Annotated in this window: 41 protein-coding genes (1 of these 41 cut by a window edge); 24 read left to right on the top strand and 17 right to left on the bottom strand. The window is 66.8% G+C overall.

Annotated elements, in window-relative coordinates; translation table 11 throughout:
• Both AC6A67_RS15890 and AC6A67_RS15895 read left to right on the top strand, forming a co-directional pair.
• On the top strand, positions 1–298 hold the final stretch of the coding sequence (locus tag AC6A67_RS15890) for a class I adenylate-forming enzyme family protein (RefSeq protein WP_498037532.1). The gene continues 1,418 nt to the left of window position 1, outside the view; 298 of the gene's 1,716 nt are visible here — the last part of the coding sequence; its start codon lies off the left edge, out of view; its stop codon occupies positions 296–298.
• A 770-nt stretch (positions 299–1,068) separates the two neighbouring features.
• On the top strand, positions 1,069–1,503 hold the full coding sequence (locus AC6A67_RS15895; protein ID WP_498037533.1) for a hypothetical protein: 435 nt from the start codon (positions 1,069–1,071) through the stop codon (positions 1,501–1,503).
• A 147-nt stretch (positions 1,504–1,650) separates the two neighbouring features.
• Here the strand turns inward: AC6A67_RS15895 and AC6A67_RS15900 are convergent, their stop codons facing one another.
• Entirely contained in the window at positions 1,651–2,886 is a 1,236-nt protein-coding gene (locus AC6A67_RS15900; protein ID WP_498037534.1) for an MFS transporter, read from the bottom strand.
• Positions 2,887–3,177: 291 nt separating this feature from the next.
• Here AC6A67_RS15900 and AC6A67_RS15905 point away from each other — a divergent pair, with 291 nt between their 5' ends.
• The 4 genes from AC6A67_RS15905 (at position 3,178) to AC6A67_RS15920 (ending at position 10,891) form a co-directional block, all read left to right on the top strand.
• On the top strand, positions 3,178–4,410 hold the full coding sequence (locus AC6A67_RS15905) for a TAXI family TRAP transporter solute-binding subunit (protein WP_498037535.1): 1,233 nt from the start codon (positions 3,178–3,180) through the stop codon (positions 4,408–4,410).
• 376 nt (positions 4,411–4,786) lie between these two features.
• Positions 4,787–6,910, top strand: coding sequence for a TRAP transporter permease (locus tag AC6A67_RS15910; RefSeq protein WP_498037536.1), 2,124 nt, complete (start codon positions 4,787–4,789; stop codon positions 6,908–6,910).
• A 504-nt stretch (positions 6,911–7,414) separates the two neighbouring features.
• Positions 7,415–9,067 carry an energy-dependent translational throttle protein EttA gene (ettA, locus tag AC6A67_RS15915; RefSeq protein ID WP_498037537.1) on the top strand — a complete coding sequence of 551 codons (1,653 nt, stop codon included), beginning with the start codon at positions 7,415–7,417 and terminating at the stop codon, positions 9,065–9,067.
• Positions 9,068–9,376: 309 nt separating this feature from the next.
• A complete protein-coding gene (locus AC6A67_RS15920) occupies positions 9,377–10,891 on the top strand; it encodes a peptide MFS transporter (RefSeq protein ID WP_498037538.1) in 1,515 nt (504 codons plus the stop codon).
• A 114-nt stretch (positions 10,892–11,005) separates the two neighbouring features.
• On the opposite strand, the gene AC6A67_RS15925 is transcribed toward AC6A67_RS15920, so the two are convergent.
• Entirely contained in the window at positions 11,006–11,542 is a 537-nt protein-coding gene (locus tag AC6A67_RS15925) for a hypothetical protein (RefSeq protein WP_498037539.1), read from the bottom strand.
• A gap of 92 nt (positions 11,543–11,634) precedes the next feature.
• On the opposite strand from AC6A67_RS15925, the gene AC6A67_RS15930 reads away from it, so the two are divergent.
• The 3 genes from AC6A67_RS15930 (at position 11,635) to AC6A67_RS15940 (ending at position 14,608) form a co-directional block, all read left to right on the top strand.
• Complete coding sequence (locus tag AC6A67_RS15930; protein ID WP_498037540.1) at positions 11,635–12,939, top strand: lytic murein transglycosylase; 1,305 nt, start codon at positions 11,635–11,637, stop codon at positions 12,937–12,939.
• Between the two features lie 4 nt (positions 12,940–12,943).
• Positions 12,944–13,744, top strand: a complete 801-nt coding sequence (tam, locus tag AC6A67_RS15935; protein ID WP_498037541.1) for a trans-aconitate 2-methyltransferase — start codon at positions 12,944–12,946, stop codon at positions 13,742–13,744.
• A gap of 156 nt (positions 13,745–13,900) precedes the next feature.
• Positions 13,901–14,608: a DUF1345 domain-containing protein gene (locus AC6A67_RS15940; RefSeq protein WP_498037542.1), complete on the top strand. Its 708-nt coding sequence runs from the start codon at positions 13,901–13,903 to the stop codon at positions 14,606–14,608.
• Positions 14,609–14,924: 316 nt separating this feature from the next.
• Here AC6A67_RS15940 and AC6A67_RS15945 read toward each other — a convergent pair whose 3' ends face one another.
• The gene (locus AC6A67_RS15945) at positions 14,925–16,268 is read right to left on the bottom strand and encodes a sugar porter family MFS transporter (protein ID WP_498037543.1); all 1,344 of its coding nucleotides are present in this window, start codon (positions 16,266–16,268) and stop codon (positions 14,925–14,927) included.
• A 203-nt stretch (positions 16,269–16,471) separates the two neighbouring features.
• Between AC6A67_RS15945 and AC6A67_RS15950 the strand changes: the two genes are divergently transcribed.
• From AC6A67_RS15950 to AC6A67_RS15960, 3 genes are all read left to right on the top strand, one after another.
• Complete coding sequence (locus tag AC6A67_RS15950) at positions 16,472–16,915, top strand: PaaI family thioesterase (protein WP_498037544.1); 444 nt, start codon at positions 16,472–16,474, stop codon at positions 16,913–16,915.
• Between the two features lie 159 nt (positions 16,916–17,074).
• On the top strand, positions 17,075–18,001 hold the full coding sequence (locus AC6A67_RS15955; RefSeq protein ID WP_498037545.1) for an ABC transporter ATP-binding protein: 927 nt from the start codon (positions 17,075–17,077) through the stop codon (positions 17,999–18,001).
• Positions 17,998–18,759 carry an ABC transporter permease gene (locus AC6A67_RS15960; RefSeq protein ID WP_498037546.1) on the top strand — a complete coding sequence of 254 codons (762 nt, stop codon included), beginning with the start codon at positions 17,998–18,000 and terminating at the stop codon, positions 18,757–18,759. The genes AC6A67_RS15955 and AC6A67_RS15960 overlap by 4 nt, the downstream gene beginning before the upstream one ends.
• 52 nt (positions 18,760–18,811) lie before the next feature.
• Here the strand turns inward: AC6A67_RS15960 and AC6A67_RS15965 are convergent, their stop codons facing one another.
• The 3 genes from AC6A67_RS15965 to AC6A67_RS15975 form a co-directional block, all read right to left on the bottom strand.
• On the bottom strand, positions 18,812–19,594 hold the full coding sequence (locus AC6A67_RS15965) for a bestrophin-like domain (protein WP_498037547.1): 783 nt from the start codon (positions 19,592–19,594) through the stop codon (positions 18,812–18,814).
• 269 nt (positions 19,595–19,863) lie between these two features.
• The gene (locus AC6A67_RS15970; RefSeq protein WP_498037548.1) at positions 19,864–20,508 is read right to left on the bottom strand and encodes a GntR family transcriptional regulator; all 645 of its coding nucleotides are present in this window, start codon (positions 20,506–20,508) and stop codon (positions 19,864–19,866) included.
• Positions 20,509–20,675: 167 nt separating this feature from the next.
• Positions 20,676–21,989 (bottom strand): acyl-CoA dehydrogenase family protein, encoded by a 1,314-nt coding sequence (locus AC6A67_RS15975; RefSeq protein ID WP_498037549.1) that lies wholly within the window; start codon positions 21,987–21,989, stop codon positions 20,676–20,678.
• Between the two features lie 746 nt (positions 21,990–22,735).
• Here AC6A67_RS15975 and AC6A67_RS15980 point away from each other — a divergent pair.
• Positions 22,736–23,056 (top strand): hypothetical protein, encoded by a 321-nt coding sequence (locus AC6A67_RS15980; RefSeq protein WP_498037550.1) that lies wholly within the window; start codon positions 22,736–22,738, stop codon positions 23,054–23,056.
• 380 nt (positions 23,057–23,436) lie between these two features.
• Here AC6A67_RS15980 and cydX read toward each other — a convergent pair whose 3' ends face one another.
• From cydX to AC6A67_RS16010, 6 genes are all read right to left on the bottom strand, one after another.
• Positions 23,437–23,571, bottom strand: coding sequence for a cytochrome bd-I oxidase subunit CydX (cydX, locus tag AC6A67_RS15985; protein ID WP_498037551.1), 135 nt, complete (start codon positions 23,569–23,571; stop codon positions 23,437–23,439).
• A gap of 12 nt (positions 23,572–23,583) precedes the next feature.
• The gene (cydB, locus tag AC6A67_RS15990; protein WP_498037552.1) at positions 23,584–24,744 is read right to left on the bottom strand and encodes a cytochrome d ubiquinol oxidase subunit II; all 1,161 of its coding nucleotides are present in this window, start codon (positions 24,742–24,744) and stop codon (positions 23,584–23,586) included.
• Positions 24,745–24,747: 3 nt separating this feature from the next.
• Positions 24,748–26,325: a cytochrome ubiquinol oxidase subunit I gene (locus AC6A67_RS15995; RefSeq protein ID WP_498037553.1), complete on the bottom strand. Its 1,578-nt coding sequence runs from the start codon at positions 26,323–26,325 to the stop codon at positions 24,748–24,750.
• A 232-nt stretch (positions 26,326–26,557) separates the two neighbouring features.
• Positions 26,558–28,375, bottom strand: a complete 1,818-nt coding sequence (gene cydC, locus AC6A67_RS16000) for a thiol reductant ABC exporter subunit CydC (protein ID WP_498037554.1) — start codon at positions 28,373–28,375, stop codon at positions 26,558–26,560.
• Positions 28,372–30,306, bottom strand: coding sequence for a thiol reductant ABC exporter subunit CydD (gene cydD, locus AC6A67_RS16005; RefSeq protein ID WP_498037555.1), 1,935 nt, complete (start codon positions 30,304–30,306; stop codon positions 28,372–28,374). Before cydD ends, cydC begins: the two co-directional genes overlap by 4 nt.
• 49 nt (positions 30,307–30,355) lie before the next feature.
• Positions 30,356–30,928: a GbsR/MarR family transcriptional regulator gene (locus tag AC6A67_RS16010; RefSeq protein WP_498037577.1), complete on the bottom strand. Its 573-nt coding sequence runs from the start codon at positions 30,926–30,928 to the stop codon at positions 30,356–30,358.
• Between the two features lie 391 nt (positions 30,929–31,319).
• Here AC6A67_RS16010 and pgm point away from each other — a divergent pair, with 391 nt between their 5' ends.
• Positions 31,320–32,981 carry a phosphoglucomutase (alpha-D-glucose-1,6-bisphosphate-dependent) gene (pgm, locus tag AC6A67_RS16015; protein ID WP_498037556.1) on the top strand — a complete coding sequence of 554 codons (1,662 nt, stop codon included), beginning with the start codon at positions 31,320–31,322 and terminating at the stop codon, positions 32,979–32,981.
• Positions 32,982–34,456: 1,475 nt separating this feature from the next.
• Here the strand turns inward: pgm and AC6A67_RS16020 are convergent.
• The gene (locus tag AC6A67_RS16020) at positions 34,457–36,118 is read right to left on the bottom strand and encodes a cyclopropane fatty acid synthase (RefSeq protein WP_498037557.1); all 1,662 of its coding nucleotides are present in this window, start codon (positions 36,116–36,118) and stop codon (positions 34,457–34,459) included.
• A 566-nt stretch (positions 36,119–36,684) separates the two neighbouring features.
• On the opposite strand from AC6A67_RS16020, the gene AC6A67_RS16025 reads away from it, so the two are divergent.
• From AC6A67_RS16025 to AC6A67_RS16045, 5 genes are all read left to right on the top strand, one after another.
• On the top strand, positions 36,685–37,476 hold the full coding sequence (locus AC6A67_RS16025) for a thioesterase family protein (RefSeq protein WP_498037558.1): 792 nt from the start codon (positions 36,685–36,687) through the stop codon (positions 37,474–37,476).
• Positions 37,477–37,908: 432 nt separating this feature from the next.
• On the top strand, positions 37,909–39,447 hold the full coding sequence (locus tag AC6A67_RS16030) for an anthranilate synthase component I family protein (protein WP_498037559.1): 1,539 nt from the start codon (positions 37,909–37,911) through the stop codon (positions 39,445–39,447).
• Positions 39,438–40,064: an anthranilate synthase component II gene (locus AC6A67_RS16035; RefSeq protein WP_498037560.1), complete on the top strand. Its 627-nt coding sequence runs from the start codon at positions 39,438–39,440 to the stop codon at positions 40,062–40,064. The genes AC6A67_RS16030 and AC6A67_RS16035 overlap by 10 nt, the downstream gene beginning before the upstream one ends.
• Positions 40,052–40,909, top strand: a complete 858-nt coding sequence (locus AC6A67_RS16040) for an aminotransferase class IV (RefSeq protein ID WP_498037561.1) — start codon at positions 40,052–40,054, stop codon at positions 40,907–40,909. Before AC6A67_RS16035 ends, AC6A67_RS16040 begins: the two co-directional genes overlap by 13 nt.
• Positions 40,910–41,069: 160 nt before the next feature.
• The gene (locus AC6A67_RS16045; protein ID WP_498037562.1) at positions 41,070–41,978 is read left to right on the top strand and encodes a DUF6065 family protein; all 909 of its coding nucleotides are present in this window, start codon (positions 41,070–41,072) and stop codon (positions 41,976–41,978) included.
• A 164-nt stretch (positions 41,979–42,142) separates the two neighbouring features.
• On the opposite strand, the gene AC6A67_RS16050 is transcribed toward AC6A67_RS16045, so the two are convergent.
• Positions 42,143–42,937, bottom strand: coding sequence for an SGNH/GDSL hydrolase family protein (locus AC6A67_RS16050; RefSeq protein ID WP_498037563.1), 795 nt, complete (start codon positions 42,935–42,937; stop codon positions 42,143–42,145).
• A 302-nt stretch (positions 42,938–43,239) separates the two neighbouring features.
• The gene (locus tag AC6A67_RS16055) at positions 43,240–44,481 is read right to left on the bottom strand and encodes an OpgC family protein (protein ID WP_498037564.1); all 1,242 of its coding nucleotides are present in this window, start codon (positions 44,479–44,481) and stop codon (positions 43,240–43,242) included.
• A 102-nt stretch (positions 44,482–44,583) separates the two neighbouring features.
• On the opposite strand from AC6A67_RS16055, the gene AC6A67_RS16060 reads away from it, so the two are divergent.
• From AC6A67_RS16060 to metH, 5 genes are all read left to right on the top strand, one after another.
• Positions 44,584–44,715: a hypothetical protein gene (locus AC6A67_RS16060; protein WP_498037565.1), complete on the top strand. Its 132-nt coding sequence runs from the start codon at positions 44,584–44,586 to the stop codon at positions 44,713–44,715.
• Between the two features lie 353 nt (positions 44,716–45,068).
• Positions 45,069–45,959: a DMT family transporter gene (locus tag AC6A67_RS16065; RefSeq protein WP_498037566.1), complete on the top strand. Its 891-nt coding sequence runs from the start codon at positions 45,069–45,071 to the stop codon at positions 45,957–45,959.
• Positions 45,960–46,968: 1,009 nt separating this feature from the next.
• Positions 46,969–47,976 (top strand): ArsR/SmtB family transcription factor, encoded by a 1,008-nt coding sequence (locus AC6A67_RS16070; RefSeq protein ID WP_498037578.1) that lies wholly within the window; start codon positions 46,969–46,971, stop codon positions 47,974–47,976.
• Entirely contained in the window at positions 47,973–48,875 is a 903-nt protein-coding gene (metF, locus tag AC6A67_RS16075; protein WP_498037567.1) for a methylenetetrahydrofolate reductase [NAD(P)H], read from the top strand. The genes AC6A67_RS16070 and metF overlap by 4 nt, the downstream gene beginning before the upstream one ends.
• 178 nt (positions 48,876–49,053) lie before the next feature.
• A complete protein-coding gene (metH, locus tag AC6A67_RS16080; RefSeq protein ID WP_498037568.1) occupies positions 49,054–52,824 on the top strand; it encodes a methionine synthase in 3,771 nt (1,256 codons plus the stop codon).
• A gap of 399 nt (positions 52,825–53,223) precedes the next feature.
• On the opposite strand, the gene AC6A67_RS16085 is transcribed toward metH, so the two are convergent.
• Positions 53,224–53,958, bottom strand: a complete 735-nt coding sequence (locus AC6A67_RS16085; protein WP_498037569.1) for a hypothetical protein — start codon at positions 53,956–53,958, stop codon at positions 53,224–53,226.
• A 538-nt stretch (positions 53,959–54,496) separates the two neighbouring features.
• Positions 54,497–54,830, bottom strand: a 334-nt coding sequence (locus AC6A67_RS16090) for a hypothetical protein (protein WP_498037570.1), incomplete at its 5' end; no start/stop codon positions are given.

The raw sequence follows: 54,830 nt of genomic DNA on the forward strand, positions 1-54,830 counted from the left end.
CCGGGGCGGCGAAAACATTTACTGCACCGAGGTCGAAAACGCGCTCTACACGCATCCCTCGGTCATGGATGCAGCGGTGTTCGGCCTGCCGCACCGCATCCTCGGCGAAGAGGTGGCGGCGGTGGTGCAGCTCAAGCCGGGCCACGACGTGAGCGAGCAGGAGCTGATCGCCCATGCGGCGCAATATCTGGCGGCGTTCAAGACGCCCGTGCGCATTGATGTCCGCGTTGAGCCCCTCCCGCGCAACGCCAATGGCAAGGTGCTGAAGCGCGACCTCAAGGCCCAGCTGGTGGGGTGAGAGGCGGGCCCGCGTCGACGGCGCCGGATGCATCCGGCGTAGCGGCGCCGCTGCGGTCGCGGCGCCAGCCAGAGGGCGTGCGCCTGGCCTTGCGGCAGGCTGTAAGTGGGCCGCTCACGCGTCCGAGGCGGGCCGAGCATTGCACGTGACGGCTGAAGGCGTCTCCTGCAGCTGGCGCTTGCAAACGTCCTTTGCGGGCGGTTTTTGCAAGCGTCTCTTGCAAGCGCCTCTTGCAGGCGTCGCTTGTATACGTATGGCATGTGCGGATTGTCATTGCGTTTTGTGTGTGCGCCTTCACGCGCCGAAGACCGGCGCAGGCGCCGCCCATCAGCAATGATTTGATGCCGCAATGCGCCGATGATTCGATGCGCCGCGCACACCGGACGCCACCGTGCGACCGCATATGGAGGTCAGCGGTTCTGCCGATTGCGATGCGCTGTGTGGCGCGCTGATGTTAGGTCAATCGGCGCGGCTTCTCATGCAACGACTATGCGCCGCCGAAGGTCAGCAGCACATTGCTCGTGCCCCCGCGCAATCGCCAGCCGCTCAGACTGGCCACGAGGGCTGGGCCAAAACAAGCGCTGGGCGGTCCCGGCAAGTGAGGGATCCGGCAAGCGATGGTCGCGGCAAAGGGCGAGCGCCTGGAGCGCCAGGCCGCTGCGGCCCATTCATCGCCGCCCGCCGCCCGCCGGCGTCGTGCGACGCATTCGCACTAAAACTATTGGAAGCGTAAAATAATATTTTAAGTAATTATTCTGGAAGGGACAGCAATGATTGGGTCTCTTGTAGCATTCTCGGCCAATTCGGTAAAATTCTGGCTGTGCAATGAACGCGGCGAGGTGACGTTTTCGTCGTCACCGCCCAGCCGGCGGCTGGCGACCTGGGACCTCGCCGGCATGACGTCGCCGTCACAGGACTGCGACACAGCCATCCGTAGTGTCGCCGATGGCCTGTTTCTGTCGATTGGCGCAAGGGTCACCGCCGAGAATGGCGATGTCTACGCCCTGCCGGTCCTCGCCGAGAAGGCTATCGAATTCCAGTATTTTGCCGACAATGGCGACGACAAGGTCGTCGCCTGCTCGATCACCCGCGTGGTCCAGCCCTATTACTGGATCGCCGCGCCGACGCTGCGCGGCAATCTCAGCCTGGTCTGGACCTCAAGCGAGATGCCCAAGAACAATCTGGTGTTCATCCGCGAGGGGTGACGGCGACGGCAGGCAAGCGCCGTCGCAACAGACGCGGCCCTGCGCCCGGTTATACCAGATCCCGGTGAGCAGGAGAGACCGGGTTCTGGTTGAGCCCGTGCGGCGCCGGAGCATGTCAGGATGCGTCAGCATCTTCGCATCCTTGCGTCACGCCTCGGCCCGTGGCTCAGGCATGGCGTAGACCATGGCGGCGGAGATGCAGGCGAGTATGCCGGCGAGGGCGATGGGCAGGGTGTAGCTGCCGCTGACGTCGAAGGCGTAGCCTGCCAGCGGCGGGCCAAGCAGCGAGCCGACGGCGCCCGCCGTATAGCTGACGCCGATGACGCCGCTGGCGTTGCGCGGGCCGAACACATCGACGAGCAGGGCCGGGGCGAGGGCGACATAGCCGCCGTAGCACAGCCCGAAAATCAGGGCGAAGGCGGCGAGGCCCAGGGCGCTGTGGGAGACGATCCACCAGCCCATCATCAGCCCGAGGCCAAGGAACATCAGCGACAGCGACAGCCGGCGCCCGAGACGGTCGGCGACGCCGCCGATGAGGAAGCGTCCGGCGGTCGAGCCAATGCCGATGAGCGCGAACAGCGTGACGGCGGTGGAGGGATCGACGCCGCGATCCTGCGCTGACGGCGTCAGATGCACGAAGGGCATGAACAGGCCAACCGAGGCCAGCACCGAGGCGATATAGAAAATGCGGAACTGTGGTGAGCGCACGGTGGCGCCCAGCGTCATGCCTGGCAGATCCTGGCGCGAGGGCAGGGGGCCATGCAGCAATTGGCCATCGGGCGCCATGCCGCGCTTCTCCGGCGCATTGTCAACGAACAGGGCCGCGGCGCCGCCCGCCAGCACGACGAACAGGCCAAGCACGGTGTAAGCGCCGCGCCAGCCCATGGAGGCGACGAGATATTCGGCGACCTTGGGCATCACCAGCGTGCCGAGGCCAATGCCCGACACCGCAATGCCCGAGGCGAAGCCGCGTCGCAGCAGAAACCAGCGCTGCACGGCGCTGACCGCCGGCACGTAAGCGAAGCCGATGCCAAAGCCGACGCCCAGGCCAATAGCCAGCGCGATCATGGTGATGGAGCCAGACATGCCGGCCCCCATCAGGCTGAAGCCAACCAGCGTCACGCCGCCGAGAATCACCGGGCGAGCGCCGAAGCGGTCGGTGAGCGGGCCGCTGACCACGCCCATGACGAAATAGATGGCCACCGCCGCCGAGAACACCCAGGACAGCGCGGCGCGGGAAGCGGCGAACTCCTGCTGCAATGCGTTGAAGAAAGCTGGAAACGCATAGAGCGCCCCCAGAGTGGTGAACATGACGACAAAGGCCGCCGCCACCACAATCCAGCCCTGGCGCGCCGACTGCTGCAGCCGCTGCGCCTCGCTCATGCTCACATCCATGACGCCCCGTCCCTGTCCGCGCACGCGGGCCTGCCTGGCCGCGTGCGCTCAATTGCTGCGCCTTCGCGAGCAGGCGTAGCCGCTCGTCACAGGCGCAGGACGCCAGCTTTGCTGGCTTTGCCGCCAAGCATCGGCCAGGCGCGGCCGGAATGGAAGCGCTGCGGTGCGGACTGTGGGCGATTGCGGCGTTTTTCAGACTTATGGCCTGGTCGACAGCCCCAGACGGCGCTGCTATCACTTGATCTAATAACAAATAACAAAAATTCTGCGGAGGATTAGATGAAACGCTCGCCGTTGCTCGCCCGCACGTCCCTTTTGATGGCTGGCCTCACGCCGCTCATCGTCGCCGCCGCGCTCGCGGGCGACGCCCGCCCGGCGCGGGCGGAAACAAAGCCGCCGGCGGCGCCCGCCACGTCGCCAGCAAGCGAGGTGAAGCTGCCAGCCAGCCTGACGCTCACCGCTTATGACACGGGCTCCTCCGGCTTCAATATCGCCGTGGCCGTCGGCCAGATGCTGAAGAACCGCTATGGCGTCGATCTCAGGGTCTTGCCCGCCGGCAATGATGTGGCGCGCTTTGCGCCCATGAAGGCGGGGCGGGCGCAGATGGCGGCGGGCGGCATCGGCTCCTATTTCGCCCAGGAGGGGGTGCTGGAGTTCGCGGTCAAGGAATGGGGGCCGCAGCCATTGCGGGTCGCCCTGGCGGTGATCGACTGTAACGCCCTGTCGATGGGCGTGGCGGCGGACACCGGGGTGAAGCAACTTGCCGATCTGCGCGGCAAGCGCATCGGCGTGGTGGTCGGCGCCCCGGCCCTCAACCAGGGCACGTTCTCTATTCTTGCGTTCGCCGGCGTGACGCCGAAAGACGTCAAGCTGGTGGAGTTCTCAGGCTATGGCGCCATGTGGAAGGGCGTCATCAACAATGAGATCGATGCGGCGTTCGCCTCGACCATCTCCGGCCAGGCCCGTGAGGCGGAAAGCTCGCCGCGCGGGTTGACGTGGCCGCCAGCCCCGGCGGCTGACAAGGAAGGCTGGGCGCGGCTGACGAAGATCGCCCCGTATTTCTATCCGCACCGCACCACCTGCGGCGCTGGCATCGCCAAGGGCGACAGCATCGAGCTGCCGTCTTACCCCTATCCGATCTTCCTCGCTTATGCCTCGCAGCCAGCGCCGCTGGTGCGCTCGATGACCAGCGCCATGGTCCGGCATCTCGATGATTACAAGGACGGCGCACCGGGCGCGACCGGTCTCGATCTGAAGCGTCAGCGGCTGATCTGGGTGCTGCCCTATCATGAGGGCGCGGTGGCGGCCTTCCGTGAGGCAGGCGTCTGGACCGCCGAACATGAGGCGCACAACCAGAAGCTGATCGCGCGTCAGGACACGCTGGCCGCAGCCTGGAAAGCCTTTGTCGCCGGCTCTCCGCCCGATGACAAGGAAGCCTTCCGCAACGCCTGGATGCAGGCCCGCGCCGCCGCTTTGACCAAAGCCGGCATGGACGTGGTGTTCGAGAAGTAACGCGCGCAGCGCGGGGTCAGGCGATGTCGCTCGTGACGTGCGCGCACTTTACAACCACGCAGCGCCTGCGGCGGGATGAAGGCGTCGCGCCGCGCCGACAGCGTGCGCCATCGCATGCGGCAAGCCGCGCCTGCCTTGTGCGAGCACGGGGCGGTGGGCCTCGGCTCACGCTGCGCCCCTCAGGGCCACGCCAATGCGTGTCGCGCCTACGTCTGCTGCGCCCCTTTCCGCCTCGCCCCTTTCTGTGGAGCCCGTTTCCGCCCAGCCCTGGCGCGCCAGGGCGCATGCCCGGGCAGCCGCAGTTCGGCGGCGTGTTTCGCGTCGCAACGCCCACGCCTCGCGCCCCTGTAGCCTGTTTTCCCGGAGGCCTACGCCCATGACCCATGCAGCACCTGGAGCGCATCCTGGCCAGGGCGAGGCGCAGCAGCGCGGCGGCCAGACGGATGGCGGGCCGCGCCTGCAGGATTGGCCTGATCCGCACCTCGCGGGCGCTGCGGGCATCGGCCTTGCCGGTGAAGGCGCGCCATTGGAGGCTGAGACCCTGCGCACCCGGCCGTTGCGCGGCGTCTGGCGCTGGTTACTGGCGGCGACCGCTGCTTTGGTCATTCTGCTGTGCATCAACCAGCAGTTCGCCCTGCGCTTCTTCATCGGCGTAACGCCGCTCAACACTGAATATTATTATTTGCTGATCACGCTGCTGCTGCCGTTTACCTTCGTGATCTTCCCGGCCAGCGCCGAGGCGCCGCTGGCGCGCACGCCCTGGTATGACGTGGCGCTGTTTCTCGCCACTGTCGTCTCTGGGCTGTGGTTGATGGCGCATGTGCGGCGTGGGGCGGAGCTGGGCTGGGAATTCGCTGGCGCGCCCACCCATGTGCTTGTGGCCGGCGCGGTGATGTGGCTGCTCCTGATGGAGGCCTTGCGGCGCTCCGGCGGCTGGAGTCTGGTGCTGTGCATCGCGCCATTCACCGTCTATCCGCTGTTCGCCTCCGCCGGCTGGCTTGGGCCGCTGCGCGGTTCGCAATCAACGCTCGACCAGGCCATCGCCTATCACACGCTGTCATCGGAGGGGGTGCTGGGCTTCCCGATGCAGGCCTTCGCCGAAACCGTCATCGGCTTTCTGGTGTTCGGCGCGGCGCTGATGACCACGGGCGCCGGCAAGTTTTTCATCAACTTGTCTTTCGCATTGTGCGGGGCGTTTCGCGGCGGCGCCGCCAAGGTGTGCATCTTCGCCAGCGCGCTGCTCGGCATGATGTCGGGCAGCGTGGTGTCTAATGTGCTGACCGCGGGCACCATGACCATCCCGGTGATGAAACGCAGCGGCTTCCGCGCCTCTTACGCCGGGGCGCTGGAAGCCTGCGCCTCCACCGGCGCGGTGCTGGCGCCGCCGGTGATGGGGGCGACGGCCTTTGTCATGGCGCAGTTCCTCAATGTCTCCTACGCCGAGGTGGCGCTGGCGGCGGTAATTCCGTCGATCCTGTATTACGCCGGCCTGTTCCTGCAGGTCGACGCCTATGCGGCGCGCCACAATCTTCTGGGCATCAGCCGGGAGCAATTGCCGTCGTTTCGCGAAACCTTTCGCGAGGGCTGGTATTATGCCTTCGTCATCGCCTTGCTGGTGGTGATGTTGCTGTATTTCAAACGCGAGAGCCATGCGCCGTTCTGGGCCACGGCGCTGCTGCTGGCGCTCAACCAGATCTTCAACCGCGAGGGTCGCTGGACCTGGGCCTCGGTGGTGCATTTTCTCGAAACCAACGGCCGCACCTTTGTCGAACTGACCGCCATTCTCGCCGGCTGCGGCCTTTTGATCGGCGCCTTCTCGATGACCGGGGTGATCTCCAGCCTTGCCGGCGATCTGGTGGGGCTGGCGGGCGACAATGTGTTTCTGCTGCTGGCCATGTGCGCCATCACCTCGCTGGTGCTCGGCCTGGGGCTGACCACCACCGCCTGCTACATCTTCCTCGCCATTCTGGTGGGGCCTGCGCTCGAGCGTATGGGCCTCAACGCCATGGCGGTGCACATGTTCATCTTCTACTGGGGCATGTTGTCGGCGATCACCCCGCCGGTGGCCATCGCTTCCTTCGCCGCCGCCGGCATCGCCGGTTCACCGCCGATGAAAACCGGCTGGGAATCAATGCGCGTCGGCTCGATCATCTATTTCATCCCATTTTTCTTCGTGTTGAACCCGGCCTTCGTGCTGCAAGGCAGCGTGGCGGAAGCCTTGTTGCTGACCGTGCGGGCGCTGCTTGGGGCATGGTTCATCTGCAGCGGCATGCAGGGCTATCAGGCGGGCGTCGGCGATCTGCGCCAGTGCCGCTCGATGGAATGGCCGGTGCGCGTCATGCTGATGCTGGGCGGCGTGCTGCTGGCCACCCCCGGCGGCGGGCTGATGCCAGTCAGCACCCTGGCCATCACCATCGCCGCCCTTGGCTGTCTGATGACCGCCGGCCTGCTGTTCATGGCCGGTCGCGGCGGCCCGGCGGCGCCGCAAACCGATGGCTGAACCGGGGAGTCGCTGGCGACCGGGGAAATCACGTCAGGCGCCCGGCAGAGGGGCGCCAGCGGCGGCCTGACGCCTGCATGATCCGCGCCACTAGCGCTGTCATGCCAGGTCGCTGCAGCCTTGCCCGTCCAGCCGTCTGCCCGAGCCTGGCGTGGTGATCCATCCCATCCCTGCCTGCGCGCCGTGATGCCAGGATGCGAAGATGCTGACGCATCCGCATCCTTAAATGCTCAGGCGCCGCACGGGCTTGGCCAGAACCCGATGAGTCATGCTCATCGGGTTCTGGTATAAGCCGCAATTCCCGCCGCGAACCGGGTCCTGAACGCCTGCAAACGCCGCCGCCGCGAGGGTCATGGGCCAGGCCCCGCCTTGCGGCGCGGGGGTGGCGGGGCTAGATAGGCCTGAGATGGCTTTTCGCGCGCCGCGCCGCGCGCGAAGGAGCGCACAATCCTGTTTCATCGCCGCGCAGCGCGCGACAGTCGCCCGTACCGGGTGGAGCATTTGATGTCACGTCAGTTCATCTATCACATGCGGGGCCTGACCAAGGCCTATTCGAACGGCAAGAAGGTGTTGGACAACATCAATCTGTCGTTCTACCCGGACGCCAAGATCGGCGTGCTCGGCGTTAACGGCGCCGGTAAATCGACCCTGCTCAAGATCATGGCGGGCATCGACAAGGACTGGTCCGGCGACGGCTGGGTGGCTGAAGGCGCCCGCGTCGGCTATCTGTCCCAGGAGCCCTATCTCGATCCGGCCAAGAATGTGCGTGAAAACGTGCTCGACGGCGTGGCGTCGAAAAAGGCCATCCTCGATCGCTATAACGAACTGGCGATGAACTATTCCGACGACACGGTCGATGAGATGACCGAGTTGCAGGACCAGATCGAAGCGCTGGGTCTGTGGGACCTCGACAGCCAGGTCGACCAGGCCATGGAAGCGCTGGGCTGCCCGCCGGACGACTGGAGCGTCGAGAAGCTGTCCGGTGGTGAGCGTCGCCGCGTCGCCTTGTGCCGCCTGCTGCTGGAGCAGCCGGAGCTGCTGCTGCTCGACGAGCCGACCAACCACCTTGACGCCGAAACCGTCAACTGGCTCGAAGGCCATCTGCGCACCTACCCGGGCGCCATTCTGATCGTCACCCACGATCGCTACTTCCTCGACAATGTCACCGGCTGGATCCTCGAGCTCGACCGTGGCCGTGGCATTCCTTACGAGGGCAATTACTCGTCCTGGCTGGAGCAGAAGCAGAAGCGCCTCAAGCAGGAGGGCCGCGAGGAAGAATCGCGCCAGCGCGCGCTTGATCGCGAACGCGAGTGGATCAGCGCCTCGCCGAAGGCCCGCCAGACCAAGAGCAAGGCCCGTATCCAGCGCTATGAGGAGCTGCTGGCCAAGCAGGACGAGAAGTCGCCGTCGACCGCCCAGATCATCATTCCGGTGGCTGAGCGCCTCGGCAATAAGGTCATCGAGTTCGAGGGCATCTCCAAGGCGTTTGGCGACAAACTGCTGATCGACGATCTGTCGTTCAAGCTGCCGCCGGGCGGCATCGTCGGCGTCATCGGCCCCAACGGCGCCGGCAAGTCGACGCTGTTCCGCATGATCGCCGGCCTTGAGCAGCCTGATGCTGGCACGATTACTGTCGCGGACGCGGTGCAGCTTGGTTACGTCGACCAGTCGCGCGATGCGCTCGCCGACAACAAGACGGTGTGGGAAGAGATTTCCGAAGGCAATGAGGTGATCTACCTCGGCAAGAAGGAAATCAATTCGCGCGCCTATTGCGGCGCCTTCAACTTCAAGGGCGGCGACCAGCAGAAGAAGGTCGGCATGCTGTCGGGTGGTGAGCGCAACCGCGTGCACCTCGCCCGCATCCTCAAGTCAGGCGCCAACGTCCTGCTGCTCGACGAGCCGACCAACGACCTCGACATCGACACGCTGCGTGCGCTGGAAGAGGCGCTGGAAGATTACGCCGGCTGCGCCGTGGTCATCAGCCACGATCGTATGTTCCTCGACCGTATCGCCACCCACATGCTGGCCTTTGAAGGCGACAGCCATGTCGAGTGGTTCGAAGGCAACTTCCAGGACTACGAGAACGACAAGAAGCGGCGCTTCGGCACCGATTCCGTGCTGCCGAAGCGCATCCAGTACAAGAAGTTCTCGCGCTGACCTGCTGAGGCGCCGCGCGGCGCAGGCGCCCAGGCGCCCTGGCCGCCGTACATCGCGCACGGCATCGAAAACGGGCCCATTTGGGTCCGTTTTTTTATGCGCCACGGCGCGGCGCGTAGCATCGGGGCCGTCTGGTGTGTGTCGTTGCGGCGTCGTCAAGAAATGGCGTTACGTAATGTATGGTTGATCCTGTATTCGGCGCGCGATATGCGCATATTTACATGATGTATAGGGCTCATTATGGTTGGGGTTCCGCGCAGGGTGCGCGAAAGACCGGCGCCATCACGCGTCGTCCAACCGGAAGAACCTATGCCGCCTCACGCCCCGCCTGCGCCGACCCGGGAAGGCGCACAGACTGACGTCGCCTTCTTCGGTCATCCGCGCGGTCTGTCGACGCTGTTCTTCACCGAAATGTGGGAGCGCGGCTCCTATTACGGCATCCGGCCGCTGCTGCTTTTGTTCATGACCCTGGCCGTCGCCAATGGCGGCTATGGCTTCTCGCAGGCCGAGGGGGCGGCGATCGTCGGCATCTATGCGGGCTCGGTGTATCTGCTGGCCCTGCCGGGCGGCTGGCTGGCCGATCGCTGGCTGGGGGCCAGCCGGGCGGTGCTGTGGGGCGCCGTGCTGATCACCCTGGGGCATCTGGCCATCGGCCTGTCGGCTTTGTGGTCGAAGCCGGCGTTCTTCGCCGGTCTCGTGCTGATCCCGATTGGCAGCGGCCTGATGAAGCCGTCGATCAGCTCCATGGTCGGCGCGCTCTACGCCCGTGACGACGTCCGGCGCGACAGCGGCTTTTCGATCTTCTACATGTCGGTGAACATTGGCTCGCTGTTTGGCTATCTGATTACTGGCTATCTCGGCGAGCGGGTCGGCTGGCACTGGGGCTTTGGCGCGGCGGGCATCGGCATGCTCATCGGCCTGTTGGTGTACTGGCGGCGCGCGCCAGCCACCCTGGCCCATATTGGCGCGCCGCCGCAGACGCCGCCGCGCCTGCGCGCCGCGATCATCGCCTCGCTGCTGGCGGCGACCGCCTTGCTGGTCGGGGTGTTCGCGGCTGCGACCACGGGCGCCATCGTCATCGCGCCGCAACAGCTGGCGGAATATCTCAGCCTGATCATCGCCGGCACGGCGGCGCTCTATCTGGCCAGCGTGCTGTTCCTCGCCGGCCTCAGCCTGGATGAGCGCAAGCGGGTGATGGTCATCATCGTGCTGTTTGTCGCCGCCGCGCTGTTCTGGGCCGGTCTCGAGCAGGCGCCGACCTCGATGAACCTGTTCGCGCGTGACCTCACCGATCGGATGGTGCTTGGCTTTGAGATTCCGGCCAGCTGGCTGCAGACCCTCAATCCGCTGTTCATCATCCTGCTGACGCCAGTCATGGCGACGCTGTGGACGCAAATGCGCCAGCGCGACATTCCCCTGAGCTATCCGGCCCAGTTCGCCGGCGCCCTGCTGCTGGCGGCGCTGTCGTTCCTCATCCTGTATCTGGCGACGCAGGCGGCGCGCAGCGGGCTGGTGTCGCCGCTGTGGCTGGTGGGCTGCGTCTTTGTGCAGGTGATCGCCGAGCTCAGCCTGAGCCCGGTGGGGCTCAGCGGCATTAGCCGGCTGGCCCCGGCGGGCATGGTCAACCAGATGATGGGCGTGTGGTTCCTCGCCGCCGCCGTCGGCAATCTGGCCGCTGGCCTGCTCGGCGGTCAGGCGTCGAGCACTGACCTCAACCAGACCAGCGCGCTGTTCTCCGGGGCGGGCTTCGCCTTGCTGGCGGCAGGCGTGGCGCTGGCGCTGCTGACGCCGTTGCTGCGCAGGCTGGAGAGGCCGGCGGGCTGATGCCAGAACCCGATGAGCGTGACCTATCGGGCTCTGGTTAAGCCCGTGCGGCGCCTGAGCATTTCAGGATGCGGGTGCGTCAGCGTCTTCGCATCCTGGTATGATCTGCGCCGGCTAGCGCTGCGCGCCCCCTTCGCCTGCTGCAGGCGGGGCGGGCGCAGGCGCCGCGGCCTCCGGCTCAAACACGCTCCAGTACTCCTTGACGAAGCCGCGTTTGTCGACGGTGCGCACCGGGCCGGCGACGATTGGCTCCGGGCCTTCGCAGCGCCAGGCGAAAATGGTGTCGCGGCCAGTGGCCCAGCTCGGCACATCCGCTGCGCTGGGATTGGCGTGGCAATATTTGCGCGCCTCGGGCGACGGCATCACCTGGGTGTCGGCGCGGCCGCAAAAGCGCGGCCCGCCGGGAATGCACAGCATCACCTTGCCGTCCATGCAGCGCCAGACGCCGCGCAATGACCCATCCTCCGGCACGGCGACGCCGAGCCGCCGCGCCGCATCCGGCAGCAGCCGGTCAGGGATGGCGTAAATGCGATTGTCATCACCTTCGGCCTTGCAGAACGCCAGCGCCTTCGCAACATCATCGGCGGCGGCGCCGGGCGCGCCCAGGGCGTAAAGCGCCATTGCGCCGATCACTGAAAGGAATTGCTTCATCTGTCCTGACCATACTGCCGTCGGGCCCAGTATAGGACGCCGCGCCGCGCCGGTCATGGCTGGCGTCGGGCCAGATTAAAACAGGGTGAATGATGCCAGCACAGCTTTCCGCGTCTTTTTTGCTCCGGTCGCCGCGACGGCGCCTGCTGGCGGCGCTGACGCTGCTGTGTCTGTTCGGCGCGCTAGGTGAGGCGCAGGCCCAATCGCCGTCCGCCGCCCCTCGATCCGCTCCCACTGGCCAGAGTTTCGCCGCCTTCATCGCCAGCCTGCGGCCCGAGGCGCTGGCCATGGGCGTCTCCGCCCGCGTGTTTGATGAACAGACCGCCGGGCTAACGCCGGATCTGTCGCTGCCCAATCTCGATCGCGGCCCCCGCAAGCCCTCGCACGCCGGCCAGCGCGAGTTCAGCGCCACGCCGGCGCAATATCTGTCGGACAGCGCCATGGCGGCGACGGCGGCGCGCGGTCGGCAGCTCGCGACGCGCTATGGCGCCCAGCTCGCCGCCATTGAGCGGCGCTATGGCGTGCCTGGCGGCGTCGCTCTGGCGATCTTCGGCCGCGAGACCGGCTATGGCGCCAACACCGGCAAATATGACGCCTTGCGCACCCTCGCCACCCAGGCGTGGACCGGTCGCCGCAAGGAAACCTTCCGGGGCGAGTTCCTCCATGCGCTGAAAATGCTCAATGACGGCGTCGTCAACCGTCCGGCGATGAAGAGCTCGTGGGCCGGCGCCATGGGCTTCACCCAGATGCTGCCGAGCCAGTTTTACCGCTATGGCGTCGATGGCGATGGCGACGGCCGCGTCGACATCTGGTCGTCGGTCCCTGACGCGCTGGCCTCGATCGCCAATCACCTGCGGGGCGAGGGCTGGAAGCCAGGCGAGCGCTGGGCCCATGAGGTGGCGCCGCCGGCGCGCCTCGATTGCACCCTCGCCAATCCCGACGCGCCGCGGCCCTGGTCGCAATGGCAAAGGCTGGGCTACCGCGCGGTGAATGGCGCCGCCCCGCGCGCCGCTGAAACCCGAGCCCTGATCCTGCCGGCCGGGAGCTACGGGCCAGGCTTTCTGATCGGCGGCAATTATTTCGCGCTCAAGGCCTATAATTTCTCCGATCTCTACGTACTCTATGTCGGACATCTGGCGGACCGCATCGCTGGCGGCGGGCCCTTCGCCACGCCATGGGGCAAGGTCACCCAGCCATCCGCCACGCAACTGGCCGACATGCAGCGGGCGCTGACCCGGCTCGGCCTGTACCACGACAAGATCGATGGCTTCGCGGGCATGAAGACCCGCCTCGCTGTCGGGGCCTTTCAGAAAGCCAACGGCCTCAGCGTAGACTGCTGGCCGACGCCCGGGACGCTGCAGGCCATCGCCCAGGCGGCGGGCGCGCACGCGAGGTGACGCCATGACGGCCTGGAGCCCTGCCCAATATCTGAAGTTCGAGGATGAGCGCACCCGGGCGGCGCGCGATCTGCTGGCGCAGGTTCCTGGCCATGGCTATGGCGGCGGCGACGATGACTTCCCGCCGCGCCGCATCATCGATCTGGGCTGCGGGCCGGGCAATTCGACCGAACTGCTGGCGGCGCGCTTTCCGGGCATCGCGCTTGAGGGGCTGGATTCCTCTCCGGCCATGCTGGAGGAAGCCCGGGCCCGGCTGCCGGACACGCCGTTTGTGCTCGGCGACGTCACCACATGGACGCCGCCAGACGACGCCGACATCCTGTTCGCCAACGCCGTGTTCCAGTGGGCGCCGGACCATCTCGGGGCCATGGCGCGGATCCTGCGGGCGCTGGGCTCGGGGGCGATCCTTGCGGTGCAGATGCCCGATAATCTGGAGCAGCCCTCGCACCGGCTGATGCGCGATATCGCCCAGGAGTCGCCCTTCGCCAGCAAGCTCGCCGGCGCCATCGTGCTGCGGCGACCGCTGGAGCCCGTCGGCGTTTGCTATGACGCGCTCAGCGGGCTGTGCAGCGAGCTCGACATCTGGACCACCACCTATCATCACCAGATGGACAGCGCCGCCGACATCACCGAATGGGTGATGGGAACCGGCCTGCGACCCTTCCTTGCGCCGCTGGATGACGCCGAACGCGCCTGGTTTCTCGACGCCTACACCCGCGCCATCGCTGAAGCCTACCCAGCCCAGCGCGACGGCTCCGTGCTGCTGCCCTTCCCACGCCGCTTCATCATCGCCCGGCGCGACTGAGCGACGGAGGCGGCGGTGTGAACGGTGTGGGTTACGCGAATCGATCCTGCGCGACGCCCTTTCCACCAGATGGCGACGCGGCTGTTGCATCCGCGCCTTGTGATCTTCAGACGCCGCCCAGGCCTGACACCCCCTTCCGCAGGCAAGGAGACGCTGATGGCGAAGTCCCGTGACGACGGTGAGAAGCGGCGTCCGGGGGGCGGCCCGCTGTGGCGCCGCCTGTGGCGGCTGCTGCGCTATCGGGTGCGGACGCTGCTGTCCCTCGTCGCCATGGTGATGGCCTGGGTGTTGCTGGAGCCAGTGCTGCCCGGCGTGGCGCGGCTGCTGGCGGCGTGGAACGTCGGGGCGGTGTTTTGGCTGGCTCTGGCGGTGGTGATGATGGCGCGCTCGGACGTCAGCCGCATGCGCACCCGCGCCGCGCAGCAGGATGACGGCGCGGCGCTGATCCTCGCGGTGTCCTGCGCCGCATCATCCGCCTGCCTCGCCGCCATTGTGCTGCTGCTTGGCGGCGCGCCGGAGGCCGCGGGCCTGTCGGAAGCGGCGCGGATCGGCCTTGCCGGCCTCACCATCATCAGCGCCTGGCTCTTCATGCACATGACCTTCACGCTGCATTACGCCCATGCGTTTTACGAGCCGCATGGCCGGCAGCTGCGCTTTCCCGACCAGGATGTCGAACCGGACTATTTTGATTTCGCCTATTTCGCGCTGACCATTGGCGTCGCCTGCCAGACGGCGGATGTGGCGATCTGTGGCCGGCGGATGCGCCGGCTGGTCACCGCGCAGTCAGTGCTGGCGTTTTTCTTCAACACGGCGGTGCTGGCGCTCGGCGTCAATGTCGGCGCCAGCCTGATGGGCGGCAAGTAGGACGCTTTGCGATCACACGGCGTCGATTGATCAAACAGAATGTGCTCCCGGCGTGGAGGCGGCGCGCATTGGCCGATCCATGCTGACCGGAGCATGCTCGAACTGGCGGCGCAGAACCTGATCAGCAGGCCAGGTCGGGGCGGCCCAATCCCGGGCTGCGCATGCAGGCACAAGCAGGCGCAGTTGCGCCTGCGTCCTGTCACCTGGTAGAGCAGGCGCAGTCGCGCCTGCGTTTTGTCACCTGGTAAAGTAGGCGCAGTCGCGCCTGCGTCCTGTCACTTCGTCAAGCAGGCGCGGTCACGCGCCCTCCACCAGCTCAGGCCGGCGCCAGCCCGACCAGTCGTTGCTCGATTGCTTCCAGCGTGTCGCCCGCCGTTTCCGTCACGCAGTAGCGGGTGAACAACAGGCCCGCGAGGCAGGCGGCGGCGAAGAAGCTGAACACGCTGGCGAGACCGAACGCCCCCAGCGCGATGGGGAACACCGCCACCACAATGGCGTTGAAGGTCCAGTTGGCGATCGAGGCGAGGCCCATGCCCAAAGGGCGCACGTCGAGCGGGAAAATCTCCGCCATCATCAGCCACGGGATCGGGCCGACAGAGAGGGCGAAGGCGGCGATGTAGACAAACAGGCCGGCCAAAGCGATGGCGTTGAGCCAGGGCGTCTGGAACGCGGCGGCGCAGGCGATCACCGCAAGGCTCAGCGCCGTGCCAGCGAAACCGAGATACAGCATCTGGCGGCGGCCGACGCGGTCGATCAGCAACATCGACACAATGGTCATCGCCACATTGATGACGCCGACGCCGATGGTCGCCAGTAGCTGGGTGGCGTGGCCGTCAAAGCCCGCCTCGCGAAACACCAGCGGGGCGTAATAGATCACCGCATTGATGCCGCTCAATTGCTGCAGCACGAACAGGCCGACGCCGACGATGGTCGCGGGCAGCACCCTGCGGGAGAACAGGCTGCGCCAGCCCGCCGTCCCGGCGGCGCCGCTGACCGACTGGCGGATATCGGCCAGCTGGCGATCAATGGCGCGGTCATTGTCCTTTTGGCTGTCCTGGCGACTGGCGCGGAGGAGCGCGGCGCGGGCGTCGGCCTCGCGTCCACGCAGCATCAGCCAGCGCGGCGTGTCACGCAGGGTGAACATGGCGGCGGCCAGCACCACGCCAGGAACCACGCCGATCAGAAACATCATCCGCCAGTTGTCGCCGAGGCCAAAGCCCGCGACATAGGCCCCGAGAATGCCAAGGGTGATGGCCAACTGGTAAAACGACACCAGCATGCCGCGGCGGCGGGCCGGGGCGTTTTCGGCGATGTACAGCGGCGCGGCCACGGCGGCGACGCCAATGGCCAGCCCGAGCGTCAGCCGGGCGAGGCCCAGCGCCTCCTGGCTGGCGGCGAAGGCCGAGAGCAGCGCCCCGAGCGCGAACAGCACGCCAGCGGTGATCAGCGCGCCGCGACGTCCGAGCGAATTGGCGATGCGCCCGCCGGCCAGCGAGCCAAACAGCGCACCAAGCGGCACCGCCGCCGTCACCAGGCCCTCGATCCATGGCGACATGGCCAATTCGGCCCGCAACGCCGAGAGGGCGCCGGCGATGATCCCTTCATCGTAACCAAACAGAAATCCGGATAAGCCGGCGATCATGGCGATAATGACTGGCATTGGAAGCCTCGCAATTGGCGCGTCGCCCTGGGCGTTACCTCACAGGCGACGTAAAAATGAATTGGTGAACAGCAATGCAATGTGTGAAATCTGCGCCCGTTGGTGACGGTGGCGCTGGCGCTGGCCATTGACCCTTGCAGCTGTGCTGGGGCATGCAGCCTTAAACGGCTCCGCCCGACAGCAAAGCAACACAGGAAACGCCCGTGACCGAGCAGGACATTATCGCCACCTTCCGCAACAACATTAATCCGTGTTTGAGGACGCTGGGCGGCGGCATCGTCGCTTTCGACGCGGCGACCGACACCACCACGATGGAGTGGCAGGCGACAGAGGCGCATTGCCATTCGGTGCAGGGCCATCCGCGCGGCGGCATCGTGCAGGGTGGGTTCGTCACCGGCTGGATCGACGCGGCCATGGCTCATGCCTGCATCGCCAAATCACGTTTCACGATTGCGGTGCCGAGCCTTGAGATCAAGGTCAGCTTTCTGCTCGCCGCCCATCCGGGGACCTATCGCTCCACCGGCTGGATCACCCGCTGGGGCAAGTCCATCGCCTTTCTGGAGGGCGAATTGCGCGACATGGATGGCCAACTGATCGCCCGGGCCAGCTCCACCGCGGCGCTGCGCGCCATTCGTCCGGCGGGCTGACGCCAAAACCACTTTGGCGACGCGGCAATTCAGGATGCGGATGCCTCAGCATCTGCGCATCCTGAAATCAGCCTGCGCGGCGCGCCCTGCAGGCAATGGCGGGCAGGGGCGCGGATATAGCGGTTTACCTTCTGGCGGCGGCGGGGCGTATATAGCTCCATGCAGCCGATTCTTTCGATTTCCGATCTGTCGAAGACCTATCAGGGCGGCTTTGTCGCCCTGCATCCGCTCAGTCTCGACATCAGGCGCGGCGAAATCTTCGCGCTGCTCGGCCCCAATGGCGCCGGCAAGACGACGCTGATCTCGATCATTTGCGGTCTCGTCAACGCCTCCACCGGCACGGTCAGCGTCGATGGCCACGACAGCGTCAAGGCGTTCCGCAAGGCGCGGGCGCAGATCGGGCTGGTGCCGCAGGAACTGGCGACGGAATCGTTCGAGACGGTGTGGAACACGGTGTGTTTCAGCCGCGGCCTGTTCGGCAAGGCCCCCAATCCGGCGTTGATCGAACGCATCCTGCGCGACCTGACGCTGTGGGACAAAAAGGACAACAAAATCCTCACCCTTAGCGGCGGCATGAAGCGCCGGGTGATGATCGCCAAGGCGCTGTCGCATGAGCCGCGCATCCTGTTCCTCGACGAGCCGACGGCGGGGGTCGACGTCGATCTGCGCCGCGACATGTGGCGGCTGGTGGAGCGGCTGCGCGACGACGGCGTCACCATCATTCTCACCACCCATTACATCGAGGAAGCCGAAGAGATGGCCGACCGCATCGGCGTCATCAATCGCGGCCGGCTGATGCTGGTGGAGGACAAGGCGACGCTGATGCGCAAGCTCGGGCGCAAGGAGGTGGCCATCGCCCTTGCCCAGCCGCTGACGATGCTGCCGCCGCGCCTTGCGGCGCGGGGCGTGGCCCTGGCGGGCGGCGGCGCGACGCTGACCTGGGGCTATGAGGCCGAGCGCGACCCGGACGGCATGTCGGGGCTTCTGGCCGATGTCGCCGCCGAAGGCCTGGCCATCGCCGACATCGACACGCGGCGCTCGTCGCTCGAAGACATTTTCGTCGATCTGCTGAAGGGCTACCAATGAACCTGCGCGCGATCGCCGCCATCTACCGCTACGAAATGGACCGCACCCGCCGCACCATCCTGCAAAGCGTGGTGGCGCCGGTGATTTCGACCGCGCTGTATTTCATCGTCTTTGGCGCCGCCATCGGCAGCCATATGGGCGCGGTGGGCGGCGTGCCCTATGGCGCCTTCATCGTGCCTGGCCTGATGATGATGTCGCTGCTGACCCAGAGCATCACCAACGCCTCGTTCGGCATCTATTTCCCGCGCTTCGTCGGCACCTTCTATGAGCAGATGTCGGCGCCCATCTCGATGCTGGAGATTGTCGCCGGCTATGTCGGCGCGGCGGCGACCAAAAGCATCGTGCTGGGCCTGATTATTCTGGGCACGGCGGCGCTGTTCACGCCGCTGACCATCCAGCACCCGTTGTGGATGCTGGCGTTTCTTGCGCTCACCGCCATCACCTTCAGCCTGTTCGGCTTCGCCATCGGCATCTGGGCCGACAATTTCGAGAAGCTGCAGCTGATGCCGATGCTGGTGGTGACGCCGCTGGCGTTCCTTGGCGGCAGTTTCTACTCCATCGACATGCTGCCGCCCCTATGGCGCACGGTGTCGCTGTTCAATCCGGTGGTCTATCTGATCAGCGGCTTCCGCTGGAGCTTCTTCGGAACCTCCGACGTCAATGTCGCCGTCAGCTTCGGCATGACCCTGGCCTTCATGGCCGGCTGCCTTGCGGTCATCGCCTGGATGTTCCGCACCGGCTATCGCCTGCGCCCCTGAGCGGCGCACAGGCCCTCGCGTGGCCCCTGGTGCGCGCGCGGGCCCAGGGCGCTCAGCTTTTGGCCGGGCAGGGGAGCTGTTGCATCAGCTGGATGGCGTCAGTCAGCGGCGTACGCGCCACGCGCAGGGGGCCGCCGAACGGCTCGGTCATTTCGGCGGCGAGGAAGATGGCGAGCGCGACGCCCACCGCCGAAATCAGCACGCCGCACACCGCCAGCCGCGTGTCCGGCATGGCGAAGCCGATGCCGCCATAGACCAGCGCCAGCCAGAAGATGATGGCGGCGAGGAAGGTCGTCGCCATGCGTCCCGAGCCGTAATTGCTGATCTTCCAGGCGTTCTCCACCAGCCGCTCGCCATGCTCCTGCAGCAGGCCGCGCATTTCCTTGCGGTGGCCGTCAAAGCCCTGGGCCTTTTGCAGCAAGGCCAGCAGGATCATCATATTGGCGTTGCCCATGGTGGTGGCGTCGGGGTTCTGGGCCGCCGTGTCCGATGGCCAGATGCTGGCGACGACATTGCTGGCGTAGCGCTGGAGATCGGGCCGCAGGGGGCAGGCCGCCTCGCCGAGGCCAATCAGGCTCTGGTCGGTGAGCACCAGCGTGGCGGCGTAGCGCTCAAGGTCCTTCTCCGCTTCGGCGTAATTGCTGTAGGACGAATTGACCAACAGGCCGAGCACCAGCGAGGTCATGGTGGCGACCAGCGTCATGGATGACTTCAGGCTGTCGCCAAGGGCGCTGGCGTCGCCCCAGCTGCTCATGTGCGGCGACAGCATCTTGCCGAGCATCGCCGCCGCGCTGACGGCGACGAATGTCACCAGACCTGCAAATGTTGCGCTCATCCGTCCTGGCCCCCCCCGGTGCTTCGCTCCCATAACACGGGCGTCAGCGGCAGAAGTCACGGGCAAAGCAAGGCTGCGACGGAATTTGAGGGCGTCGTCAACAGTAGACGTAAGGTAATGGCGCCTCCCCACGGCGTGACGCCAGCGTGGGGACTGCGCCTGAGCTTTCATGTCGCCAGCCGGTCAGTCGTCTGCCGGGCCGGAACCGTGGCGAACGCGGATGCTTCCCTGGTCATGCGGCGGTTGTGACTGGCGTGACGCCCTCTGGCTTAAATCGCCGGCGGGTCGGCCTGCATCGCCTCGATCATGCGGCGGAAGTGCTTCTGGGTGAGGGCGCGGGCGCCCTGTTCGTCGCCGGTGGTGACGAGGCGGGCGATTTCGCCATAATCCTGGTGGCGCAGCCGGTCATAGGTGGCCACCTGGGCGCGGAACTGGATGCGCAGCAGATGGGTCTGGACGCGCGGCATCACCCGCGCCAGCTCGGCGTTGGCGGCGAGATTGACCATGGCCTGGTAGAAACGGTCGCGGGCGAGGGCATAGTCGGGCGACACCGAGGCCGGATCGAACTGCGCCAGCTCGGCGATGGCGGCGCTGAAGCGCGCGGCGCCGTCGGCGTCGGCGGCGAAATTGCGGGCGGCGCGGGCGGCGGCGAGACCGACCAGCACCTCAAGCAATTCCAGCAGGTCGAGCGCCTCATGCCAGCCGAGCTTGCGGATGGCGGCGCCCTTGCCTGGCGACAGGGTGACGATGCCCTCGGCGGCGAGCCGGCTCAGGGTCTCGCGCACCGGGCCACGGCTCACGCCATATTCCGCCGTCAGATCGGCCTCGACGAGGCGCTGGCCTGGCGCGTAGCGGCCTTCATAGAGGCCACGCACAATGGCGCGGAACAGGCTGTCGCGTGAGGCGCCGGACATGGGCGGTGCTCCTGGCGGGCCGGCTGCCCTGCATCTGCTGGCGGGACCGGCGGCGGGACGGCGAAGTTCTCTGCGGGGCGATCCCGGCGCCAATGCGGCGCCGCGCCTGCAAAACCGCCCGGGGCGCTGGCTCCGGGCGGGATGTCATTCAACGAGGAGGGCTCGTCTTATTCGGTCCAGCCTGCCGGGCGCGGCCACAGGCCGGCGTTGGCGAACTCCTGGGCCTCGTCGCGGGTGAAGCCGAGGCCGCGACCGCCGGTGACGTCCGGATCGGTGTTGCGGTGACGCTTCAGCTCGAGACGGGCGATCTGGTTGCGATGCACCTCATCCGGGCCGTCGGCCAAACGCAGGGCGCGGGCCAGCGAGTAGCACACGGTCAGATAATGATCGTTGTTGGTGCCGCCGCCGCCGAACACCTGGATGGCCCAGTCGACGATCTTGCAAGCCATGTTCGGCGCCGCCACCTTGATCATGGCGATTTCCTGCTTGGCTTCCTTGTTGCCGACCGTGTCCATCATGTGGGCGGCCTTCAGCGTCAGAAGACGGCACTGCTCGATCATGATGCGCGCCTCGGCGATGCGCTCCAGCGTCACGGTCTGCTCGGACACCGGCTTGCCGAAGGCGACGCGGGCGTCGGCGCGGCGGCACATGCGCTCAAGGATACGCTCGCTCATGCCGATCAGGCGCATGCAGTGGTGGATGCGGCCTGGACCAAGGCGACCCTGGGCGATCTCGAAGCCGCGGCCTTCGCCGAGCAGCATGTTGGAGGCCGGCACGCGGACGTTGTCGAACCACACTTCCGAGGCGCGATCCGGCACGCCGTAGAAGCCGAACACCGGCAGCGGTCGGATGACCTTCACGCCAGGGGTGTTGCGCGGCACGAGGATCTGCGACTGGATGGAATGCGGGCTGGCGCCTTCCTCGAAATTGCTGCGACCCATGACGATGAAGATCTTGCAGCGCGGGTCGGTGCCGCCGGTGGTGTACCATTTGCGGCCGTTCAGCACGTATTCGTCGCCGTCGCGACGGATCTCGAGCTGGACATTGGTGGCGTCAGACGAGGCGACGTCGGCTTCGGTCATGCAGAAGGCCGAGCGGATCTCGCCGGCCAGCAGGGGCTCCAGCCACTGCTTCTGCTGCTCCGGCGTGGCGTAGCGCACCAGCACTTCCATGTTGCCGGTGTCGGGCGCGTTACAGTTGAACACTTCCGGGGCCATGATCGAGCGGCCCATGATCTCGCACAGCGTGGCGTACTGGCTGTTGTTGAGGCCGGCGCCGCGCGGATCGTCGGGCAGGAACAGGTTCCACAGGCCTTCAGCCTTGGCGATCTTCTTCAGCTCTTCGACAACCGGAATCACATTCCACGGGCCGAGCTTCTCGCCTTCGGCGTAATAGCGCTGCTCATTTGGGTAGATGTGCTTGGCCATGAAGGCCTTCAGGCGCGCCTGCAGTTCAGCGAGCTGGGTATCGGAAACGGCCACTTTGCATTCCTCCTCGCGGGCGCGGTTGCGAACAGCCGTGACGGCCCTGCGCCAGACCTGCGCCCTGTCAAAACCTTGACGCGCTCGCCGCACCCCCACGGGCACGGCGGCGCCGCAAGCTTCCAGGCAGTCGTAGCGCAATATTGTCCTACAATATAGTCGGGCGATATGTCGCGACCCGGGCCGTTCGCCAGTGGGCCCGGCTCCCTGCGGCCGTCCAGGCGCGCCCGCCTGTCCGCCGGTCTGTCTGGCCTTCTGTCGGCACATGGCGCGGCACCGCGGCGGCGAACATGACGATCACGTAAACGTCATGGCGTGCAGGCGCCGGGGCAAACCCAGGTCCGCCTCGGGTCCCGACGACAATCGAGCGAGGCTCCGGCGCAGCGGCGGCTGGTTACTGAAAAGTAAACAGGCGGCGTCGCCCCCTGGCGTCAGGCATTCCCAAAAGGTAACGCCGCCGCTCCATGCAGCACTGCCAGCGTGTGTGGGCACAATTTGCGCAACATCGCCGTTTGCGAAATTGCGGCGACAATCGGTCAATCTCAGTGATGTTGCAGGGCGTGGGTTTTATGTTTGAGTTCATTGGCGGTGGCCATAAGTCACCTGTGACAATTGTTTGGCCAGCCTCCAGTCAAGCTGACGCCACACCTCAAAACTATTTGGGGTTGCTGACTGGACAGCGCGTTGACAATTGGCGCTGAATATTGTTTTGGCAGATGAGTGAATTTGTACGAACGGGGATGTGCATGTCGTCAATTCGTTGGACCCTCGTCGCCGCCGCTGGCGTCGTCGCCACCATGCTGGCCGGTTGCCAGAGCGCCCAGGAGTCGGCGGTCACCGCTGAAATGACCTGCCGCCAGACCGGTCTGCGTCCGGGCACCGCCACCTACGACCGTTGCGTGGCCGCCGCCTATGACCAGAGCCGTCGCCAGTCCGACCAGGCCGCCACCGCTGTCGCCGTTGGCGCGGCTGCTGGCGTCGTCGGCGGCGCCATTCTCGGCGCCAACACCGGCCCGCGCTACGGCTACTACGGCTACCGTCGCTGCAACGCCTGGGGCTGCTGGTAAGCACTCCGGCGCGTCAGCGCCACGGCGACAGCCACCCAGAAGCGACAGCCGCCACGCTGCGGCAGCTTCTGCAGATGCAAAGGGTCCGGATGTTCCGGGCCCTTTTTTCGTGGCCGCTGGCCGTGCGACCGATTCTGGCGCCGCCCCCAACGCCGCTCCAACGCCCCTCCCGCGCCTCTCCCACGCCCCTCAACGCCGTCATGCCCGTGCTTGTCACGGGCATCCACGTCTTGCGCCGGCGCAACAGTCCCGCCACGCACAGCGTCAGCCCCGCCCGCTGCCCCCGCTCCCGACCCAACCTAAGCCAGCAGTCTAACGAAAAAGGCGACCCCAAAGGGCCGCCTTCTGCTTGATCGTCATGTCCGCGTCGACAGCGCGCCTCAGGCCTTGCGCGGCGCGCCTTCGGCGGCGGCTTTGGCCTTGGCCTGATCGTCCATCAGCTCGTACCACATGGCGTTGAGCACGGCGACGGCGGCGGCCAGCGGCAGGCCAAGCATCCAGGAAAAATACCACATGTCGGGCGCTCCTCAGTAAGCGTGGCTGTCGTCTGACACGACGTCCTTCTCCTCCACCTTGCCCCAGAGGACGCGGTAAACGAAGGCCGTGTAGGCGATGATGATCGGCAGGAAGATGACCGTCGACGCCAGCATGATGAACAGCGTCAGATGGCTGGAGGACGAATCCCACACGGTCAGCGACACGTTCGGATCGGCCGACGACGGCAGGATGAACGGGAACATCGACACGCCCACCGTCGAGATAATGCCGAAGATGGCGATCTTGCTGAACAGCAGCGCCGACAGCTCGCCCCGGAAGCGCAGGGCGATAAAGGTCAGCAGCGAGCCGATGACGCCCAGCGCCGGAGCGATCATCGTCCATGGCGAGACGCGGTAATTGTCGAACCAGGCCCCGGCGGCCAGCGCCACCGTCTTGGCGTGCGGGTTGGACTGGCCGTCGCGCACGATCTCGCTGGTGAAGCGGAAGCCGGGGATATTGCCGTAGTACAGCCACAGGCCGCCGGCGATGAACAGAACCAGCGTCAACAGCGCCGTCACCGAGCCGATGGCGCGGGCGCGATCATGGACCGGGCCATCGCCGGTCTTCAGCTCCAGCCAGGCTGCGCCGTGGGTCAGCAGCATGCACACCGACAGAAGGCCGCACAGCAGGGCGAAGGGGTTGAGCAGCCCGAAGAAGGTGCCGTCGTAGAAGATGCGCATGGTGTCGTCGAGACGGAATGGAACGCCCTGCAGCACATTGCCCACGGCGACGCCGAAGATCAGCGCCGGCACGAAACCGCCGATGAACAGCGCCCAGTCCCAGCTCTTGCGCCACAGCGGATCGTCGATCTTCGAACGGTATTTGAAGCCGACCGGGCGCAGGATCAACGCCATCAGAATGGCGAACATCGCCAGATAGAAGCCTGAGAACGACACCGCGTAGAGCTGTGGCCACGCCGCGAAGATCGCGCCGCCGCCGAGGATCAGCCAGACCTGGTTACCTTCCCACACCGGTCCGATGGTGTTGATGGCGATGCGGCGCTCCACATCGGTCTTGCCGACGAAGGGGGTCAGCGCCCCGACGCCAAGGTCGAAGCCGTCGGTCACGGCGAAGCCGATGAGCAGCACGCCCAGCAGCACCCACCAGATCAGGCGCAAATGTTCGTATGAGATAAGCTCGTGCAGGATCATGACTTACTCCGCAGGCGCGAGGGCAGCGGGAACAAGGGCGGCTTCCGGCTTGTGGTCGTCTTCCGGTCCCTTGCGGATGGCGCGGAGCATCAGCTTCACCTCAATGATGAGCAGCACCGTATACAGCGCCACAAAGCCGATGATGGTCATCAGCACCGTCGAGGCGCCGAGGCTGGACACGGCGAGAGCCGTCGGCAGCACGCCTTCGATCACCCATGGCTGGCGACCCAGCTCAGCCACCATCCAGCCGCACTCGATGGCGACCCATGGCAGCGGGATGGCCAGCACGGCGGCCCACAGCAGCCAGCGCTGGCTGTCGAGGGTGCGCCGCGCCGACTTGTAGAAGAACACCGCCGTCAGGCCGATGAAGATGAAGCCGCAGCCAACCATGATGCGGAACATCCAGAAGATCGGCGCCACCATCGGCACGGTGTCATTGGCGGCCTTGATGATCTGCTCCGGCGTCGCCTGGCGCGGGTCATCGACGTAGCGCTTCAGCAGCAGGGCGTAGCCAAGCTCGCGGCCGTTCTCTTCAAAGCTCTTGCGCAGATCGTCGGGGATGCTGGAGCCGCGCGGCAAAGCGCGGATCTTCTGCAGCGCGTCATAGGCGACGATGCCCTTCTTGATCCAGCCCTGGGCGCGCTCGGTGAGCTCGTTGATGCCCATGATCGGCGTATCGAGCGAGCGGGTGCCGATCAGGCCCATCACCCACGGGATATGCACGGCGAAGTGCGTCTCACGCTGCGCCTGGTCGGGGAAGCCGATGAGGGTAAAGGAGGCGGGGGCCGGCTCGGTCTCCCACATGGCCTCAATGGCGGCCAGCTTCATCTTCTGATGTTCGGTGGTGAGATAGCCGCTCTCGTCGCCGAGTACGACCACCGACAGCGACGCTGCAAGGCCAAAGGAGGCGGCCACCGCCATTGAGCGCTTGGCCAGCTCCTGGTGGCGGCCCTTGAGCAGGTACCACGCCGAGATGCCGAGCACGAAAATGGCGCCGCAGACATAGCCCGCCGACACGGTGTGCACGAACTTGGCCTGGGCCACCGGGTTCATGATCACGTCATAGAAGCTGGAGACTTCCATGCGCATGGTCTCGGGGTTGAACACCGAGCCGACCGGGTTCTGCATCCAGCCATTGGCGATCAGGATCCACAGCGCCGAGAAATTCGTGCCGATGGCCATGAGCCAGGTGACGATCATGTGGCCGAGGCGGGACATGCGGTCCCAGCCGAAGAAGAACAGGCCGACGAAGGTCGCCTCGAGGAAGAAGGCCATCAGGCCTTCAATCGCCAGCGGCGCGCCAAAGATGTCGCCGACGTAATGGCTGTAATAGCTCCAGTTCATGCCGAACTGGAACTCCATCACGATGCCGGTCGACACGCCGAGGGCAAAGTTGATGCCGAACAGCACGCCCCAGAACTTGGTCATCTGCCGCCAGATGGAGCGGCCGGTCATCACATAGACCGTCTCCATAATGGCGACCAGGATCGACAGTCCGAGCGTCAGCGGCACGAACAGAAAATGGTAGAGCGCGGTGAGCGCGAATTGGAGTCGCGATAGCGCGACGATGTCCAGTTCCATCTTACCTGTCAGGCCCGCAGGCCCGATCCCCTGGTTTATCCGCCCCCCGCGGCGGAAATTTTTGCCCGTGACCGCTGGCCCCGACGCCGGCGTCATGCCGGGTAACGGGACCCCCAGAAGCGCCGGCGCCTTTCAGCGCCAGTCGCTGCACTCCCTGGCGCGTCGCATTAAGCGACAGCGCCTCTCCGGGTTGCAGGCCCCGGGATCATGCTCCCCCCGACCGGAGGAGAATTCAGTCTGGCCGCAGCCCGTCGAGCAGCATGGCGAACGCCGGTTCGCCGCGCCGGGCCGAAAAGCCAATGCGCCCCTTGTCCATCACCAGCAGCCGGTCGGCGATCTCGGCCTCGCGACGCAGATGGGTCGCCACCACTATGGCCCGTCCTTTGGCGAGGTCATTGATACAGGTCATCACGGCGCGACCTGTCGCAGCGTCAAGCGCCTCGGTCGGCTCGTCCAGCAACCACAGCGGCGCGTCGCGCAACAGCAGGCGGGCGAGCGCCAGGCGGCGGCCCTGGCCGCCGGATAATCCCGCCCCGCCTTCGCCCAGCGGCGCGTCGAGGCCGCCCGGCGAGCGGCGGACCAGATCGCCAAGGCTCACCGCCTCCAGCGCCGCCATCAGTTCGGCGTCGTCGGCCAAAGGCGCCGCGAGGCGCAGATTGTCGCGCAGGCTGTCATGAAACAGCTCGGTGCGCTGGGTTAGCAGGCTGGCCGGGGCCAAGGCCACCGCGCCTTGCGTCGCCGCAAGCTCACCGGCAAGCAGGGCCAGCAAAGTCGACTTGCCAGCGCCGCTGGCGCCGATCAGCGCCACCCGTTCATGCGGGCCGAGGTCGAGGCTGATGTCGTGCAGGGTTGGGCGGGCCGCGCCTGGGTGACGCAGGCTGACGTCGCGCAGCGCGACGGCCTGGCCTGTAACAGACGCCGGCGCCGGCGCAGCATCGCTATCCGCCGCATGTGGCTGGGCCACCCCAGGGGCTGCGTGCGCTGCGGGCGCGGCGTCGCTGAGGCGTGGCGCCAGCCGGCCCAGAGCCAATAGCGTGCGGCCCAGCTCCATGGCGCCGCGCCGCAGGGCGGCGAAGGGCTCCAGCGCCGCCAGCGCCACCAGCACCGCCATGGCGGCGACGGGCGCGCCAATCACGCCCTGGTCGGCCAGCAGCGCCACCACCGCGAGGCTGGCGGCGAGCAGCGCCGCCGTGGCCACGCCAAAGCTCGCCGTCACCCCCGCCTCGATGCGATTGATGGCGTTGTCGGCGCGGGCGAGACGGCGGTCGGCGGCGGCGATGGCCGTTGCGGCGGCTTCGAGTTGGCCGCTCATCACCAGATCGGTCTGGCCGGCGGAAAGGTCGACCACCCGCTGGCGCAGGGTTTCGAGGCCGCTGGCCCGCCGCCGCGACGGCGTCAGCGCCCGTCGCGCCGCCACAACCGGCGCGCCGAGCCCAATGACCAGCAGCCACAGGCCGGCGGCAAGGCCGAACCACAGATTGATCAGCCCCAGCGTCAGCATCACCAGTAGCGCCGCGCCGGTGGCCGCCGCCGCCGGCACCAGAATGCGCAGATACAGCGAATCGAGCGCATCAATATCGGCGGTCAGGCGGAACAGCAGCCGCGCCGGACGCAGCAGCAATTGCCGCGCCGCCCCAGGCCGCGCCCAGCCCCGGAAGGCCCGCTCACGCAACTCAGCCAGCACGGCGAAGGTGGCGTCATGGGTGGTGAGGCGCTCGCCGTAACGGGTGGCGGTGCGCGACAGGGCGAGGAAGCGGATGCTGGCGGAAGGCGCGAAGACGTCGAAGGCCAGAGCGGTGGCGACCGACAGGCCAGCGATGGCGGTGGCCGAAATGAACCAGCCGGACAGGCCCAGCAAGGCGATGCCAGCGATCACCGTGAAGGTGGCGAGCAGGGCGCCGATCACCAGGCCGCGCCGCTGGCTGCGCCAGAACAGCCGCAGCACGGCCAGCAGGCTGTCGACCAGCGTCAGCCTGCGGTCGGCCGCGCCAGCCTTCCGCCCGGCTGTGGCGGCGCCGTGCTGCGGGGCGTCTGAAACGCTCGCGGTCATGGGCGCGCCTCCGGTTCAGCGGTGGGCTCAAGGCGGATCACCCGGTCCATGCAGGCGGCCAGCTCCGGGTCATGGGTGGCGACGATCAGCGTGCGGGCGCTGGCCAGATCGAGCAGGCCGCTGGTGATGGCCTGCGCTGTGATACGGTCGAGATGGGCGGTTGGTTCATCGGCCAGCACCAGTTGCGCCTCGCCATGGAAGGCGGCGCGCGCCAGCGCCATGCGCAGCGCCTCGCCGCCGGACATGCCGACGCCGTTCTCGCCGATGACCGCGCCGTTGCGCGCCGCATGCAGCGTGTCGAGACTGGCCCAGGCGATCGCCTCCTGCGCCTTGCGCAGCGCCTCCGCGCCAGCGCCCCGGCCCATGGTCACATTGGCGGCGATTGAGCCGGCGAACACATGCGGCTTCTGGCCGATCCACGCCATCCTTTGGCGCAGCTCCGCCGCATTGGCGTCGGTGAGCGCGACGCCGCCGATGCGGATGACGCCCGACGTCGGGCGGGCGAGACCGGCGATCAGCGCCAGCAGGGTGGTCTTGCCGCAGCCGCTGGGGCCGAGCAGCGCCACTTTCTCGCCGGGGGCGATCTCAAGGCGCAGCTGGCCGTCCAGCGCCGGCGCGCTTGCGCCCGGATAGGCATAGAGCGGCGCCTCGATGCTGACGGCGAGCGGGCCAGAAGCGGCGAGACCGTTGTCGGCTGCGCTGGCGGCGGCGTCGCTGGGGCTTGCGCCGGGCAGGCTGGCGTCCGCGCCGGCCTGCGCCAGGCGATCGAGGCCCGCTATGGCGGCTTCACCCGCCGCCTTGTCGTGCCAGACGGCGGAGAGCTCGCGCAAGGGCTCGAAGAAGGCTGGCGATAGCAGCAGAATGAACAGGCCCTGGGCGAGGGTCAGCCGGTCGCCCCAGGCACCATAGGGGATTTCGCCCAGGAGGTGAAAGCCGATGTAGACGGCGACCAGAGCGACGCCGAGCGCCGAAAACAGCTCCAGCACCGCCGAGGAGAGAAAAGCGATGCGCAGCACGGCCATGGTCTTGCGCCGCACCGTTTCGGCATTGGCGCGCAGGCGCACGGCGGTGGCGTCGACGGCGCCGAGGCTGCGGATGGTGGCGAGGCCGCGCAGCCGGTCGAGGAGGAAGGCGTTCATGGCGCCCATCTCCACCAGCTGCTCCTCGCTCGCCGCCTGGGCGCGCCAGCCGATCAGCGCCATAAACAGCGGAATCAGCGGAGCTGCGATCAGCAGGATCAGCGCGGCGATCCATGACAGCGGCGCGACGCAGATCAGGATGGCGACGGGCAGCAGCGCCGCCTTGAAGCGGGCCGGCATGAAGCGCGACAGATAGGTCTGTACCGCCTCGGCCTGTTCGCCGAGGATCGCCGCAGCTTCCCCCGAGGATGGACGGCGGATGTCGAGCGGCGACAGGCGGGCGAGGGCGGCGGTGGCGCTGGCCCGGCGGACGCTCAGCGCGGCGCGGGCGCCGGCGAAGGCGCGGCGCACGCCGAGCGCATCGAGCCCGGCGCGCAATACGCCAAGCACCAGCACGCCGGCGGCGGCGCCAAGGGCCTGATGCAGCGGCGCGCCCGCAGCGACGCCGCCGATGGCCCAGGCGATCAGCGCCACCTGCGGCAGCCAGATCAAGGCGGCGAGAGACTGGATGAGGGCGGCGCCGCGCGCCGCCTTGCGCTCAGCAGTAGCGTTGATGGCGGCGGCGGACAGGCTGGCCGCCGCTACCTCGCCGTTGCTTGTGGTCTGGGGGGGCGTGACGCCGAAGTCGGCGCTCCCGGCGTCGCTGGCCTGCGCCTCGCTGTCGCCGCTGGCGACAGGCTGGGATGGCGTATGCGCTGTCGCCGCCGCAGCTTCGCCCGTCAGGCGCTTCGCCGCAGTATCGACGCCAGCCGTCGCGTTGACCGTATTCCCTGGCGCTGGCCGCGCAATCATTCCGCCCCCGTCACCGACGTCTGCATGCCACAGGCTGCTACGCATGGCGTCAGTCCTTCGCGGACGGGCGTCGTTTCCGCCCCAGGGAAACGATGCGGTCGGTTGTTTCAAGCAGTCTGGTGACGCGCGATCCCAGCGTCAACAAGCTGGCCAGCCGCTCCTGGTCGAGCTGTTTGACGTCGTCGTACCAATTGGTCAGGCGCTCGATCATGTGGTGCATCTCGGCCATGCGCTGCTGGGCGTGGCGCTCGACCTCGCTGGCCGGCTGCTCCATGAGGATTTCGCGCAGCACCGACAGGGTCGGGTCGACCTCACGTTTCTTGCGCTCTTCCGCCAGCGTGCGCAGGATCACCCAGATGTCGTCCGGCGTGGTGAAGAAATCGCGCCGGTCGCCAGGCAAATGTTTGAGCAACACCAGATTCCACGCCTGCAATTCGCGCAGGCCCATGGACACATTGGAGCGCGATATGCCGAGCGCCGTCACGATTTCATCTGCGCACAGCGGCTCGGGCGACACGTAAAGCAGCGCGTAGATCTGGCCGACAGTGCGGTTAATCCCCCAGCGGCTCCCCATCTCACCAAAGTGGAGCACGAAGGACTGGACCAGCGGCGGCAGGTTCATGGACATGCGGATCAATCTGTAATTTCAGAAATTACTGAAATTACCATACATACTGTCACCACCGATTCAAAGTCGGGCGCAGGTGGAAAACTGGCGCAGTTGGTCGCAGGCTTGTGATCAGCCGGCGCGGCGATGGCTGATGGCCGCTGCGTCAGTGCGCCTGTTTGGTCCGGTTACGCACATCTGCGGGCCACCGTCGCCTTGTCGTCGCCCCGATTGGGCCATTGCATTGCGGGCGACGCCGTGTATCCGCTTTTCAGATCACAACCCGATGAGATTGGCTCATCTGGTTGTGGTCAGGCTCGAGCGGCGCTTGAGCCTTACAGGTCGCGGATGCGAGAGCGTCGTCGCAGCCTGGTATCAGACAGGTCGGACAATTCCGGGAGCATCCATGTCGAACGCCATCAGCCCGCTGGCGGGCCAGCAGGTCGAGCCGTCGCAGCTCATCAACGTCCCGCGCCTCATCACCGATTATTTCGCGTTGAAGCCGGATGTGGAGGTGGCGGCGCAGCGGGTGGCCTTCGGCACCTCCGGCCATCGTGGTTCGGCCTTCGACGCCGCTTTCAACGAGGCGCACATCCTCGCCATTTCCCAGGCCATCTGCGAGCACCGCAAGGCGGCGGGCGTCGATGGCCCGCTGTTCATCGGCAAGGACACCCACGCCCTGTCCGAACCGGCCTTCGTCAGCGCCATCGAGGTGTTCGCCGGCAATGGCGTGGATGTGCGCGTCGACGCCGCGCTGGAATGGACGCCGACGCCGGTGATCTCCCACGCCATCCTGGGCTGGAACCGCGGCCGCAGCACGGGCCTCGCCGATGGCGTGGTCATCACGCCCTCACACAACCCGCCCGAGGATGGCGGCTTCAAATATAACCCGCCGCATGGCGGCCCCGCCGGGGCCGACATCACCGATGTGGTGCAGAAGCGCGCCAATGACATTATCCGGGGCGGCCTCGCCGAGGTGAAGCGCCTGCCTTACGCCCGCGCCATGGCCAGCGGCCATGTGCAACGTCACGACTACATCACGCCTTATGTGGCTGATCTCGGGGCCATCATCGACCTCGACATCGTGCGCGCAGCCGGGGTGCGCATCGGCGTTGACCCGCTGGGGGGCGCCGCCGTGCGCTATTGGGCGCCGATCTTCGAGCGTTATGGCCTTGCCGGCGAGGTCACCAATGACGCGGTTGACCCCACCTTCCGCTTCATGAGCGTCGACCATGACGGCAAGGTGCGCATGGATTGCTCCTCGCCTTACGCCATGGCGCGGCTGATCCAGCTGCGCGACCGCTTCGACGTGGCCTTCGCCAATGACACCGACGCTGATCGCCATGGCATCGTCGCCCCCTCGGTCGGCCTGCTCAATCCCAACCATTATCTGACGGTGGCCATCTCTTACCTTTACGGCGCCCGGCCGCAGTGGGGCGCCGATGTCGGCATTGGCAAGACGGTGGTGTCGAGCAGCGCCATTGATCGTGTCGCGGCGCGCCTCGGCCGCCGCCTCGTCGAGACGCCGGTCGGCTTCAAATGGTTTGTCGACGGGCTGATCGGCGGCACGCTGGGCTTTGTCGGCGAAGAGAGCGCCGGCGCCTCTTTCCTGCGCCGCGATGGCGGCGTCTGGGCCACCGACAAGGACGGCGTCATCGCCGGCCTGCTAGCCGCCGAGATGACGGCGCGCACCGGCAAGGACCCAGGGGAGCTGTATCGCGACCTCACCGACCAGATCGGCGCGCCGGTCTACGCCCGCATCGACGCACCGGCCAATGCGGCGCAGAAATCCGTGCTCAAGGCCATTCGCCCGGAGGATATCACCCAGACCACGCTCGGCGGCGAGGCGATCACGGCGCGGCTGTCGCACGCCCCCGGCAATCATGAGGCGATCGGCGGCGTCAAGGTGACGACCGAAAACGGCTGGTTCGCCGCCCGGCCATCCGGCACCGAAGACGTCTACAAGATTTACGCCGAGAGCTTCCTCGGCGACGAACATCTGCGCCGCATCCAGCAAGAGGCGCAGGAGATCGTCTCGGCCTGCTTCAAGGCTGGCGGGGCGGCGTGACGGGCGCCATGCGGCGGCGCTGACAGGCGTGTCTTGCGGTCCGCGCCACGCCTCACCGCGCCACGCCTCACCGCGCCACACCACCCCGCGCCACACGGACCCGCGCCAAACGGCGCCGCCCCACCGCCGTCATGCCCGTGCTCGTCACGGGCATCCACGTCTTCGCCCGCGCCCGGCGCTGTCGTGGCGCGTGGGTCGAAGCGAGGAAAGACGTAGATGGTCGGGTCAAGCCCGACCATGACGCGGAGAGGGGCAGGGCGCGGTCATGCGGGGCGTTGTGGTGCAGTGGCGCATTTTGGCTGCACGCCAAGCCACGCCATGCGGCCCCAAACCACGCCACGCGGCCAAGCCACGCCACGCGACCCCACGCCACGAGCTTCCTCGCCACGACGCTTCACGCGGCTTCTCCCGGCGCCATACGGCGCCGCCCCATCGCCGTCATGCCCGTGCTCGTCACGGGCATCCACGTCTTCGCCCACGCCGGGCGCTGTCGTGGCGCGTGGGCGTAGCAAGGAAAGACGTGGATGGTCGGGTCAAGCCCGACCATGACGCGGAGAGGGGCGGGGCGCGGTTATGCGGGGCGTTGTGGTGCAGTGGCGCATTTTGGCCGCACGCCAAGCCACGCCATGCGGCCCCAAACCACGCCACGCGGCCAAGCCACGCCACGCGGCCCCACGTCACGAGCTTCCTCACCACGACGCTTCACGCGGCTTCTCCCGGCGCCGTACGGCGCTGCCCCCGCCGTCATGCCCGTGCTTGTCACGGGCATCCACGTCTTCGCTTACGCCGGGTGCTGTCGTGGCGCGTGGGGCGTAGCAAGGAACGACGTGGATGGTCGGGTCAAGCCCGACCATGACGCGGAGAGGGACAGGGCGCGGTCATGCGGGGCGTTGCGGTGCAATGGCGCATTTTGGCTGCACGCCAAGCCACGCCACGCGGCCCCACGCCACGAGCTTCCTCGCCACGACGCTTCACGCGGCTTCTCCCGGCGCCACACTGCGCTGCCCCATCGCCGTCATGCCCGTGCTTGTCACGGGCATCCACGTCTTCGCCTACGCCGGGCGCTGTCGTGGCGCGTGGGGCGTAGCAAGGAAAGACGTGGATGGTCGGGTCAAGCCCGACCATGACGCGGAGAGGTACAGGGCGCGGTCATACGGGGCGTTGCGGTGCAGTGGCGCATTTTGGCTGCACGCCAAGCCATGCCACGCGGCTCCAAACCACGCCACGCGGCCTCACGCCACGAGCTTCCTCGCCACGACGCTTCACGCGGCTTCTCCCGGCGCCACACGGCGCCGCCCCACCGCCGTCATGCCCGTGCTTGTCACGGGCATCCACGTCTTCGCCCACGCCGGGCGCTGTCGCGGCGCGTGGGGCGAAGCAAGCAAAGACGTGGATGGTCGGGCCGAGCCCGACCATGACGCACGGAACGGACAGGGCGCACAGAGCGGGCAGGGGCGGGCGACGCTGTGCGCCGTCTAGCCGGCGGCGACGGAGGAGGCGTCGGGCGCCGCCTTGCGTTGTTCGTCGGCGACCTGACGCCCGGCGACGTCGGTGACGTCGACGTCGTCGCGGGCGCCGTCACCGGAGGCGGCGTGGTTATCGTCGGCATGTGCCTCAGGCATGGCGCTTTCGGTGGCGACGACGGCGAGGCCGGCGCCAGACTCCGCAGCGCGGCCAGTCGAAGCAGCGCCGCTGGCCGAGGCAGCGCCGACGGACGCCGCTGCACTACTGGCCGCGACCGCGCCGTCGCCAGCCGTCGTGCGCCCGGCCGGGGCTGGCGATGGCGGCGCCGCGCTGGCTATAGGGTTTTCTGACGCCGTCGCGGCGACCGGCGTCGCGTCGGGCGCGGGGCTCGTCGCCGGCTGCGACAAGGGCTCCGGCTGCGGCAAGGGCGCCGGACGCGGTTTGGCGATGCCCTCGGGGAATAGCGGCAGCCGCTGTTCGGCCTCGAACATGTAGTCGCGGGTCAGCGGAACCGTTTCGACCTTCTTGGCGAACTGGATCTGGAACACCATGTGGCCACCGTAACGGAAGGTGACCTCGGAGCCCGCCAGATAGAATTCCCACATCCGGCAGAATTTCTCGTCATAGAGCGCGCGGATGCGGTCGCGGTTGTCATTGAACCGGGCCCGCCACAGCTTCAGCGTCTCCGCATAATGCAGGCGCAGTATCTCCACGTCGGTGACGATAAGGCCGGCCCGCTCGATCGCCGGCAATACTTCCGACAGCGCCGGGGAATAGCCGCCGGGAAAGATGTATTTCTGGATCCAGGCGTTGGTGGCGCCTGGGCCATCGGAGCGACCGATGGCGTGCAACACCCCCACGCCGTCATCGGTGAGCAGATCGCGCACCTTACGGAAGAAAGCGTCATAGTGGTTGATGCCGACGTGCTCGAACATGCCCACCGAGACGATGCGGTCGTAGCGGCCCTTTTCGTTGCGGTAGTCGCAATGGCGGAAATCGACCTGCGCGGCGAGGCCGCTCTCGGCGGCCCGCTCGCGCGCCACCAGCAATTGCTCATCGGACAGGGTGATGCCGCTGACCTTCACATCGGCGGCGCGGGCCAGATACAGCCCCAGCCCGCCCCAGCCACAACCAATGTCCAGTAACTTCTGCCCCGGCTGCAGCATCAGCTTGGCGGCGAGGTGGCGCTTCTTCTGCGCCTGGGCCAGTTCGATGCTGTCGTCAGGTTTGGCGAAGTAAGCGCAGGAATATTGCCGGTCCGGGTCGAGGAAATTGTCAAACAGCGCGGCGGACAGATCGTAATGGTGCGCCACCTGGCGGCGTGAGGCGCCCACCGGATTGAATTGCTGGGCGCGACGGATCAGCCGACGCCAGGTCTGGTTGAGCATCTCTGTCGGCGGGGTGCGGCCGCTGGCCCAGAGGTTTTTGGCGGCCAGCTCCAGCAAGTCGTAGATGTCGCCCTCGACCAGCTCCAGCTCGCCATCCATATAGGCTTCGCCCAGCAACAGGTCGGCGTTGAGCAACAGGGCGGGGCGCGACAGCTTTTCGCTGACGCGGATGCTGACCGGCGTGCCCTGGCCGTCGCCCCAGCGGGTCGACTTGCCGTCGGGGCCGATGACGGTCAGCGACCCTGACTTGATGAGCGACTTAAGCAGAAACGAAAGATAGTCCATGAGTCTGCTGCTCCCTGAACTGGGTCAGCGACGCCCTGCGTATGCCTTGCTGTTGTTGTGAGCGTCGCAGTCTGATGCACAGCCTAAGTCCGGCTGTCGCCGGGGGCAATCGGGTCGCGATTAATTTCGGGGCGGTCGGCCTCTGGCACACGCGGGCCGCCGCACGTCAATGCCACAAGGCGTGATGACTGTGGCGGCGCCTGCAGGGGCGCCGCCGTTACTGTCGCGACCGCGGGCGTCTTGTCATGCGCGTCGTGTATCTGCACAATAAGGGCTGATCGCTTGCCTGCACCGTGGCTGCGCCGACATGTTGGCGCGTTGGGTCGTTGCGCTACGTCAGGCGCCGTCGCGTGTCGGGGCGGCGCCTGCGCGGCGCCAGCACTTGTGCGGCGCGGCCTGCTGTGGGAAGCCGTCGGGCAAGGGCTGGCTTCTCCCGGGCGACATCGCCGGGGTCAGGGCGTCTGCGACGGCGCCAGTGCCTGTGCAGGCCGATCCGTTGGACAAGACAGGCGAACCCTGCGGCGCTGGTTGGGCGCCCGGGGCGACGCCGGGACAGGGCAGGGAATATGACGCCGTTTACGACGCTGATGGCCGGCATGCAGCCGGCTGGCGATGGGTTCAAGGTTTTTGTGAGCGACGACTGGCTGCAGGGGCGCACCACTTATGGCGGCCTGTCGGCCGCTCTGTGCGCCCAGGCGGCTGGCATGGCTTTTCCGGGCCTTGCGCCGCTGCGCTCGGCCCAGTTCAGCTTCATCGGACCAGCCAGCGGCGAGCTGACGGCGCGGCCAACCCTGTTGCGCCAGGGCAAATCCGCCGCCTGCATTGGCGTGGATCTGCTCAGCGCCGATGGCGGCGTCGCCACCCGCGCCATGCTGACCTATGGCGCGCCGCGCGATTCCCGCGTCAAATATCACGGCAAGCCGTTTCCCCGTGCGGCGTCGATCGACGATTCGCCGGACTTCTTCGGTGGCCGCGAGGGCCCGACCTTCTCGCAGCATTTTGAGTTGCGCACGGCCGGCGGTGTGATGCCCATGTCTGGCTCGTCCGAGCCGGAATATCTGATCTGGCTGCGCCATCGCGACGACAAGGCCGGTTCCTCAGACATCGCCTTGCTGGCGCTGGCCGATGCGCCGCCGCCCACCGCCATGGCGCTGCTGAAGGAGTTCGGCCCGATCAGCACCATGACCTGGATGGTCGATTTCACCGCCGACGCCCATCGCAACACCAGCGCATGGAGCCTCGTGCGCATGTATGCCGAGGACATTGGCGAGGGCTATTCCACCCAGGAGACCGCCGTGTGGTCGGAGGAGGGCAAGCTGCTAGCTCTGTCGCGCCAGACCATCGCCCTGTTCGTCTAAAGCGGTTTTCGATCAGACCGTATCGCTTGACCGATCAGAGCTTGCTCCCTGCATGGCGATGGGGAGCGTGGCCAGATCCAGAGCGATCGGAACATGCGCCAGCTTCGCCGGTGGGCGCAGGCAAGCCGCCGGGCGCCATGAATCCGGTCAGTTCGCTTGCGCCTGTGGCAGGGCGGCGGATTCCGTGCGGGAATGTTGATGGGCGCAATACCGCTATCCCGCAAAATCGGCTAAAGCGTCGCTGCCCGCCGCCACTTGGCTGCGGGTGGGCGCGAGGTCCCATCAGCCGGAGCAGCGATGGTGCGGTGTGCTCGTTATGGGCAGGCGGCAGGGTCTGATCCGGACGGAACGGAGCCTGGGCCAGGGGCGTGAAGCCTGGCGGCCTCGGTCCCGGTGGGGCCGTCGCCCGGCGCAGCTGAGGCGGATAGAGCGGTGTGGCGCTGCGAACTGCAAGCTGAGGCGACCGACGCAGACTGGCTGGCCCGCGCCGCCGGACGCCTCGCCGCGCGCGGCGTCAACGGCTTTGCGCTGCTCGACAGCGCCATGCGCGACGCGCCACCTGCAAACGACGCGCCACCTGCAAGCGACGCGCCATCCACGCGCCCGGGCGCATCCGACGCCGGGGCGGATGATCGGCGTTTCGCCACTGGGCGCTGGTCATTTCTGACGCTCGATCCGTTCGGCATGTTCTGCGTCCGCGCCGGGACCGCGTTCTGGAACGACGCCCCCGAGCGTGGGCCGCCGCTTGAGGCGCTGCGGGCGCGCCTCGCGCAATATCAGTTGCCGAAAGATCCCGCTGACCCCACGCCATTTCGCGGCGGCTGCATAGGCGTGATCGCTTATGATTTCGCCGCCTGTCTCGAACGGCTGGCGCCTGTCGCCACGCCCTCTGGCGTTGAGCAGATCACTCTGGGTTTTCATGATGTGGTGGCGGCGCTGGATCATGCCTCGGGCCGGCTGGTGATCTACGCGTCGGGCTTCCCCGAGCAGGGCGCCGCCGTTGCGGCGCGGGCTGCGGCGCGCGGCGCGCTGATGCGCGAGCTGTTGCTGGAGGCGCGTGGCGATGAGCTGGCTGCGTCAGGCGCTGGCGGCGCTGGCGGCGCTGCGCCGCTGCGCTTCAGCGCCAGCCACGACCGCGCCGCCTGGGTGGCGGCGGTGACCAGGGTGCAGGAATACATCCGCGCCGGCGATATCTTTCAGGCCAATATCGCCCGCAGGTTCAGCGCGCCGTTAGCGGATGGTTTCGCCGCCTTTGCGCTGTATCGCGCCCTGCGGGCGGAGAACCCGGCCCCCTTCGCCGCCTTTATGGACTTTGGCGCGGCGTGCGGCGGTTACGCCATCGCCTCCAGCTCGCCGGAGCGCTTCATCGCCCTGCGCGACGACCTGGCCGAGACCCGGCCGATCAAGGGCACCGCGCGCCGCGCCGACGACCCGGAGGCTGATGCGCGCGCGGCGGCGCAATTGCTGGCCTCGGACAAGGATCGGGCCGAGAATGTCATGATCGTCGATCTGCTGCGCAATGATCTGTCACGGGTCTGCGCGCCGCATGGCGTCACCGTCACGGCGCTGTGCGCTTTGGAAAGCTACGCCAATGTGCACCATCTGGTCTCGGTGGTGCAGGGACGGCTGGCGGCCGGACGCGACGCCATCGATCTGATCGCCGCCACTTTTCCTGGCGGCTCGATCACCGGCGCCCCGAAGATCCGCGCCATGGATATCATCAGCGAGATCGAGGGGCGTGGGCGCGGCGCCTATTGTGGGGCCATCGGCTATCTCGGCTTCGACGGCGACATCGATCTCAACATCGCCATCCGCACCATCGTCATCCACGAGGGTGAGGCCAGCTTCCACGCTGGCGGCGGCGTGACGCTGCTGTCTGACCCCGACGCCGAATTCGATGAGACCAACGCCAAGGCGGCGCGGCTGTTTTCGGCGGTCGACCGGCTGCAGCGGGGCGAGCCATGCTGCTGATCATCGACAATTACGACAGCTTCGTTTTCAACATCGCCCGCTATTGCGTCGAGCTGGGCGCGACGACCCGCATCGTGCGCAATGACGCCATCACCACCGGCGAGATCGCCGATCTCGCCCGCGACGGCGCGCTTGACGGGGTGATCCTGTCGCCGGGGCCGTGCGCGCCGCAGCAGGCCGGGGTGTCGCTACAGGTTGTGCGCGAGCTTGCTGGGGTGACGCCGCTGCTCGGCGTCTGCCTCGGCCACCAATGCATTGGCGCGGCGTTTGGCGGTGTGGTGACGCGGGCGCGCGAGCCGATGCATGGCCGCGCCAGCGCCATCAGCCATTGCGGCGCCGGGCTGTTCGCCGGCCTGCCGGCGGAGCTGCAAGTCGGGCGCTATCACTCGCTGGTGGTGCAGGAGACGCCGGAAATGGCCAGCGCCCTGCGTATCGACGCCCGCAGCCCGCGCGACGAGATCATGGCGCTGTCGCATGTCAGCCTGCCGGTCTATGGCGTGCAGTTCCATCCCGAATCCGTGCTGACCGCCCATGGTCATGCGCTGCTCGGCAATTTTCTGGCGCTGGCGGCGGCATGGCGCCACGCCGCGCAGGGAGGGGTCCCATGCTCTGGCTGAATGGCGAGGCTGTCACCGACGCCACGGCGCCTTTTGATCTCACGGATCGCGGCCTGCTGCTGGGCGATGGGGTGTTCGACACGGCGCTGGTGATCGATGGCGCGGTGGTCTGGCGCGACGCCCATCTCGCGCGCCTTCTGGAAGCATGCGCCGCCATTGGCCTTGCCCCGGATCTGCTGTGGCGGGGGCAGCGGCTTGACCAGCGGCTGGCCGCAGCCATGGAGCTGGCCAGCCGCGACATGGCGCTCGGATCCATCCGCGTGACGGTGACCCGGGGCGCGGGGCCGCGTGGCGTTGTGGCGCCGGCGCAGCCCGCGCCGACGGTGATGGCCTCGCGCGCGCCAATGCCGCAACCGGTGGCCTTCCAGCCGCTCAGCCTGTGGCTGTCGGCGGTGCGACGCAACGAGACCTCGGTGACGTCACGGGTCAAGAGCCTCGGCTATCTCGACGCCATTCTCGAAACCGGCAAGGCTCGCGCCGCAGGCTGCGATGAGACCCTGCTGCTCAACACGCGCGGCGCCGTGGCCTGCGCCGGGGTCGGCAATATCTTTGTGCTGCAGGGCGATCGCCTGCTGACGCCGCCTGTGGCGGACGGGGTGCTGGCCGGCGTCACCCGCGCGGCCATTGTCAATTGCGCCGCAGAAGCGGGGCTGACCGCCTCGGAGCAATCGCTGTCTCCAGCGGACGTGACGCACGCCGACGCCGTCTATGTCAGCAATTCGCTGCGCCTGCTGGCCCCGGTCACCCGCATCGGCGACGTGGCGCTGCGTCAGAACGCAGACGCCTTCGCGCGCCTGCGCGCCGCCCTGGTCGCCGACATGGCGGCGGCAGGTCATTTTTTCTGATCTATGCGGCGTGGGCAGTTTTTAGCATAATAGAACAAGTATTCGAATGAATTCTGACTTACGTATTGATGTAAAATACGTGGTCAGTTCGCCAATTTACGGTATCGTCATCTGGTCTTGTGGCGCGGTTGCGCTGCGTGTGTGCCTGGCTGGAGGGCGTATGACGAGCATTGGCACGGAAACTGCGGGCGGCGACCTCAAGGGCGCTGGCGCCAACGGCGTCGCCCCCGAAAATGGAGACTCCAAAAGCGCTGGGCGTCCTGACGCCGCAACCCCAGCCGAGGGGCATGCGCCAACGGAGCTCACGGGCTATGTGCTCGCCGGGCATCAGGTGCAGATTCGTCCGGCGCCGCTGGAGCGGCCGTGGATGGAGGCGACGCCGCAGCGCTACGCCTATCGCTGCCTGCCGCTCAACATCGCCAATTGTCATGGCTGGGAGATGCTGTGCGCCACCACCTTCAGCGCCATCTGGGATGGCGGCGCGGCGATCGGTTCGATCACCGTCGACAGCAACGGTGGGGAAGGCGTGGCGATCAGCCATTTCGGCTCGGGCGTGCTGACCTTTCACGTGCCGGCGCTGTTTCGCACCGACCCGGGGTACGACCTGATGGTGAGCGGGCCGGTCAACCGCCCCAAGGATGGCATTGCGCCGCTCACCGGCGTGATCGAGACCGACTGGGCGCCGTACACCTTCACCATGAACTGGCTGTTCACCCGCCCGCACCATCGCGTCACCTTCGAGGCAGGCGAGCCGATGTGTCATTTCTTCCCGGTGCGCCGGGACGCGCTCGACAATGTTTCGCCGAGGCTCGTGTCGATCACCGATGATGACGAGCTACACGCCGCCTACCAGCGCTGGGCCGCAGGGCGCGACGCGTTCAATCGCGGCCTGCACGGCGGCGCGCCCGACGTCGTCCAGCAGGGCTGGCAGAAGGCATATTTTCGCGGCCTCATGCCAGATGGCGCGGCGGGCGCCGCCGACCACCGCAACAAGCTGCGGCTGCGACCGTTCCGCGATGACGTGGCCGACAGCCATCCGACGCTGCGCGTCGATACTGGCGAAGGCTGACGCCAGTACCCGATGAGCATGACAAATCGGGCTCTGGTTAAGCCCGTGCGGCGCCTGAGCATTTCAGGATGCGGATGCGTCAGCATCTTCGCATCCTGGTATGACGCCAGAATCCTCTTTGGCAGACGCGCCCGGCGCCGGTCCAGCCTGAGCGGCGTCGCGTCCTACATGGCGCTGACGCTGGCGTGGTCCTGCCAGGAGGCGCGGACGATCTCGTCGGCCAGCACCCGCGCCATGCAGGCGTAGCCGCGATCGCTCATGTGGAACTGGTCCGTCGACAGCATCGACTTCAGGGTGTCGGCGGACGTCTCGCCCCATTGCTGCATCAGCGCGTAGCGATTGAACACGCAGGCCCGCTTGCGCAGCCCGGCTTCCTCGACCATGCGGACGAATTTCTCATAGCGCGATTTGTGGCGGATCGACGGGAAGAACTGCTGGTTCATCAGGATCAGATCAGCCCGCGCGCCGTCGACCGCCATGATGCCACGATCGAGCAGGGTGCGGAACGTCTCTTCGCCCACATCGGACAGCGCGTCATTGGTGCCGACCTGCCAGATCACCAGATCCGGGTCATGCGCCTTCAGCTCCCGCTCCAGCCGGGCGAGGGTCTGCACGGCGGTCTCGCCGCCGACGCCTGAAACGTGCATCTCCACCCTGGCGTGCGGCAGCAGCCGCTCCATCTCCCGCTCCAGCTGCACGGGATAGGTGCGGTCGGGGGCGGTGGCGCCGACGCCCTCGGTGGTCGAAGAGCCAATGGCCAAAATACGCAGCGGCAGGCCTTCGGCGAGGCGCTGGCCGGTGTGACGCAAATTGCCGGTGACGGCGAGCGCCGGGCGGGCCGAGACGCAATCGGGGGCGGCGAGGCGCGCCTTCTGCAGCGCCGGACGGTCGAGCATTGGCCGCTCGGAGGCGGGCGCGCCGGCGACGCCGGTTGTCTTATCGGCGGCGGGGCGCGCCATAGATCCAGTTTCCGCTCCGGCGTGCCCATTGGAGGGCGCAGCCGCAGCGCCTGATGCGGAGGCTGGCTCTCCGGGGAGCCTCGGGGTCGCGGCCGGGAGAGGCGCCGGCTGGCGCGGATCTTTGGGCTGGTCGCCAGTCATGGCTGCAGGTCTCCTGTCCAGTTCACGCGGCTGCAGCAGCAGCGCAGCGTGAGGGCTCGCGACCGCAGCGCCAGGGGCGTGGGACGGTCGTGGCCCGCTGCTGTCCTGCGCCAGGGCGACGACCGACGACGTGGCTAGCGCCATCGCCGCGATGACGCAGCTCAGGCGTTGACGCCATCCTGCGATGAGGCCGCATGCGTGGGGGCGGCGCCGGCGCTGCTGGCCTGGCGGCGGGAGGAGGCGGAGAACCATTCAAGACAACTTGCGAAGGTCACGAGGCCGACGATGCCTGCGACGACATAGACGACCCCCACAATGGGCGAACCATTGCTCACTGCAAGCAGAATCTGGCCGCCGGCGCTTAGCAGCGAACCTGCTGCGAACACAGCAAGACCGTGGCGGCCCATCAAGGTCAGCTTGTCGGCGCCTGGCAGGCGCAGCAGGGCCTCGCCGACCCGCATCTGCGACAGCACATAGGCGAGGGCGAGGAAGTGGGTGAGACGGCCAAGGCCAAGGTCCGTCTTGCTCAGGTCAAACACGCCGCGGCCAGCGTCATACAGGCCAGGGGCGAGGCCAAAACCATTGGTGACGGTGACGACGCCGACCAGCACCCAGGCCAGGGCCAGCGCAAACAGCGGTCGGGAGAAGGGCAGCTTGCGGCCGCGCCAGACGACGCCGCAAACGATGCCGATGGTGAACAGCAGCTGCCAGCCAAGCGGATCAAAGAACCAGCGGCCTTCGATCGGCCAGGTCGGCAGGCCGAAGTCGGTGAGGCGCGACCACGCATAGATGGCGCAGGAGATGGCCAGGGCCAGCAACGGCCGCACCCACGCCAGCATCAGCAGCGGCACGGCGATCAGCATCAATAGAATATACAGCGGCAGAATGTTGAAATAGCCGAGCTGGTGACTGAGCAGCAACAGGCCGGCCAGCGCCCGGCCAGGCTCCATGAAGCTGATGTCGCGACCGTGGCCGGTGGCCAGTTCGGTGATGCCGGTGGCCAGAAAGGCCTGGCCAAACATCACCAGCGCCGCCAGCGTCAGCAGCAGATGCACGCCATACAATTTGCCGGCGCGTTTGACGCAGCGGCGCGCCGTGCCGAACCAGTCGCCGGCGTTGAGCTTGGGGAAATAGGCGAGGGCGACAGCGAGGCCTGAGACAAACACGAAGGCTTCCGCCGAATCGGAGAAGCCGAAATTCTTCATGGTCAGGTGCTCGAGCAGATTGCCCGGCACGTGATTGATGAAGATCACCACCAGCACGAGGCCGCGCCACATGTCGATGGTGTCGATGCGCCCGCCGCCTGGCCGTTGCGCGCCCGGGCCTGTCGGCGCCGCGGGCGCTTTTTGCGCTTTTGGCCCCACGGGCAATTTGGGCGCTACAGGCATGATGCCGTCGCTCATCCCGGCGTTCCTCTTCCTGATTGCGGGCGACGCATGAGGACCACGTCTTCCCGTACGCTACACGTCCCGGACAGGCTCTTCAGGGGAGAACCTGGCGGCGCCATGGCGACGCCTGATCCAATTTTGGGCAGGCGCCTGATTGTTGAACTGCGTCAGCTTTGCTTTGGTTCAGTGGTTCTGGACGCCATTTGGGACGCAATAATGACCTTAGGGCAGCTGAAAATCGGTCTGTGACGATGAGAGCTGTGCCCCGCGCATAACGTCTACGTCGCCTAATGCAAATTTGGCATGGCGACGCGCTGCCCCATTGCAGCGGCGGGCGGGCAGGGCTAGAGACCAGGCGACTGATTTGGGCTTTTGCGCAACGACCGGGCCGGGACACGCGTGACAGCCGGTGTTTTCATTAAACCACCCATGTTTTCGGCGGCAGATCCGGATGGGCCTTGTCTGTGGCGCGCCTGCGTAGCGCGCCTCCTGGCGCGGCGCTGCGGCCCTGGCGTCCTTCCCTGTTCCACAGCAACTGACGACGCCGACAGCTGTGGGCGTCGTTGCGGCGTATCGGGGCGCGTGTCGCCTAGGCCAGACTCATGAGCATCCGCGACTTTTTCATCCTGTTCATGATTTGCGTGGCGTGGGCGTTCAGCACCGTGCTGAGCAAGGTGGTGATCTCCGACCTCAACGCGCCGCCGCTGCTTTACGCCGCCGCGCGCTTCACCATCGTGGCGTTGGTCTGCCTGCCGTGGCTGCTGCCGCTGCCCAAACCACTGTGGCGCATCATCATCGTCGGGCTGTGCATGGGCGCTGGCAGCTTCGCCCTGGTGTTCATCGGCCTGCAGACGGCGACGCCGTCAGCCACAGCGATCGTCAGCCAGCTTGGCGTGCCGATCACCACGGTGCTGTCGGTGATCGTTCTCGGCGAGGTCATCGGCTGGCGCCGCCGCCTCGGCATTCTGCTCGCCTTCTCGGGCACCATGCTGGTGATGTGGGACCCGCAGGGCGTCAGCGCTTCGCTGGGCCTCGCCTATGTGGCCGCCTCCGCCGTCTGCGCCTCGGTCGGCGCCATCATGATGAAGCAGATGTCGAAGGTGCAGCCGCTGCAATTCCAGGCCTGGGTCGGCCTGGTCAGCGCCTTGCCGCTGATCCTCGGCTCGGCGCTGTTCGAGGACAATGTGCTGGAGCGCGCCATGGGCGGCGGCTGGACGCTGCTGTTCGCCGTGCTGTTCGCGGCCCTGGTGGTCTCGGTCTGCGCCCACACCAGCTATTACGGCCTGATCAAGAAATATGAGGCGAACATGATCGCCCCGCTGACGCTGATGTGCCCACTGGTCACCATCGCGCTCGGCATGGCCATGACCGGCGACCGCCTGACCATCAGCACCGTGATCGGCTCGGCCGTGGCGCTCGGCGGCGTGCTGCTGATCGCCATCCGCCGCAACAGCAAATTGCCGATTTCCCGCACGGCGGTGAGCACGCGGTAAGGCCTCGCGCCGCGGGGGCGTCACGGTCGCTCCCCGTCGCCACCGGCATGCGTGCGAACGCCGCCCGCCGTCATGCGTGCCCACGTCACCACCGGCATGCCCCCCCCCCCGCGTCACCACCGTCATGCGTGCGAACATCTCCCAACGTCATGCCCGCGCTTGTCGCGGGTATCCACGAGACCGGCGGATAACGTACGCCAGCGAATATTGCCGGGGTGATGGCGCCCGCCGCTGAAGACGTGGATGCCCGCGACAACCGCGGGCATGACGGCGGTGGATTGGGCGGTTGGGGCGACTGCTGGATGACGGTGGTGAGGGCCGATTGCCGCCTCCGCCATCTCCAGCGGCGTACGCCTGGTTGCGCCATCGCTCGTTCGTCCCCATGCCCGCCGTCATCCGCTCCCGTTGCGCTCACCGCCATGCTTTCCCGCGTCACCCGCCGTCATGCCCGCGCTTGTCGCGGGTATCCACGAGACCGGCTGATAACGCGCGCCGGCGATCGTCGCCTAGGCGACTGTGCACGCCGCTGAAGACGTGGATGCCCGCGACAAGCGCGGGCATGACGGCGGTGGGTTGGGCTGTCGGCGGTGTCTGTTGGATGACGGTGGCGCAGGCCGATTGCAGCCTTCGCCATCTTCAGCGGCGTGCGCCTGGTTGCGCCATCGCTCGTTCTTCCCCATGCCTGCCGCAAGCCGCCGCAAGCCGCCGCAAGCCGCCGCAAGCCGCCGCAAGCCGCCGCAAGTCGACTGAAGTCGCCGCAGCGCCCGGAAGCTCTATGCTGGAAACACGCGACCAGCGATGTACCTGGCGCCTCCCTGACCTAACGACCCTGCCAGCCCCGTTCCCTGTTACGCCCGAGACCAAACCGACAATCCGCTTGACGATATAAACATATCTTTATATCTACTTCCGCACCCCGCTTCGGCGCATGCCGCTGGCTGACGTTTCAGCGCGCAAGGGGCATGGGAGTACGGGCGTGGCCCCATCAGAGGCGATTTCGTTTGAGGTGATGCTCGGGGCGCTCAAGGCGGCGGCCGAGGAGACGCGTCTGCGCATCCTCTATCTGCTGGCCAGGGGCGAGTTCAGCGTGTCCGATCTCACTGATATTCTAGGCCAGTCACAGCCGCGCATCTCGCGGCATCTGCGCCTGCTGTGCGAGGCGGGGCTGGTGGAGCGGCGCCGGGAGGGCGCCTGGGCGTTCTTCCGTCTGACGCCTGACGCGGGTTTCCCGGCGCCCTTGCGCAGTCTGATCGCCGCGCTGCCGCAGGACGATGTGCTGCTGGCCCGCGATCTGCACCGCCTCGCCCAGGTGCGCGAGGAGCGGTCGCGCGCCGCCAACGCCTGGTTCGCCAGACTTGCGCCCGAATGGGACCGGCTGCGGTCGCTACACGCCCCGGAGGCTGCCGTCGAACAGGCTATCCGGGCGCTGCTCGGCGAGCGGCCCGTGCGGGCCCTGCTCGATCTGGGCGCTGGCACTGGCCGCATGTTGCAATTGTTCGCCGCACAGGCTCAGCGGCTGGTCGGCGTCGACGCCAGCCCGGCGATGCTGCAGGTGGCCCGCGCCAATCTGGAGGCGGCGGGGATCAGCCACGCCGAACTGCGGCAGGGCGATATCAACGCCCTCGATGTCGAGCACAACGCCTTCGACCTGGTGGTGGTGCATCAGGTGCTGCACTTCCTCGATGATCCGGGGCGGGCGCTGCGCGAGGCGGCGGCGACGCTGGCCCCTGGCGGGCGGCTGCTGGTGGTGGATTTCGCCACCCATGATCATGAGTTTCTGCGCAGCGGGCACCAGCACCGCCGCCTTGGTTTCGATGACGCCCAGATGGCGGCGTGGTTCGCCGCCGCCGGGCTCGAGCCTGCATCGGTGGTGCGCCTGCCCACCAGCGCGGCTGAAAATGACGCGCAGGCGGACGCTGGCGTGGCGGAGGGCCTCACCGTGGTGCTCTGGCTGGCCCGCGATCCGCGCGTGATGACGGACTGGTCGCCTCACGGCCAGAATTCAGAGGTTGCATGATGGTTGCTCACGCTTTTCGTCCGAGCCGGGACAGCGCCCGCGTTCCGCGCGCGTCGTTCGAGTTCTTCCCGCCGAAGACCGCGGCGATGGAAGAGCAGCTGTGGAGCGCCATTCGTCGGCTGGAGCCGATGCAGCCGCACTTTGTCTCCGTCACCTATGGCGCGGGCGGCTCGACCCGCGAGCGCACGCACGCCACGGTCAAGCGCCTCGTTGATGAGACCAGCCTGACGCCCGCCGCCCATCTCACCTGCGTCGCCGCCAGCCGCGATGAGGTTGATGACGTCATTCGCGGCTATCACGACGCGGGCGTGCGCCACATCGTGGCGCTGCGCGGCGATCCGGTGGAGGGCCCTGGCCACGCCTTCAGCGCCCATCCCGAGGGCTATCAGTCGTCCGCCGATTTGGTGGCCGGCATCCGCGCCATCGGCGATTTTGAGGTCTCGGTGTCAGCCTATCCGGAAAAGCATCCGGAGAGCGCTGATCTCGACACGGATCTCGACATGCTCAAGCGCAAGATCGACGCTGGTGCCACCCGGGCCATCACCCAGTTCTTTTTCGACAATGACGTGTATTTCCGCTTCCTCGACCGGGCGCGGGCGCGCGGCATTGAAATCCCGATCGTGCCAGGCCTGCTGCCGGTGCAGAACTTCGCCCAGGCGGCGAATTTCGCCGCCCGCACCGGGGCCAGCGTGCCGGCATGGCTGGCCAATCGCTTCGAGGGGCTGGACAATGACCCGGAGACCCGCCGCCTGATCGCCTCGGCGGTGGTCAGCGAGCAGGCCTTTGACCTGATTGATCGCGGCGTGGAGGATATCCACTTTTACACCATGAACCGCGCTGATCTGGTCTACGCCGTGTGCCATCTGCTCGGGCTGCGCCCGGCGGCGTCCCCGGCCTGAGCCAGTCGCCGCCCGGCGCGCCAGCCCACGGGCGCCGCCAGATTATGCATCACCTGGTTGCCGCCCGCCGTCAGCGGCGCTAACCGGAACCCGTACTGGCCGCGCGCAACGCCGCGCGCAGCCGTCAACGATCCAGACCGGCGCGGTCGCCCGACTGACCGTGCGCGCGGAACAGGCCATGACCCAGACCAGCACCTCCACCGTCACCTTCCAGGCTCCGGCCAATCATGCCGATGGCGCGGCGGTGCGCGCAGCGCTTTCGGCGGCGGCGCGCGAGCGCATCCTGGTGCTGGACGGCGCCATGGGCACCATGATCCAGGGCCGCAAGTTCACGGAAGCGGATTTCCGCGCCGAACGGTTCCGCGATCATGGACGTGACCTGCGCGGCAACAATGATCTGCTGATCCTGACCCAGCCCGACGCCATTCGCGAGATCCATCTCGAATATTTCATGGCTGGCGCCGACATCGTCGAGACCAACACCTTCTCCGGCACCTCGATCGCCCAGGCCGATTATGGCCTTGAAGCGATCGTCTATGAGCTGAACTATGAGGGGGCGCGCCTCGCCGTGGAGGCGGCGCTGGAGGCGGAGCGTCGCGACGGCCGCAAGCGCTTTGTCGCCGGCGCCGTGGGGCCCACCAACCGCACCCTGTCGATCTCGCCCGACGTCAACAATCCCGGCTACCGCGCCGTGAGCTTCGACGAGGTGCGTGACGCTTACGCCGAGCAGATTCGTGGCCTCGTCGACGGCGGCTCGCATATCATTCTGATCGAAACGATCTTCGACACGCTGAACGCCAAGGCGGCGGTGGTGGCGGCGGAGCAGGTGTTCGCCGAGAAGGGCGTGCGCCTGCCGGTGATGATCTCCGGCACCATCACCGATCTGTCGGGTCGCACCCTGTCGGGCCAGACGCCTGAGGCGTTCTGGAACTCGCTGCGCCACGCCAGGCCGTTCAGCATCGGCCTCAACTGCGCCCTTGGCGCCCGCGAGATGCGCGGCCACATCCAGGAGCTGTCGCGCGTCGCTGACACCTTCGTCTGCGCTTATCCCAACGCCGGCCTGCCCAATGAATTCGGCATGTATGACGAGAGCCCGGAGGCCATGGCGGCGCTGGTCGGCGAATTCGCCGCGTCCGGCCTCGTCAATGTGGTCGGCGGCTGCTGCGGCACCACGCCGGCGCATATCGCCGCCATCGCCAGGGCTGTGGCCGGCAAGACCCCGCGCGCCGTGCCGGAGATTGCGCCGCGTCTGCGCCTGTCGGGGCTCGAGCCGTTCACGCTCACCGAAGACATTCCGTTCGTCAACGTCGGCGAGCGCACCAACGTCACCGGCTCGGCCAAATTCCGCAAGTTGATCACCGCTGGCGACTATGCCGCTGCGCTCGATGTGGCGCGTGACCAGGTGGCCAATGGCGCCCAGATCATCGACGTCAACATGGATGAGGGCCTGCTCGATTCAAAGCAGGCGATGACCGACTTCCTCAATCTCGTCGCCGCCGAGCCCGATATCGCCCGCGTGCCGGTGATGGTGGATTCCTCCAAGTTCGAGGTGATCGAGGCTGGCCTCAAGTGTCTGCAGGGCAAGGGCATCGTCAATTCGATCTCGCTGAAAGAAGGCGAGGAGAAGTTCGTGGCCGAGGCGCGCATCGTGCGCGCCTATGGCGCCGCCGTGGTGGTGATGGCCTTTGACGAGCAGGGCCAGGCCGACACCGCCGCCCGCAAGATTGAGATCACCGCCCGCGCCTACAAAATCCTCACCGAACAGGTCGGCTTCCCGCCGGAAGACATCATCTTCGACCCCAATATCTTCGCTGTGGCGACGGGCATCGAGGAGCACAATAATTACGGCGTTGACTTCATCGACGCCGTCCGCGCCATCCGCCAGAACCTGCCGCACGCCCACGTCTCGGGCGGCGTGTCGAACCTGTCGTTCTCGTTCCGTGGCAATGAGCCGGTGCGTGAGGCGATGCACGCCGTGTTCCTGCTGCACGCCATCCGCGCCGGCATGGACATGGGCATCGTCAACGCTGGCCAGCTGGCGGTCTATGACGAGATCGACGCGGATCTGCGCGAGGCCTGCGAGGATGTGGTGCTCAACCGCCGTCCCGACGCCACTGAGCGGCTGATGGATGTGGCGGAGAAGTTCCGCGGCGGCGCCGGTCGCCAGGCCCGCGAGGCCGACCTCACCTGGCGCACCTGGCCGGTGGCGAAGCGGCTGGAGCACGCCCTGGTCAACGGCATCACCGAATATATCGACGCCGACACCGAAGAAGCGCGCCTCGCATCGGCCCGGCCGCTAGACGTGATTGAAGGCCCGCTGATGGCGGGCATGGGCGTGGTCGGCGATCTGTTCGGCGCCGGCAAGATGTTCCTGCCTCAGGTGGTGAAATCGGCCCGGGTGATGAAGCAGGCGGTGGCCTGGCTGATGCCGTTCATGGAGGCGGATAAGGCCGGCGGCGGTCGCGCCTCAGCCGGCAAGGTGCTGATGGCGACGGTGAAGGGCGATGTTCATGACATCGGCAAGAACATCGTCGGCGTGGTGCTGGCCTGCAACAATTATGAGGTGATCGACCTCGGCGTCATGGTGCCTGCGGCGAAAATCCTCGACGTGGCCCGCAAGGAGCAGGTTGACGTCATCGGCCTGTCTGGCCTGATCACGCCGTCGCTCGACGAGATGGTGCATGTGGCCGCCGAGATGGAGCGCGAGGGTTTCGATATCCCGCTGCTGATTGGCGGCGCCACCACCAGCCGCGTGCACACGGCGGTGAAGATCCACCCCAATTACCAGCGCAACCAGGCCGTCTATGTCACCGACGCCAGCCGCGCCGTCGGCGTGGTGTCGAGCTTGCTGTCGGACATGCAGGCCAGCGATTACATCGCCAGCGTCCGCGCCGAATACCAGAAGGTGGCCGAGAGCCATGCCCGCGCCGAGGCCGAGAAGCAGCGGCTGCCGCTGGCCAGGGCGCGCGACAACGCCATGAAGATCGACTGGAGCGGCTATGCGCCGGTGAAGCCAGCCTTTCTCGGCGAGCGGGTGTTCTCGACCTATGACGTGGCCGAGCTGGTTCCCTATATCGACTGGACGCCGTTCTTCCAGACCTGGGAGCTCAAGGGCCGCTATCCGGCGATCCTCGATGACGCCAAACAGGGCGAGGCCGCCCGCCAGCTGTTCGACGACGCCCAGGCGATGCTGAAGCGCATCGTCGATGGCCGCTGGTTCACGCCCAAGGCGGTGATCGGCTTCTGGCCCGCCAACGCCGTGGGCGACGATATCCGGCTATATAGCGGTGAGAGCCGCAATGAGGCGCTGGCGACCTTCTTCACCCTGCGTCAACAGCTCAGCAAGCGCGATGGCCGCCCCAATCTGGCGCTGAGCGATTTCGTCGCGCCAGAAGGGTCGGGCAAGGGCGATTACATCGGCGGCTTCGTGGTGACGGCGGGGGCGGAGGAAGACCGTATCGCCAAACGCTTTGAGGGCGCCAACGACGATTACGCCTCGATCATGGTCAAGGCGCTGGCCGACCGCATCGCCGAAGCCTTCGCCGAACGCATGCATGAGCGCGTGCGCAAGGAGTTCTGGGGCTACGCCCAGGATGAGGCGCTCGGCAATGATGAGCTGATCCAGGAGAAATACGCCGGCATCCGCCCGGCTCCCGGCTACCCGGCCCAGCCCGACCACACCGAGAAGGCGACGCTGTTCAATCTGCTGCAGGCGGAGAAGCGCATCGGCGTCAGCCTCACCGAGAGCTACGCCATGTGGCCCGGCGCCTCGGTCTCCGGCCTCTACATCGCCCACCCGGAGAGCTATTATTTCGGCGTCGCCAAGGTCGAACGCGACCAGGTCGAAGACTACTCCCGCCGCAAGGGCATGGAGATCACCGACGTCGAACGCTGGCTGTCGCCGATCCTGAACTACGACCCGGCGGCCTACAGGACGGCCGCTGCGTGAGGGGGCGTCAGTCGTGAGGCGTTGACGGGCAGGTAAGCGCGGGCGCTCGCCCCGCTGTGCCTGTGCCTGTGCCTGTGCTCTGGCGCGGCGACAGGCAGTGCAAGACCCCGCAGCAGCGGCTGCACGCTCTCCTGAGCAACGCGCTGCACTTCAAACGGCAGCCACATTGATTGCGGTGAATAATCAGCGCGCGGCGCTCATGCGCTCACACCGGGACGCAGATGCCGACTCATGCGCGCCCTGACATGCGTCGCCACCACACGGGCGGGACACAGGCGCCATGCGTGGAACGCACGGCGCTTTGGCTTGAAACGACAGAGCGGCGGCGGTGGCGCCGACGACGTCAAGCGCACGGGCTCACACAAGCCCGTCGCATGCCAGCCGCCGCTTCCGTGTTCATCACCCCCTGACGAACATGACAACTACAGTATTTGAGGCCCCATCAGCCGTTATCGTCGCAGATGTGCGAATTTGTGTACCGGAATTGTTCGTGACACAGATGAGAAGCGCCAACGAATTCGTTACACTGCTGTAAGAAAACCACGAACTGTCCCCTGCGAGCGATGATGTTCCGGAACCGATGGTGCCGCTTCGACTCACAAATGTTGATGGGTCTCCGGGGCGGACCGTAAAGGACGATGGTGCGTATGGCACGCCGTTTCTGTAAGCAACCCAATAAACGGCCTGGTAATGTCTCCCATCTGAATATGGTTGCGGGCCAGTCTGGATGACATTGGTAAATGTCGTCGTAGAAGGCGGCGGAGGCGGCGGCGGCACGGGTGGCGTCACTGGTGGCGTCACTGGCGGCGACGGCTGCTGGTCTTGCCGGGTCACAAGCGTTGCGTCCGAAGGCCAGGATATGTTGTGCTGCAGGTCGGTGATTTCATAGCACAGCACGTTCGCGCCGGTTTTGTAGTCGGCCTGCTGCGTCACCGCGATGACAGCCGCCTCGGCGTTTTCTCGGTACACCCTATACCGGGGCGCGCCTTGCATATTCCCATCGTTCAGGAAGATGTCGATTTGATCGCCCACCGAACTATCCTCGTTGACAGGGATCAGCACGGAGAGGGTGGCGTTTGGAACATACTGAAATGTGTTATTAGTAATTCCGAGTGGTATCGGTGCAGCTAACATAATTAGGTTCCATATTAATAGCGAATTTCATTGAATAAGCGTCTTCACACATGGCGCGGCGCTGGGCGGCGTATCGAGCCAGACGGTGGTGGGTCGCTGGCCGCGCGGGCGGCTTTCTGCGTTTGCGTCATGGTCAGTCGACGCACCCTCGTTCACCAATGGGATGGCGGCTGCCCGTTGCCTGTGGGCGCCAGGCTATGCGTCACTCCAGAAGGTGAGGCGCTGCCGCCTCACGTAAGGGGCTCGAAGCCTTGGCCTCCATCGGCCCTCGGTCAGTCCGCCGTGCGGAGAGGAAGTGGCGGGCGCCTGGCGCCGGAAATGACCGGCCCGCAGCCCCGGAGCGGGCGGTCGCCGTTTTGTCCGGGTAATTGAGGCTGCTTGCATCTGGTCTGTCCGGCGCCGACCAGACGCTCTTGTATTGCGAGCGGCCGGATTGCGACGGCGTCGTCACGAAACCCGGCCCCTTGCTGCCGAAAGCGCGTTACTTGTCTACGTCTGGCGCCCGATCCTGCACGAGCGATACATGACGTGTCTTCGCTTATGCCCCGACCACGTGCGAGAATGGTTTGCTCGTCGCCCCAGCGACAAATACGTCGATGGTCACGGTGGCGCCGGTGCTAGAAAAAGACAATTGGAAATCGTCATACGGATTGTTGGTTACGATGAGTTTAAGGTAGTTTCCATTATTTATCGTGTATGCAGGCACCGTGTTTCCAAATCGGACGCCTGATCCGGGTAGGGTGGCGACGAGGTCAGCAGTCAAGTATTTCGTAGATGTGAGTGATCCATCCGGTAATACCTCCATAATTGCGTAGTTATAGACTATGTTATTGATTTTTCTGCTTATGATCGCCGTGTATACCTTGACGCTT

The sequence above is a fragment of the Camelimonas sp. FR25 genome, assembly GCF_059740505.1.

Coding starts and splice junctions, on each gene's coding strand:
- AC6A67_RS15895 (WP_498037533.1), top strand. CDS start 1,069: ATGATTGGGTCTCTTGTAGCATTCTCGGCCAATTCGGTAAAATTCTGG.
- AC6A67_RS15900 (WP_498037534.1), bottom strand. CDS start 2,886: ATGAGCGAGGCGCAGCGGCTGCAGCAGTCGGCGCGCCAGGGCTGGATT.
- AC6A67_RS15905 (WP_498037535.1), top strand. CDS start 3,178: ATGAAACGCTCGCCGTTGCTCGCCCGCACGTCCCTTTTGATGGCTGGC.
- AC6A67_RS15910 (WP_498037536.1), top strand. CDS start 4,787: ATGACCCATGCAGCACCTGGAGCGCATCCTGGCCAGGGCGAGGCGCAG.
- ettA (WP_498037537.1), top strand. CDS start 7,415: ATGTCACGTCAGTTCATCTATCACATGCGGGGCCTGACCAAGGCCTAT.
- AC6A67_RS15920 (WP_498037538.1), top strand. CDS start 9,377: ATGCCGCCTCACGCCCCGCCTGCGCCGACCCGGGAAGGCGCACAGACT.
- AC6A67_RS15925 (WP_498037539.1), bottom strand. CDS start 11,542: ATGAAGCAATTCCTTTCAGTGATCGGCGCAATGGCGCTTTACGCCCTG.
- AC6A67_RS15930 (WP_498037540.1), top strand. CDS start 11,635: ATGCCAGCACAGCTTTCCGCGTCTTTTTTGCTCCGGTCGCCGCGACGG.
- tam (WP_498037541.1), top strand. CDS start 12,944: ATGACGGCCTGGAGCCCTGCCCAATATCTGAAGTTCGAGGATGAGCGC.
- AC6A67_RS15940 (WP_498037542.1), top strand. CDS start 13,901: ATGGCGAAGTCCCGTGACGACGGTGAGAAGCGGCGTCCGGGGGGCGGC.
- AC6A67_RS15945 (WP_498037543.1), bottom strand. CDS start 16,268: ATGCCAGTCATTATCGCCATGATCGCCGGCTTATCCGGATTTCTGTTT.
- AC6A67_RS15955 (WP_498037545.1), top strand. CDS start 17,075: ATGCAGCCGATTCTTTCGATTTCCGATCTGTCGAAGACCTATCAGGGC.
- AC6A67_RS15960 (WP_498037546.1), top strand. CDS start 17,998: ATGAACCTGCGCGCGATCGCCGCCATCTACCGCTACGAAATGGACCGC.
- AC6A67_RS15965 (WP_498037547.1), bottom strand. CDS start 19,594: ATGAGCGCAACATTTGCAGGTCTGGTGACATTCGTCGCCGTCAGCGCG.
- AC6A67_RS15970 (WP_498037548.1), bottom strand. CDS start 20,508: ATGTCCGGCGCCTCACGCGACAGCCTGTTCCGCGCCATTGTGCGTGGC.
- AC6A67_RS15980 (WP_498037550.1), top strand. CDS start 22,736: ATGTCGTCAATTCGTTGGACCCTCGTCGCCGCCGCTGGCGTCGTCGCC.
- cydX (WP_498037551.1), bottom strand. CDS start 23,571: ATGTGGTATTTTTCCTGGATGCTTGGCCTGCCGCTGGCCGCCGCCGTC.
- cydB (WP_498037552.1), bottom strand. CDS start 24,744: ATGATCCTGCACGAGCTTATCTCATACGAACATTTGCGCCTGATCTGG.
- AC6A67_RS15995 (WP_498037553.1), bottom strand. CDS start 26,325: ATGGAACTGGACATCGTCGCGCTATCGCGACTCCAATTCGCGCTCACC.
- cydC (WP_498037554.1), bottom strand. CDS start 28,375: ATGACCGCGAGCGTTTCAGACGCCCCGCAGCACGGCGCCGCCACAGCC.
- cydD (WP_498037555.1), bottom strand. CDS start 30,306: ATGATTGCGCGGCCAGCGCCAGGGAATACGGTCAACGCGACGGCTGGC.
- AC6A67_RS16010 (WP_498037577.1), bottom strand. CDS start 30,928: ATGAACCTGCCGCCGCTGGTCCAGTCCTTCGTGCTCCACTTTGGTGAG.
- pgm (WP_498037556.1), top strand. CDS start 31,320: ATGTCGAACGCCATCAGCCCGCTGGCGGGCCAGCAGGTCGAGCCGTCG.
- AC6A67_RS16020 (WP_498037557.1), bottom strand. CDS start 36,118: ATGGACTATCTTTCGTTTCTGCTTAAGTCGCTCATCAAGTCAGGGTCG.
- AC6A67_RS16025 (WP_498037558.1), top strand. CDS start 36,685: ATGACGCCGTTTACGACGCTGATGGCCGGCATGCAGCCGGCTGGCGAT.
- AC6A67_RS16035 (WP_498037560.1), top strand. CDS start 39,438: ATGCTGCTGATCATCGACAATTACGACAGCTTCGTTTTCAACATCGCC.
- AC6A67_RS16040 (WP_498037561.1), top strand. CDS start 40,052: ATGCTCTGGCTGAATGGCGAGGCTGTCACCGACGCCACGGCGCCTTTT.
- AC6A67_RS16045 (WP_498037562.1), top strand. CDS start 41,070: ATGACGAGCATTGGCACGGAAACTGCGGGCGGCGACCTCAAGGGCGCT.
- AC6A67_RS16050 (WP_498037563.1), bottom strand. CDS start 42,937: ATGGCGCGCCCCGCCGCCGATAAGACAACCGGCGTCGCCGGCGCGCCC.
- AC6A67_RS16055 (WP_498037564.1), bottom strand. CDS start 44,481: ATGAGCGACGGCATCATGCCTGTAGCGCCCAAATTGCCCGTGGGGCCA.
- AC6A67_RS16060 (WP_498037565.1), top strand. CDS start 44,584: ATGGCGACGCCTGATCCAATTTTGGGCAGGCGCCTGATTGTTGAACTG.
- AC6A67_RS16065 (WP_498037566.1), top strand. CDS start 45,069: ATGAGCATCCGCGACTTTTTCATCCTGTTCATGATTTGCGTGGCGTGG.
- AC6A67_RS16070 (WP_498037578.1), top strand. CDS start 46,969: ATGCTCGGGGCGCTCAAGGCGGCGGCCGAGGAGACGCGTCTGCGCATC.
- metF (WP_498037567.1), top strand. CDS start 47,973: ATGATGGTTGCTCACGCTTTTCGTCCGAGCCGGGACAGCGCCCGCGTT.
- metH (WP_498037568.1), top strand. CDS start 49,054: ATGACCCAGACCAGCACCTCCACCGTCACCTTCCAGGCTCCGGCCAAT.
- AC6A67_RS16085 (WP_498037569.1), bottom strand. CDS start 53,958: ATGTTAGCTGCACCGATACCACTCGGAATTACTAATAACACATTTCAG.